This is a genomic window from Roseateles sp. T103, assembly GCF_057219915.1.
This window is the reverse complement of sequence record NZ_JBXVVS010000004.1, coordinates 169,649-224,578: the sequence shown is the minus strand read 5'-3', so window position 1 is coordinate 224,578 and position 54,930 is coordinate 169,649. Positions and strand designations below refer to the sequence as shown.

At 66.9% G+C, this 54,930-nt stretch carries 56 protein-coding genes (2 of these 56 only partly in view); 48 read left to right on the top strand and 8 right to left on the bottom strand.

All coding sequences use genetic code 11. From position 1 onward, the window contains the following. The 8 genes from AC2EBS_RS13530 to AC2EBS_RS13495 all read left to right on the top strand — a co-directional run. Positions 1-1,076, top strand: the 3' portion of a protein-coding gene (locus AC2EBS_RS13530; protein ID WP_484728943.1) for a porin. Its footprint begins 139 nt before the window's first position; only the last 1,076 of its 1,215 coding nucleotides appear in the window; the start codon falls outside the window, past its left edge; it ends in the stop codon at positions 1,074-1,076. A gap of 17 nt (positions 1,077-1,093) precedes the next feature. After that, on the top strand, positions 1,094-1,534 hold the full coding sequence (locus AC2EBS_RS13525; protein WP_484728942.1) for a type 2 periplasmic-binding domain-containing protein: 441 nt from the start codon (positions 1,094-1,096) through the stop codon (positions 1,532-1,534). A gap of 85 nt (positions 1,535-1,619) precedes the next feature. Beyond that, positions 1,620-3,134: a methyl-accepting chemotaxis protein gene (locus tag AC2EBS_RS13520; protein WP_484728941.1), complete on the top strand. Its 1,515-nt coding sequence runs from the start codon at positions 1,620-1,622 to the stop codon at positions 3,132-3,134. A gap of 101 nt (positions 3,135-3,235) precedes the next feature. Continuing rightward, positions 3,236-3,646, top strand: a complete 411-nt coding sequence (locus AC2EBS_RS13515) for a rhodanese-like domain-containing protein (RefSeq protein ID WP_484728940.1) — start codon at positions 3,236-3,238, stop codon at positions 3,644-3,646. A gap of 41 nt (positions 3,647-3,687) precedes the next feature. Then, positions 3,688-3,948 (top strand): glutaredoxin 3, encoded by a 261-nt coding sequence (gene grxC / locus AC2EBS_RS13510; protein ID WP_484728939.1) that lies wholly within the window; start codon positions 3,688-3,690, stop codon positions 3,946-3,948. Between the two features lie 87 nt (positions 3,949-4,035). Beyond that, entirely contained in the window at positions 4,036-4,491 is a 456-nt protein-coding gene (secB, locus tag AC2EBS_RS13505) for a protein-export chaperone SecB (RefSeq protein WP_484728938.1), read from the top strand. Between the two features lie 121 nt (positions 4,492-4,612). Then, a complete protein-coding gene (locus tag AC2EBS_RS13500) occupies positions 4,613-5,629 on the top strand; it encodes an NAD(P)H-dependent glycerol-3-phosphate dehydrogenase (RefSeq protein ID WP_484728937.1) in 1,017 nt (338 codons plus the stop codon). Between the two features lie 37 nt (positions 5,630-5,666). Further along, positions 5,667-6,641, top strand: a complete 975-nt coding sequence (locus tag AC2EBS_RS13495) for a Bug family tripartite tricarboxylate transporter substrate binding protein (protein ID WP_484729143.1) — start codon at positions 5,667-5,669, stop codon at positions 6,639-6,641. Between the two features lie 174 nt (positions 6,642-6,815). Here the strand turns inward: AC2EBS_RS13495 and trmL are convergent, their stop codons facing one another. After that, positions 6,816-7,286: a tRNA (uridine(34)/cytosine(34)/5-carboxymethylaminomethyluridine(34)-2'-O)-methyltransferase TrmL gene (gene trmL / locus AC2EBS_RS13490; RefSeq protein WP_484728936.1), complete on the bottom strand. Its 471-nt coding sequence runs from the start codon at positions 7,284-7,286 to the stop codon at positions 6,816-6,818. Between the two features lie 9 nt (positions 7,287-7,295). Continuing rightward, on the bottom strand, positions 7,296-7,850 hold the full coding sequence (locus tag AC2EBS_RS13485; RefSeq protein ID WP_484728935.1) for a ComF family protein: 555 nt from the start codon (positions 7,848-7,850) through the stop codon (positions 7,296-7,298). A gap of 241 nt (positions 7,851-8,091) precedes the next feature. Between AC2EBS_RS13485 and AC2EBS_RS13480 the strand changes: the two genes are divergently transcribed. The 7 genes from AC2EBS_RS13480 to AC2EBS_RS13450 all read left to right on the top strand — a co-directional run bounded on the left by AC2EBS_RS13480 (position 8,092) and on the right by AC2EBS_RS13450 (position 14,162). Beyond that, positions 8,092-9,012 (top strand): biotin synthase, encoded by a 921-nt coding sequence (locus AC2EBS_RS13480; RefSeq protein ID WP_484728934.1) that lies wholly within the window; start codon positions 8,092-8,094, stop codon positions 9,010-9,012. A 386-nt stretch (positions 9,013-9,398) separates the two neighbouring features. Next, positions 9,399-10,529 carry a cytochrome c oxidase subunit II gene (coxB, locus tag AC2EBS_RS13475; protein ID WP_484729142.1) on the top strand — a complete coding sequence of 377 codons (1,131 nt, stop codon included), beginning with the start codon at positions 9,399-9,401 and terminating at the stop codon, positions 10,527-10,529. Positions 10,530-10,564: 35 nt separating this feature from the next. Then, entirely contained in the window at positions 10,565-12,196 is a 1,632-nt protein-coding gene (ctaD, locus tag AC2EBS_RS13470) for a cytochrome c oxidase subunit I (protein WP_484728933.1), read from the top strand. A gap of 14 nt (positions 12,197-12,210) precedes the next feature. Further along, complete coding sequence (locus tag AC2EBS_RS13465) at positions 12,211-12,324, top strand: cytochrome oxidase small assembly protein (RefSeq protein ID WP_484728932.1); 114 nt, start codon at positions 12,211-12,213, stop codon at positions 12,322-12,324. A gap of 28 nt (positions 12,325-12,352) precedes the next feature. After that, a complete protein-coding gene (locus AC2EBS_RS13460) occupies positions 12,353-12,970 on the top strand; it encodes a cytochrome c oxidase assembly protein (RefSeq protein WP_484728931.1) in 618 nt (205 codons plus the stop codon). A gap of 14 nt (positions 12,971-12,984) precedes the next feature. Then, entirely contained in the window at positions 12,985-13,218 is a 234-nt protein-coding gene (locus AC2EBS_RS13455; protein WP_484728930.1) for a DUF2970 domain-containing protein, read from the top strand. Between the two features lie 59 nt (positions 13,219-13,277). Continuing rightward, on the top strand, positions 13,278-14,162 hold the full coding sequence (locus tag AC2EBS_RS13450; protein ID WP_484728929.1) for a cytochrome c oxidase subunit 3: 885 nt from the start codon (positions 13,278-13,280) through the stop codon (positions 14,160-14,162). Between the two features lie 81 nt (positions 14,163-14,243). Here the strand turns inward: AC2EBS_RS13450 and AC2EBS_RS13445 are convergent, their stop codons facing one another. Beyond that, complete coding sequence (locus AC2EBS_RS13445) at positions 14,244-14,462, bottom strand: DUF2909 domain-containing protein (protein ID WP_484728928.1); 219 nt, start codon at positions 14,460-14,462, stop codon at positions 14,244-14,246. A gap of 30 nt (positions 14,463-14,492) precedes the next feature. On the opposite strand from AC2EBS_RS13445, the gene AC2EBS_RS13440 reads away from it, so the two are divergent. The 5 genes from AC2EBS_RS13440 to AC2EBS_RS13420 are packed head-to-tail and all read left to right on the top strand — an operon-like array spanning position 14,493 to position 18,635. After that, positions 14,493-15,239 (top strand): SURF1 family protein, encoded by a 747-nt coding sequence (locus AC2EBS_RS13440; RefSeq protein WP_484728927.1) that lies wholly within the window; start codon positions 14,493-14,495, stop codon positions 15,237-15,239. A 10-nt stretch (positions 15,240-15,249) separates the two neighbouring features. Then, positions 15,250-15,897, top strand: coding sequence for an SCO family protein (locus tag AC2EBS_RS13435; RefSeq protein WP_484728926.1), 648 nt, complete (start codon positions 15,250-15,252; stop codon positions 15,895-15,897). Between the two features lie 14 nt (positions 15,898-15,911). Beyond that, the gene (locus AC2EBS_RS13430; protein WP_484728925.1) at positions 15,912-17,042 is read left to right on the top strand and encodes a COX15/CtaA family protein; all 1,131 of its coding nucleotides are present in this window, start codon (positions 15,912-15,914) and stop codon (positions 17,040-17,042) included. Between the two features lie 17 nt (positions 17,043-17,059). After that, positions 17,060-18,004, top strand: coding sequence for a heme o synthase (gene cyoE, locus AC2EBS_RS13425; RefSeq protein WP_484728924.1), 945 nt, complete (start codon positions 17,060-17,062; stop codon positions 18,002-18,004). Between the two features lie 4 nt (positions 18,005-18,008). Next, positions 18,009-18,635: an SCO family protein gene (locus tag AC2EBS_RS13420; RefSeq protein ID WP_484728923.1), complete on the top strand. Its 627-nt coding sequence runs from the start codon at positions 18,009-18,011 to the stop codon at positions 18,633-18,635. 158 nt (positions 18,636-18,793) lie between these two features. On the opposite strand, the gene rpoH is transcribed toward AC2EBS_RS13420, so the two are convergent. From rpoH to ychF, 4 genes are all read right to left on the bottom strand, one after another. Then, the gene (gene rpoH, locus AC2EBS_RS13415; protein WP_484728922.1) at positions 18,794-19,711 is read right to left on the bottom strand and encodes an RNA polymerase sigma factor RpoH; all 918 of its coding nucleotides are present in this window, start codon (positions 19,709-19,711) and stop codon (positions 18,794-18,796) included. Positions 19,712-19,887: 176 nt separating this feature from the next. Beyond that, positions 19,888-20,394 carry a chemotaxis protein CheW gene (locus AC2EBS_RS13410; RefSeq protein ID WP_484728921.1) on the bottom strand — a complete coding sequence of 169 codons (507 nt, stop codon included), beginning with the start codon at positions 20,392-20,394 and terminating at the stop codon, positions 19,888-19,890. 102 nt (positions 20,395-20,496) lie between these two features. Then, the gene (locus AC2EBS_RS13405; RefSeq protein ID WP_484728920.1) at positions 20,497-23,655 is read right to left on the bottom strand and encodes a CHASE domain-containing protein; all 3,159 of its coding nucleotides are present in this window, start codon (positions 23,653-23,655) and stop codon (positions 20,497-20,499) included. A gap of 97 nt (positions 23,656-23,752) precedes the next feature. Further along, a complete protein-coding gene (gene ychF / locus AC2EBS_RS13400; protein WP_484728919.1) occupies positions 23,753-24,844 on the bottom strand; it encodes a redox-regulated ATPase YchF in 1,092 nt (363 codons plus the stop codon). Between the two features lie 136 nt (positions 24,845-24,980). Between ychF and AC2EBS_RS13395 the strand changes: the two genes are divergently transcribed. Genes AC2EBS_RS13395 through AC2EBS_RS13370 form a run of 6 tightly spaced genes read left to right on the top strand, consistent with a single transcriptional unit; the run spans position 24,981 to position 31,018 of the window. Then, on the top strand, positions 24,981-26,102 hold the full coding sequence (locus tag AC2EBS_RS13395; protein WP_484728918.1) for an FAD-dependent monooxygenase: 1,122 nt from the start codon (positions 24,981-24,983) through the stop codon (positions 26,100-26,102). A gap of 27 nt (positions 26,103-26,129) precedes the next feature. Then, the gene (locus AC2EBS_RS13390) at positions 26,130-26,852 is read left to right on the top strand and encodes a DsbC family protein (protein WP_484728917.1); all 723 of its coding nucleotides are present in this window, start codon (positions 26,130-26,132) and stop codon (positions 26,850-26,852) included. 47 nt (positions 26,853-26,899) lie between these two features. Next, the gene (locus tag AC2EBS_RS13385) at positions 26,900-27,361 is read left to right on the top strand and encodes a DUF3429 domain-containing protein (RefSeq protein WP_484728916.1); all 462 of its coding nucleotides are present in this window, start codon (positions 26,900-26,902) and stop codon (positions 27,359-27,361) included. Further along, entirely contained in the window at positions 27,361-29,118 is a 1,758-nt protein-coding gene (locus AC2EBS_RS13380; RefSeq protein WP_484729141.1) for a M61 family metallopeptidase, read from the top strand. The genes AC2EBS_RS13385 and AC2EBS_RS13380 overlap by 1 nt, the downstream gene beginning before the upstream one ends. Beyond that, positions 29,103-30,227 (top strand): DUF3108 domain-containing protein, encoded by a 1,125-nt coding sequence (locus AC2EBS_RS13375; RefSeq protein WP_484728915.1) that lies wholly within the window; start codon positions 29,103-29,105, stop codon positions 30,225-30,227. Before AC2EBS_RS13380 ends, AC2EBS_RS13375 begins: the two co-directional genes overlap by 16 nt. Then, positions 30,224-31,018, top strand: a complete 795-nt coding sequence (locus tag AC2EBS_RS13370) for an enoyl-CoA hydratase (protein WP_484728914.1) — start codon at positions 30,224-30,226, stop codon at positions 31,016-31,018. Before AC2EBS_RS13375 ends, AC2EBS_RS13370 begins: the two co-directional genes overlap by 4 nt. Positions 31,019-31,153: 135 nt before the next feature. Here the strand turns inward: AC2EBS_RS13370 and lysS are convergent, their stop codons facing one another. Then, the gene (gene lysS, locus AC2EBS_RS13365) at positions 31,154-32,677 is read right to left on the bottom strand and encodes a lysine--tRNA ligase (RefSeq protein ID WP_484728913.1); all 1,524 of its coding nucleotides are present in this window, start codon (positions 32,675-32,677) and stop codon (positions 31,154-31,156) included. Positions 32,678-32,766: 89 nt separating this feature from the next. Between lysS and AC2EBS_RS13360 the strand changes: the two genes are divergently transcribed. From AC2EBS_RS13360 to AC2EBS_RS13255, 22 genes are all read left to right on the top strand, one after another. Next, positions 32,767-33,825: a Gfo/Idh/MocA family protein gene (locus AC2EBS_RS13360; RefSeq protein WP_484728912.1), complete on the top strand. Its 1,059-nt coding sequence runs from the start codon at positions 32,767-32,769 to the stop codon at positions 33,823-33,825. 10 nt (positions 33,826-33,835) lie between these two features. Next, positions 33,836-34,423: an acyltransferase gene (locus AC2EBS_RS13355; RefSeq protein ID WP_484728911.1), complete on the top strand. Its 588-nt coding sequence runs from the start codon at positions 33,836-33,838 to the stop codon at positions 34,421-34,423. A 35-nt stretch (positions 34,424-34,458) separates the two neighbouring features. Continuing rightward, the gene (locus AC2EBS_RS13350) at positions 34,459-35,562 is read left to right on the top strand and encodes a DegT/DnrJ/EryC1/StrS family aminotransferase (protein WP_484729140.1); all 1,104 of its coding nucleotides are present in this window, start codon (positions 34,459-34,461) and stop codon (positions 35,560-35,562) included. Positions 35,563-35,566: 4 nt separating this feature from the next. After that, a complete protein-coding gene (locus AC2EBS_RS13345) occupies positions 35,567-36,817 on the top strand; it encodes a lipopolysaccharide biosynthesis protein (RefSeq protein ID WP_484728910.1) in 1,251 nt (416 codons plus the stop codon). Next, positions 36,810-37,421, top strand: a complete 612-nt coding sequence (locus AC2EBS_RS13340) for an acyltransferase (protein WP_484728909.1) — start codon at positions 36,810-36,812, stop codon at positions 37,419-37,421. The genes AC2EBS_RS13345 and AC2EBS_RS13340 overlap by 8 nt, the downstream gene beginning before the upstream one ends. Positions 37,422-37,432: 11 nt before the next feature. Then, positions 37,433-38,512, top strand: coding sequence for a glycosyltransferase (locus AC2EBS_RS13335; RefSeq protein ID WP_484728908.1), 1,080 nt, complete (start codon positions 37,433-37,435; stop codon positions 38,510-38,512). After that, positions 38,509-39,729 (top strand): glycosyltransferase family 4 protein, encoded by a 1,221-nt coding sequence (locus tag AC2EBS_RS13330; RefSeq protein WP_484728907.1) that lies wholly within the window; start codon positions 38,509-38,511, stop codon positions 39,727-39,729. The genes AC2EBS_RS13335 and AC2EBS_RS13330 overlap by 4 nt, the downstream gene beginning before the upstream one ends. Before the next feature lie 2 nt (positions 39,730-39,731). Next, complete coding sequence (locus AC2EBS_RS13325) at positions 39,732-40,433, top strand: class I SAM-dependent methyltransferase (RefSeq protein WP_484728906.1); 702 nt, start codon at positions 39,732-39,734, stop codon at positions 40,431-40,433. Further along, positions 40,430-41,599 carry a DegT/DnrJ/EryC1/StrS family aminotransferase gene (locus AC2EBS_RS13320; protein WP_484728905.1) on the top strand — a complete coding sequence of 390 codons (1,170 nt, stop codon included), beginning with the start codon at positions 40,430-40,432 and terminating at the stop codon, positions 41,597-41,599. Before AC2EBS_RS13325 ends, AC2EBS_RS13320 begins: the two co-directional genes overlap by 4 nt. 10 nt (positions 41,600-41,609) lie before the next feature. Further along, a complete protein-coding gene (locus AC2EBS_RS13315; RefSeq protein ID WP_484728904.1) occupies positions 41,610-42,206 on the top strand; it encodes a sugar transferase in 597 nt (198 codons plus the stop codon). 111 nt (positions 42,207-42,317) lie between these two features. Then, complete coding sequence (locus AC2EBS_RS13310; RefSeq protein ID WP_484728903.1) at positions 42,318-44,204, top strand: polysaccharide biosynthesis protein; 1,887 nt, start codon at positions 42,318-42,320, stop codon at positions 44,202-44,204. A gap of 417 nt (positions 44,205-44,621) precedes the next feature. Continuing rightward, the gene (locus AC2EBS_RS13305) at positions 44,622-46,040 is read left to right on the top strand and encodes a hypothetical protein (RefSeq protein WP_484728902.1); all 1,419 of its coding nucleotides are present in this window, start codon (positions 44,622-44,624) and stop codon (positions 46,038-46,040) included. A gap of 178 nt (positions 46,041-46,218) precedes the next feature. Then, a complete protein-coding gene (gspG, locus tag AC2EBS_RS13300) occupies positions 46,219-46,680 on the top strand; it encodes a type II secretion system major pseudopilin GspG (RefSeq protein WP_484729139.1) in 462 nt (153 codons plus the stop codon). Positions 46,681-46,805: 125 nt separating this feature from the next. Next, positions 46,806-47,222 carry a pilus assembly FimT family protein gene (locus AC2EBS_RS13295; RefSeq protein WP_484728901.1) on the top strand — a complete coding sequence of 139 codons (417 nt, stop codon included), beginning with the start codon at positions 46,806-46,808 and terminating at the stop codon, positions 47,220-47,222. After that, positions 47,219-47,698: a type II secretion system protein gene (locus AC2EBS_RS13290; RefSeq protein ID WP_484728900.1), complete on the top strand. Its 480-nt coding sequence runs from the start codon at positions 47,219-47,221 to the stop codon at positions 47,696-47,698. The genes AC2EBS_RS13295 and AC2EBS_RS13290 overlap by 4 nt, the downstream gene beginning before the upstream one ends. Further along, positions 47,695-48,363, top strand: a complete 669-nt coding sequence (locus tag AC2EBS_RS13285) for a type II secretion system protein (RefSeq protein ID WP_484728899.1) — start codon at positions 47,695-47,697, stop codon at positions 48,361-48,363. Before AC2EBS_RS13290 ends, AC2EBS_RS13285 begins: the two co-directional genes overlap by 4 nt. Next, positions 48,360-49,385, top strand: a complete 1,026-nt coding sequence (locus AC2EBS_RS13280; RefSeq protein WP_484728898.1) for a type II secretion system minor pseudopilin — start codon at positions 48,360-48,362, stop codon at positions 49,383-49,385. The genes AC2EBS_RS13285 and AC2EBS_RS13280 overlap by 4 nt, the downstream gene beginning before the upstream one ends. Next, complete coding sequence (locus tag AC2EBS_RS13275) at positions 49,348-50,487, top strand: hypothetical protein (protein ID WP_484728897.1); 1,140 nt, start codon at positions 49,348-49,350, stop codon at positions 50,485-50,487. Before AC2EBS_RS13280 ends, AC2EBS_RS13275 begins: the two co-directional genes overlap by 38 nt. Then, a complete protein-coding gene (locus tag AC2EBS_RS13270) occupies positions 50,484-51,104 on the top strand; it encodes a GspMb/PilO family protein (RefSeq protein ID WP_484728896.1) in 621 nt (206 codons plus the stop codon). The genes AC2EBS_RS13275 and AC2EBS_RS13270 overlap by 4 nt, the downstream gene beginning before the upstream one ends. Further along, positions 51,101-51,553 (top strand): hypothetical protein, encoded by a 453-nt coding sequence (locus tag AC2EBS_RS13265; protein ID WP_484728895.1) that lies wholly within the window; start codon positions 51,101-51,103, stop codon positions 51,551-51,553. The genes AC2EBS_RS13270 and AC2EBS_RS13265 overlap by 4 nt, the downstream gene beginning before the upstream one ends. 127 nt (positions 51,554-51,680) lie before the next feature. Next, positions 51,681-53,693 (top strand): secretin N-terminal domain-containing protein, encoded by a 2,013-nt coding sequence (locus AC2EBS_RS13260; RefSeq protein ID WP_484728894.1) that lies wholly within the window; start codon positions 51,681-51,683, stop codon positions 53,691-53,693. Positions 53,694-53,697: 4 nt separating this feature from the next. Beyond that, on the top strand, positions 53,698-54,930 hold the 5' portion of the coding sequence (locus AC2EBS_RS13255; protein ID WP_484728893.1) for a GspE/PulE family protein. It continues 453 nt past the right edge of the window; only the first 1,233 of its 1,686 coding nucleotides appear in the window; the start codon lies at positions 53,698-53,700; the stop codon falls past the right edge of the window.

Sequence of the window (54,930 nt, the reverse complement as noted above, 5' to 3'; positions counted from 1 at the left end):
ATGCCGCGCACTATGTGATGCCCGGCCAGGTTCGTGGCGCGACCAAGGACCTCAGCGGCGAGGTGGACAGCAAGCTGGGTCTGCAGGTCAACGGACGCTTCTCGCCGATGTTCTCTGGCACCGTGCAGCTGCTCAGCAAGCAGAACGGCGAAGGCAGCTTCAAGCCGGGCCTGGAGTGGGCCTTCCTGAAGGCCCAGCTGGCGCAGGGCACCTCGGTGCGCCTGGGTCGTATGGGTGCGCCGTTCTTCGCCGTTTCCGATTTCCGCAACGTGGGCTACGCCAATACCTGGCTGCGCCCGCCGCTCGAGGTGTATGGCCAGGTGCCGTTCAGCCAGTTCGATGGCGCTGACGTCTCCTTCCAGACCGCGCTGGGTGGCGCGACGGTGAACCTGCAGCTCTATGGTGGCCAAGCCAAGGACAGCTACGAGCGCACGGACATCAAGTTCAAGAAGATGGCTGGCTTCAACTCCACCGCCGAGTTCGACGGCATCACGCTGCGCCTGGGCCATGTGGAAGGCAAGGTCACGGTGGAGAGCGCCACGCTGAACCAGCTGGTGACCGGCCTGCGCAGCGTGCCCATGGCCGCTGTGTCCTCGGTGGGCGATCAGCTCTCGGCCGCTGACAAGAAGGCTGCGTTCACCGGCTTTGGCGTCTCGTTCGACCAGGGCAACTTTGTCGGCAGCGTCGAGTACACCATGCGCCGCTGCGAGTGCTACATCGCCGACACCACCGGCTGGTACGCGACGCTGGGTTACCGCGTCGGCAAGTTCACGCCTTACGGCACGGTCTCGCAGCTGAAGGTGGACAGCAGCAACGTGAACAACACTATCCCGGTCGGCGTGAACACCCAGCTGACGACCTTGAAGCTGACTGTCGATGGCCTCGTCGCGACGCAGCATGTCGCGCAAAAGGCAGTGGGCGTGGGCCTGCGTTGGGACCTGATGCGCAACGTCGCCCTGAAGGCTCAGTACGACCGCGTCAAGCCCGACACCATCGGCCTGTTCACCGCGGACCAAGCCGGCTTCGGTGGCAAGAACGTCAACGTGTACAGCCTCGCTGTGGACACCGTGTTCTGAGCATCGGCAGCAGCAATATGAAGAGCAAGCACAACATGAACAAGGTCCGTTTCGCCCTGGCTGCCACCACGCTGGCAGTCTGCAGCTTCGCCCAGGCCCAGGTGGCCGTGATCGTCAACCCGAAGAACGCCAGCGCCAGCCTGACGGCGGCGCAGGTGTCGGACATCTTCCTCGGCAAGAGCAATGCACTGCCTGGCGGTGGCACGGCGCAGCCGAGCGATCTGCCTGAGTCGTCGCCGGTGCGCGAGCAGTTCTACGCCAAGGTCACCGGCAAGAACGCTGCCCAGGTCAAGGCTGGCTGGTCGCGTCTGGTGTTCTCCGGCAAGGCCACGCCGCCCAAGGAACTGGCCAGCGCGGCCGACGTGAAGAAGTTCGTCGCCGCGAACCCTGACGCGATCGGCTACATCGAGAAGTCGGCAGTCGACGGCTCGGTGAAGGTGGTGCTCAGCGTCGACTGAACCAGCGGCGCGGGCGCAGGTCCCGCGCCATGAGCAGGCAGCACGTCGCCCCATGAGGGCGTCGTGCCGTTTCAGGGAGTGATCTATGAATCTCAAGACCCGGATCTGGCTGCTTCCGGTGTTCGCCGCGCTGATCTTCGCGATCGGCATTGCGGTGGTCGGGGCCTTCTCGGCGCGCACCTCCTCGGCCATCGAGGCCGTCGGTGCGAAGGACTACCCGTATCTGGATGCCACCACGCAGTTCGCCAACCAACTGGAAGCCCTGGGTTCGACCATCCAGAGCGCGGTGGCTGAGGGCGAGAACAAGCGACTGGACGAGGCCAAGGAACGCGCGGCCGCCATGCGCAAGCTGCTGGACAGCATTGCCGCCCTCGATGGCCAGGCGGAGCGTGCCGCCAAGCTGAAGAAGGCCTTCGAGGCCTATTTCTCCGCCTCGGTGGAGACTGCCGAGCTGTTCCTCGGCATCAAGCAGGGTGATCAGGCAGGCGCGATTCCGAAGATGCAGGCTGCGCAGAAGGCGCTGGAAGCCGAGGTCAAGACCGCGCGCGAGGAAGCCAGCAGTGGCTTTGCCGCCGGGCTGGACGCCGCGAAGACCGGCGTTTCGCGCAGCCTGGTGGTTATTTTGCTGAGCGGTCTGCTGGTGGTGCTGGCGCTTGGCGTGGGCTCCTGGCTGGTGATCGGCAGCATCTGGCGTCAGCTGGGCGGCGAGCCGGAGTACGCGCGCGACGTGATGCATCGCATGGCCGCGGGCGACCTGTCGCAGAGCATCAGCGTGGCGCCGGGCGCCGAGCAGAGCCTGCTGGCCGCGGTGCGCGACATGTCGCGCGGCCTGGCATCGATTGTCAGCAATGTGCGCAGCGGCACCGATTCGATCGGCGTGGCCTCGCGCGAGATCGCCGCCGGCAACCACGATCTGTCGGTGCGGACCGAGAAGCAGGCCTCGTCACTGGAGCAGACGTCGAGCAATATGCAGACGCTGACCGATACCGTACGCCAGAGCGCCGAGGCGGCCGCTCAGGCCAACCAGCTGGCCGGCTCGGCCGCTGCAGTGGCTCAGAAGGGTGGCGAGGTGGTCGGGCAGGTCGTTGCGACGATGGACGAGATCAATGCCAGCTCGAAGAAGATCAGCGACATCATCGGCGTGATCGATGGCATCGCCTTCCAGACCAATATCCTGGCCTTGAACGCCGCTGTCGAAGCGGCACGTGCCGGCGAGCAGGGGCGCGGCTTCGCGGTGGTGGCCGGCGAGGTGCGCTCGCTGGCCCAGCGCAGCGCCGAGGCGGCGCGCGAGATCAAGGGCCTGATCGGCACTAGCGTGGACAAGGTCGAGGCGGGCAGCCGTCTGGTGCTGGACGCCGGCAGCACGATGAGCGAGATCGTCGCCAGCGTGCAGCGGGTGACCGACATCATCGGTGAGATCACCGCCGCGGCGACCGAGCAAAGCCAGGGCATCGGACAGGTCAACCAGTCGGTGGTGCAACTCGACCAGATGACGCAGCAGAATGCCGCACTGGTCGAGCAGGCCGCGGCGGCGGCGTCCAGCCTGGAGCAGCAGGCGGAGGCCTTGCAGGCAGCGGTCTCGACCTTCAAGCTGGGCTGAGCGCTGCGGCCGGTGCAGGTGCAAGCCGGCACTGGTCGGCAGGGACAAGGGCGCGTTTCTATAATCGCGCCCTTATTCATTTTTGCCGATCGGATCGAAGCGTGGACTTCCTGCTGAACAACTGGGTCTTGGTGCTGGCAGCGCTGACCTCTGGCATCCTGCTGCTCTGGCCGACGATCTCTGGCGGTGCCGGAGCCGCGGTATCGCCGACCCAAGCGGTGCAACTGATCAACCGCGAGAAGGCGGTGGTGATCGATGTGTGCGAGAGCGCTGAATTCGCCGCCGGCCACGTGACCGGCGCGCGCAACGTGCCGCTCTCCACGCTGTCCGCGGACAGCAAGCAACTGCCGAGCAACAAGGCCTTGCCGGTGCTGGTGCTTTGCCAGTCGGGCATGCGCGCCACGCGCGCCGCTGGCATGCTGCGCAAGATGGGCTATGAGAAGGCATTGCCGGTGTCCGGCGGCCTGAAGGCCTGGCGCGAAGCCGGCCTGCCTGTCGACAAGGGTGCCTGATCGGCTCCGAGTCGTTTGTCCTGCTGCCCGGAGTGCTGGCGATGAATCCCGTGAAGATGTACACCACCCAGGTCTGCCCTTACTGCGTGCGCGCCAAGGCGTTGCTGAAGCAGCGGGGCGTGGAACAGATCGATGAGATCCGCATCGATCTGGACCCGGCCGCGCGCGAGACCATGATGGCGCAGACCGGCCGTCGTACCGTGCCGCAGATCTTCATCGGCGACACGCATGTGGGCGGTTGCGACGACCTCTATGCGCTGGACCAGCGCGGCGGCCTGCTGCCCTTGCTTCAAGGGGCCTGAGGCCTGCGGCCCTGCGGCGGCGCTGGGTGATAATCCCGCCGCTTCCCGCCGCGCCTGACGGTGGGTGAACCGTCAACGAAAGCCACCATGTCCGAAGAGAACAACACCCCCGTGTTCCAGATCCAGCGCATCTATCTGAAGGATCTGTCGCTGGAGCAGCCGAACTCGCCGCAGATCCTGCTGGAGCAGGCGCAGCCGCAGGTCGACATCAATCTGGCCCTGTCCGCCGAGCCGGTGGCCGAAGGCGTCTACGAGGTCTGCGTCACCGCGACCGTGACCACCAAGGTGGCCGACAAGACGATGTTCCTCATCGAGGCCAAGCAGGCCGGCATCTTCGAGATCCGCAACATCCCGGCTGATCAGACCGAAGGCATCATCGGCGTGGTCTGCCCGCAGATGATCTATCCCTATCTGCGCGCGATCGTTTCCGATGTCTGCACGCGTGCCGGCTTCCCGCCGGTGCTGCTGACCGAGGTGAATTTCCAGGCCATGTTCGAGGCCCAGCAGGCCCAGCGCCTGCAGCAGCAGGGCGCAGCCAACTAAGGCGACGGCGCGCCGCAAGCGCAACGATGGCGACGCGCCCCAGGCTGCACGGCACGCAGCGGGGCGCGTTTGCTTTTGGGGCCGCCGTCTGGACTGCGGCGGCACCGAGGAAGACGAGGCAATGAAGATCAGCGTTCTGGGAGCCGGTGCCTGGGGCACGGCACTGGCCGTGCAGGCGGCGCCGCGGCATGAGGTGCTGCTGTGGGCGCGCGATGCCGCCGCCTGCGCGGAGATGGCTGCCAGCCGGCGCAATGCGCGCTACCTGCCCGAGGCGGTGCTGCCTGCGGAGCTGCAGTTCAGCCACGATCTGGCTGCGGCGATCGCGCACGGCCGCGATGGGCTGATCATCATCGCCACGCCTATGGCAGGCCTGCGCCAGATGCTGGCGCAGCTCCCGGACGGTGCGCGGGTGCTGTGGCTGTGCAAGGGCTTCGAGGCCGGCAGCGGGCTGCTCGGCCACGAGATCGCGCGTGCGGTGCAGCCGCGGCTGCGCGTGGGCATCCTCTCCGGCCCCAGCTTCGCGCAGGAGGTCGCTGCAGGCCAGCCGACCGCGCTGGTCGCGGCCAGCGAAGATGCGGACCTCGCGCAGCAGGCGGTGAGCGCCTTCCATGCCGAGCGGCTGCGCGTCTACACCTCCAACGATCCCGTCGGCGTCGAGGTCGGCGGTGCGGTGAAGAACGTGCTTGCCATCGCGGTGGGCATTGCCGACGGGCTGCGCCTGGCGGCTGAGAAGCGCGGCGATGTCAGCCAGGCGCCGGGCCTGAACGCGCGGGCCGCGCTGATCACGCGCGGGCTGGCCGAGATGCTGCGCCTGGGTCTGGCGCTGGGCGCGAAGACCGAAACCTTTATCGGGCTGTCCGGCGTCGGCGACTTGGTGCTGACCGCCACCGGCGACCTGTCGCGCAACCGCCGCGTCGGCCTGCTGCTGGCCGAGGGGCGCGCGCTGCCGCAGATCCTGCACGACCTGGGCCATGTGGCCGAGGGCGTGTACAGCGCCCCGACGGTGCTGGCGCGAGCGCGCGAGCGCGGCGTGGAGATGCCCATCACCGAAGCCGTCGTGGCCGTGCTCGAGGGGCGCCTGAGCCCCTTCGCTGCGGTCGAGCTGCTGATGGGACGGCAGGCTCGCCCCGAGCACTGAACGTCATCCAATCGTTAGCAAGGAGCACGCCGTGACGCTGCTGCATCGTCGTCAGATCCTGCAGGCCGGCGTCGCCGGCCTGGCAAGCGCGAGCCTGCCTGCGCTGGCGCTGAGCTGGCCGGCGCGGACCATCAAGCTTGTCGTGCCATTCCCCAGCGGCTCCTCGCCCGACATCATCGCGCGTGCGATCGCCGAGCCGCTGGCGCAAGCGCTGGGCCAGGCCATCGTGGTGGACAACCGTCCGGGCGCCGGCGGCAACATCGGCACGGCTGCCGTCGCCAAGGCCGAACCCGATGGCTACACGCTGCTCTTCACCATCCAGGGGCCGCTGGTCACCGCGCCGCTGCTCTCGCGCAAGCTGCCCTATGACCCCTTCAAGGATCTGCAGCCGATCAGCCTGGTGGCAACCTCGCCCAATGTGCTGGTCGTCGATCCGAAGCTCGGCGCCAACACGCTGGCCGACTTCGTGCGCATCGCCAAGGAGAAGAAGGGCGAGCTGAACTACGGCAGTGTCGGCAACGGCAGTGCGGCGCGTCTGGCGATGGAGTCGTTCAAGTCGCGCGCCGGCATCGCGCTGACGCATGTGCCGTATCAAGGCTTCCCGCAGGTGGTCAATGCCATCCTCGCCGGCCAGGTGCAGGCCGGCTTCATGGTGCCGGCGATCGCGATGGGCCAGGTGCGCGCCGGCAAGCTCAAGGCGCTGGGCGTGACCAGCCTGGGGCGCATCGCCGCGCTGCCCGAGCTGGCGCCGCTGGCCGAGCAGGGCTATGCGGGCTTCGAGGCCATCTCCTGGCAGGCCGTGCTCGCACCGGCAGGCACGCCGCCGGCCATCGTGCAGCGCCTGTCGACCGAGTTGGTGCGCATCATCAAGAGCGACGAGGTGCGCGGCAAGCTGCTCAGCCAGTACTTCAGCGCCGCGGCGACCACGCCCGAGGGGCTGGCCTCGTTGATGAGGAGCGAGCGCGAGCGCTGGGGGCGCATGATCAAGGCCGCCGGCGTGCAGCCGGAGTAGTTAAGTCCACCCCCTACGCGCTTCGCGCGCCAAGGCGCGGAGGCCTTGGCCGTCGCCAGGCATGAACAGTCCTCAGGACTGTTCATGTCCGGGCAAGGCCCCCTCGAGGGGGCGATGCCGGCCGCCCGGCGGAGCCTGATCGGCGGCATCCGCTGGATCTGGATGCGGCGCTGCCTAGACTGATCCCTCGTAGCCGTTCTGGCGCCAGGCCTCGAACACGGCCACCGCGACGGCATTGCTGAGATTGAGGCTGCGCTGCTCGGGGCGCATCGGCAGTCGCACGCGCTGCGATGCCGGGAAGCCGTCGCGCAGCGCCGGTGGCAGGCCGGCGCTCTCGCTACCGAAGATCAGCCAGTCGCCGCTGCGCCATTCGACCTGCTGGAACGGCTGGCTGCCGCGGGTCGTGAAGGCGAACAGTCGCGCGGGGTCAGGTCTTGCCGTGTCGAGGAACTGCTGCCAATTGGCATGGCGCTGCACCCGCGCGTATTCGTGATAGTCCAGGCCGGCGCGCTGCAGCAGGCGGTCTTCCATCGAGAAGCCCAGCGGTTCGATCAGGTGCAGCGCGCAGCCGGTGTTGGCTGCCAGGCGGATGACGTTGCCGGTGTTCGGCGGGATTTCTGGGTGGACGAGGACGATGTTGAACATGGGGGCGAATCAATTCAGGCTGTCGGGCGTGCGTGCCAGCACCCAGGCGTCGACCCGGGCGGCGCCGGCGTGCAGCACGGTGCGCGCCAGTTCATGCAGGGTGGCGCCGGTGGTCATCACGTCGTCGAGCAGCACGACATGCCGGCCGCGCAGTGCGGCGATATGACGTGGATCGACCGCAAAGGCTGCACGCACATTGGCCGCGCGGGCATCAGGCGCAAGCTGCAACTGATGATCGGTATTGCGCACGCGCGCAAGCATAGCGGGCGCGCTGGGGATGCCTCGCATGCGCGCCAGCCCTCGTGCGAGCTCCCAGCTCTGGTTGTAGCCGCGCTCTCGCAGGCGTTCGGCCGAGAGCGGCACTGGCAACAGCCAATCCGGTGCGTCAGCTGCCGCGGCGTCGAGCGCCTCGTCCATCCGCCTCACCAATAGCGGACCGAGTTCGACCGCCTGGGTGAACTTGAAGCGCTGCAGCAGGGTGTCCCACGGGAAGGCATAGTCCAGCGCTGCGATGCAGCGCGACAGCGGCGGCGGGGTCCGCAGGCAGCCGCCGCAGCGCGGCATCGTCTCGAGCCGCGTACCCGGCGGCAGACGCAGGGCGCAGGTCCAGCAGCGAGGCACCGGCTGCGCCCAGCGTTGCACGCAGGCGTCGCAGAGTCTTCCTGTTGTCCAGTCGTGGCAGACGGCACATTGCCCCGGCAAGCCTTGGGTCAGGTGCGCAGCGCGCCGCAGGCCGGTGCGCAACCCGTCGGGTATTCGGGCGGGCAGGCGCAGGCGCTTCATCGGCTCAATATACTGCCGGCCCATGTCCGAGACCGATTCCGTCGCCGCACGCCGACCCGAACGGCTGCAGGTCGACGCGGTGGCGCTGCAGCGCCAGTTGCGCCGCTTGGCGGCCGCCGCCGAAGCGCCTTGGCTGCATGTCGAGATTGCTCGGCGCATGGCCGAGCGTCTACCCATCATCAAGCTTCAGCCAGAGCGCGTACTGCAATGGTCTGCGTTCCTGGGTGCCAGCGATGCGGAACTGCGTCGCAACTATCCGCTGGCGCATATGAGCCTGGTCGAGCCGGTCGAGGCGCTACGGGCGCGCAGCGTCGCGACGGGTCGTCGTGCGCCGGGCTTGATGAATCTGCTGCGGCGCCGCGAGGCTGGCGTGCCGGTCTGGCTGCCTACCGAGGTGCCGGAGCAGGGCGCGCAACTGCTGTGGTCCAACATGTACCTGCATCTGAGTCCGGACCCGCAGGCGCTGATTCGACGCTGGCATCGCGCCTTGCAGGTGGACGGCTTTGTGATGTTCTCCTGCCTGGGGCCGGACAGCCTGCGCGAGCTGCGCGAGTTGCATGCGGCGATGGGCTTCGGTGCAGCGGGTCCGGAATGGATAGACATGCACGACATCGGCGATATGTTGGTGGAGACGGGCTTTGCCGACCCGGTGATGGATCAGGAGCGCCTGAGCCTGACCTGGCGCGAACCCGAGCGGCTGCTTGCCGATCTGCAGGCGCTGGGAGGCAATCTTGCGGTGGCGCGCTTCGCGGGTCTGCGCACACCACGCTGGCGTGTGCGCTATCTGCAGGCGCTGGAGCGCCTTAGGGGGGCGGATGGCCTGCTGCGGCTGACGCTGGAGGTGGCCTACGGCCATGCCTTCAAGCCTCTGCCGCGCGCCAAGATCGAGGCGGAAACTCGCATCAGCGTGGAGCAGATGAAGGCCCTGGTGCGCAAGCGCTAAATAATCCGCCAAGCGCAACCGCGCAAGGGCGGTGCGCAGGGATGCACAAAGGCGACAACAGCCTTATAAGCCTAGGCTAAACTACGCGACCGATTGGCCTCGGTACTTGGAAACCTAGGCAGTGCAAGCTTAAGGCATCTACGGGTTAACCAGCTTGCGCAATATCAATGAAGGCTGGTTGGAAGTGGGTTGGCTACAGGCCCGTGCCCCCAAGCTTGCGACGCGGTCTGTCGCGGCCGTTGGGGCCATGCATGCGCGAGGTTGATGCCGAAGACGCTGGAGCTTCGGCATGAGCCTCATGGAAAGAATCTGAAACTGAAGTGACGACCATGATGACGATGAACGCACGAGTGCATCAGCTGGCTCGCGGGGTCGGCCGCAGCGCGATGGCGCTGGGTGCTGCGCTGGCGACCCAGGCGGCCTTGGCGGTGAACGATCTGCCGGGCGGTCCGGCGGTCAATCAGCTCAATCTGCATCCCCCGGTGACCAAGATTGCCGCGGACCAGATGTGGCTGCACTACATGATGCTGGCCATCTGCGTGGCCATCTTCGTCGTGGTGTTCGGCGTGATGTTCTATTCGATCATCAAGCATCGCAAGTCCAAGGGCGCGGTGCCGGCGACCTTCCACGAGAGCATGAAGGTCGAGGTTGCCTGGACGGTCGTGCCTTTCATCATCGTCATCCTGATGGCCTTGCCCGCGACCAAGGTGGTGGTGGCGATGAAGGACACCACCAATGCCGATCTGACCATCAAGGCCACCGGCTACCAGTGGAAGTGGGGTTACGACTACCTGAAGGGCGAGGGCGAGGGGATCGGCTTCCTGTCCACGCTCGATCCGGCCCATCGCGTGGCGTCCGACTCCGGCAAGCCTGGCTCCATCGATGACTACCTGCTCAAGGTGGACAACCCGCTGGTGGTGCCGGTGAACAAGAAGGTGCGCATCATCACCACCGCCAATGACGTGATCCATGCCTGGATGGTGCCGGCCTTCGGCGTTAAGCAGGATGCGATCCCCGGCTTCGTGCGCGACACCTGGTTCAAGGCCGAGAAGGAGGGCGACTACTACGGTCAGTGCGCCGAGCTTTGCGGCAAGGAGCACGCCTACATGCCCATCCACGTCAAGGTGGTGAGTGCCGAGGCCTACAGCGCCTGGGTGGCCGGCGAGCAGAAGAAGCTCGCCGCCAAGGCCGACGACCCCAGCAAGGAGTGGAAGCTCGAGGAGTTGGTCGCCCGCGGCGAGAAGGTCTACAACGCCAACTGCGCTGCTTGCCACCGTGCCGATGGCAAGGGTGCCGGCCCGATCAAGGCGGTCGACGGCTCGGCCATGGTGCTCGATGCCGACAAGTCCAAGCAGATTGCCATCCTGCTCAACGGCGCGGCCAATGGCGCGATGCCGGCCTGGAAGCAGCTGAGCGACACCGAGATCGCTGCGGTCATCACCTACACCAAGAACAGCTGGTCGAACAAGACCGGCCAGGTGGTGCAGCCCGCCGAGATCGTGGCTGCGCGCAAGTGACAGGCCATTCGAACGTCTAAAGAGGAATCATCAAGATGAGTGCAGTGCTCGACCACCACGGTCATGACGTTCATGGCCATGCGCACGACGATCACCACCATGCGCCGACCGGCTGGCGGCGCTGGGTGTTCGCCACCAATCACAAGGACATCGGTACGCTGTACCTGCTGTTCGCCTTCACGATGCTGATGATCGGCGGCGTGCTCGCGCTGCTGATCCGCGCCGAGCTGTTCCAGCCCGGCCTGCAGTACGTGAATCCGGAGCTGTTCAACCAGCTCACCACCATGCACGGCCTGATCATGGTGTTCGGCGCGATCATGCCGGCCTTCGTGGGCTTCGCGAACTGGATGATCCCGCTGCAGATCGGTGCGTCGGACATGGCCTTCGCGCGCATGAACAACTTCAGCTTCTGGCTGATGATCCCTGCGGCCATCATGCTGGTGGCCTCGTTCTTCATGCCCGGCGGCGCGCCTGCTGCCGGCTGGACGCTGTATGCGCCGCTGACGCTGCAGATGGGTCCGTCGATGGATGCCGGCATCTTCGCGATGCACATCCTGGGCGCCTCGTCCATCATGGGTTCGATCAACATCATCGTCACCATCCTGAACATGCGCGCTCCGGGCATGACGCTGATGAAGATGCCGATGTTCGCCTGGACCTGGCTGATCACCGCCTACCTGCTGATCGCGGTGATGCCGGTGCTGGCCGGTGCGATCACGATGACGCTGACCGATCGCCACTTCGGCACCAGCTTCTTCAACCCCGCCGGCGGCGGTGACCCGATCATGTACCAGCACATCTTCTGGTTCTTCGGTCACCCCGAGGTCTACATCATGATCCTGCCGGCCTTCGGCATCATCAGCCAGATCGTGCCGGCCTTTGCGCGCAAGAAGCTGTTCGGCTACGAGTCGATGGTCTACGCGACTGCATCGATCGCCATTCTGTCCTTCATCGTCTGGGCGCACCACATGTTTGCGACCGGCATGCCGGTGACGGGCCAGCTGTTCTTCATGTACGCCACCATGCTGATCGCGGTGCCGACCGGCGTGAAGATCTTCAACTGGCTGGCCACGATGTGGCGTGGTTCGATGACCTTCGAGACCCCGATGCTGTGGGCCGTGGGCTTCATCTTCGTGTTCACGATGGGCGGCTTCACCGGCCTGATCCTGGCTGTGGCACCGATCGACATTCAGGTCCAGGACACCTACTACGTGGTGGCGCACTTCCACTACGTGCTGGTGGCGGGCTCGCTGTACGCGCTGTATGCCGGCGTGTACTACTGGGGCCCGAAGTGGGCCGGCGTGATGATCTCGGAGACGCGCGGCAAGATCCACTTCTGGGGCTCGCTGATCTTCTTCAACATCACCTTCTTCCCGATGCACTTCCTGGGCTTGGCGGGCATGCCGCGCCGCTATGCCGACTACCCGATGCAGTTCGCCGACTTCAACGCGATCGCCTCGGTGGGTGCCTTCGGCTTTGGTCTGATGCAGGTGTATTTCTTCTTCTTCATCGCGCTCCCGCTGATGCGCGGCAAGGGTGAGAAGGCTCCGCAGAAGCCTTGGGAAGCGGCCGAGGGCCTGGAATGGGAAGTGCCGTCGCCGGCCCCCTTCCACACCTTCGAGACGCCGCCCAAGCTGGATGCCACCGCCACCAAGGTGATCGGCTGAGAAGCGAGCAGCAGATGACGACGCCCGAGCAACGCAAGAGCAATGTGCGCCTGGCGCTGATCCTGGCCTCGATAGCAGCGATCTTCGCGATCGGCTTCGTTGCCAAGATCGCCTTGCTCGGCGCCTGAGCCTCACCGCCGATCTGGAGCGAGCAGTATGAGCAGTGGAACGCCATGGAGCTTGGCAGCCGCGCTGCGCCGGGACAACCTGGCGCTGCTTGGCAAGCTCGTTGTCGTGGTTTCGTTGATGTTCGGTTTCGCCTATTCGCTGGTGCCGCTCTACAACGCAATCTGCAACGCCTTGGGCATCAACGTGCTGTCGCTTTCCGAGCGCCAGCATGTGGTGCGCGCCGAGGACGTAAAGAACCGGCAGATCGACTACAGCCGCAAGATCACCGTCGAGTTCGACGCCAACGCCCGCGGGCCCTGGCGTTTCAAGCCAGCGCAGAACCATGTCGAGGTTCATCCCGGCGAACTCGCGACGGTGATGTACGAGTTCGAGAACGTGCAACCTCGGGTGATGGCTGCGCAGGCCATTCCCAGCTACGCACCGAAGCAGGCGACGGCGCACTTCAACAAGCTCGAGTGCTTCTGCTTCAACGAGTACACGCTGCAGCCCGGCGAGAAGAAGAGCTGGCCGGTGGTCTTCATCGTCGATCCCAAGCTGCCCAAGGACGTCAAGACCATCACGCTCTCGTACACCTTCTTCGAGGTGGCCGGCAAGGGTCAGCAGCAAGCGGCAGCGCCGCAGGTGCAGAGCGAGGCCAGGCTGTGAGCGGCGATCAGCGCATGGGCGATGACCTCCGCGCGGCAGTGTCGCGGCCGGTGTCCTTCGTCCAGACCGCCAAGGCCATCGCATGGGCCTTTTTCGGCGTGAGGCGCGGTGCCGACTACGAGAAAGATGTGGCCAAGCTGAACCCGGTGCATGTGATCATCGCCGGGCTGATCGGAGCCGCGCTATTCGTGCTGTGCCTTGTCGCGCTGGTCAACTGGGTGACCAGCGGCAGCGTCGGCGCGCAATGATTGATTGATGCAACATAGATTCAGCAGGACTGAAGCCTTTTAGTTCGAGGAGAAAAAAGATGTCGGCAGCGACTCCACACGGTACGGCCCCGTACTACTTTGTTCCCGGACCCTCGCGGCATCCGGTGATGGCCTCGTTCGGCCTGTTCTTCGTCATCCTCGGCGCCGGTCAGTGGGTGAATGGCCACGATTGGGGCAAGTACTCGCTGCTCTTCGGCCTGCTGTGGTGGGCGGTGGTGCTGAAGCAATGGTTCGCCGACGCCATCCGTGAGAGTGAGGGCGGCCTCTACAGCGACCGCATCGACGTCTCCTTCCGCTGGAGCATGAGCTGGTTCATCTTCTCGGAGGTGATGTTCTTTGCGGCCTTCTTCGGTGCGTTGTACTGGGCGCGGGTGTTCTCGGTGCCTATGCTGGGCAACCCCGAGCATGCGCTGCTGTGGCCCGAGTTCAAGGCCTTGTGGCCCAGCGTGGCTGCCGGTGCGACGGCTTCGCCAGCCGGCACGGTGGAACCGTTCAAGACCATGGGTCCCTGGCCGCTGCCGACGATCAATACCGCGCTGCTGCTGACCTCGGGCGTCACGCTGACCATCGCTCACCACGCGCTGATCGCTGGAAACCGCAGCAAGACCATCGCCTTCATGTGGATGACAGTGCTGCTGGGTTTGGTCTTCCTGTTCGTGCAAGGCTATGAATACGCCCACGCCTACAAGGACCTGAACCTGAAGCTCACCTCGGGCATCTTTGGCTCGACCTTCTTCATGCTCACCGGCTTCCACGGCTTCCACGTGTTTGTCGGCATGCTGATGCTGCTGTTCATCACGCTGCGCCTGCAGAAGGGTCACTTCACCAAGGATCGCCACTTCGGCTTCGAAGGCGCAGCTTGGTACTGGCACTTCGTCGACGTCGTCTGGCTGGGCCTGTACATCGTCGTCTACTGGATGTAAGCGCGCCGCCTGAGGGCTCGCCTGAAAAGCAAAGCGCCGCGGGATCGCGGCGCTTTTTTTCGTTTCGTTCGCTGTCTGCGGTCAGCGACCCATGGGAACGCCGGTGGGCTGTATCCAGCCCAGCTTGTAGGCCAGCAGGATGAACAGGAAAAGTGCGATCGATACGCCGACACGCACAGCCAGCGCGCGCGCCATGTTTGGCCCACGCTGGGTGCTATTGCCGTTCTTCAGCATGAAGCGGCCGGCGACGGCCAGGGCGGCGACGATGCAGACCAGCGCGATGACGATGACATATTTCATGGCTGTCGATTATTCCACTCGGGGGAGTGCATGAGCCCACGGTGGCGTGCGCGCCTGCTGCTTGTCGCTGCGCTGGTCGGGCTCGTGGCGACTGCCCGGCTGGGCTGGTGGCAGTTGGACAGGGCTGCGCAGAAAACAGCAATGCGAGAGGCCAGCGAGGCGCGCGACCGGCTGCCGTCACTGGGCGCCGATGCGCTGGCCGTTGCCGAAGGTGCGCTGACGACGCAATTGGAGCGTGCGGTGACCTTGCGCGGCCGCTGGCTCAGCGAGCGCACGATCTATCTGGACAACCGGCCCTTGCAGGGCCGCTTCGGCTTCATCGTCGTGACGCCACTGCAGCTCGAGGGCAGGGACGCTGCCGTGCTGGTGCAGCGCGGCTGGGTGCCGCGCGACATGGCGGAGCGCACCCGGCTGCCGCGGCTCGACGACGTGCGTGACATCGTGCAGATCAAGGGCCGCATTGCCGCCTCTCCCAGTCGGGTCTACGAGATCGGCGAGGCGGGCACCGGGCCGATCCGGCAGAATCTCGACCGCGACGCTTACGCGCGCGAGACCGGGCTGAAGCTGCTGGCGCCAACCATCGTCCAGCTGGCACCGGCCGAGCTCGACGGTCAGGTGCTGGCCGACGGTCTTTCCCGCGACTGGCCGGCCCCTGACCTGGGCCTGCAGAAACACTACGGCTACGCTTTCCAATGGTTCGCGCTCAGCGCGCTGATCGTCATCCTCTATGTCTGGTTCCAAATCGTCCGACCCCGCCGCCGGCGCCCCAGTGCGTGATCCGATGGAGATGACCGTGCACAGCATGCCCGACCCGGAGGCGGCTGCGGCGCAGCAGCGCACCCGCGCCGGCCGCTTGCGCATGCTGCTGGTCATCGCGGCATGCGCTGCGCCCGTCATCGCGTCCTACTTCAGCTTCTACGTGCTCAAGCTGCGCGGCGATGCGTATAGCGACCTGATCACGCCCACCGTGGAGATCCCCGCGGCCCTTTCATTGCAGGACCTCGATGGCAAGCCCGTCGCTCCCGAAGCGCTGAAAGGCCAGTGGCTGCTGACGCTGGTGCAGGACACCGCCTGCACGGCCGAATGCGAGGGGCGCCTGTACATGCAGCGGCAGCTGCGTGCGATGCTCGGCAAGGAGCGTGACAAGGTCGACAAGCTGCTGCTGTTGCCCGACGGCGAGGCGATGCGGCCGGAGCTGCGTCAGGTGTTGACGCAGCAGGGTGTGCCGGTCACCGTGCTGCGTGCGCCGCGCGAGCAGATCGAGGCGTGGCTCAAGCCGGCCAGCGGCCATAGCCTGGACGAACACCTGTATGTCATCGATCCGATGGGCCGCTGGATGATGCGCACACCCGTGCAGCCCGATCCGGCCAAGCTCAAGCGCGATCTCGATCGCCTGCTGCGCGCCAGCTCGAGCTGGGACCGGGCCGGGCGTTGAGTGGAGCGATGCCGATGAGCGGATTCGACTTCAGCCCCTTGCTCCAGCTCCTGCTGGCAGCCGCGCTACTCGGCGTGCTGCCGCTGGCCTGGGCCTGGCGCCGCGGCCGTGGCGCAAGTCCGCGGGAGCGCCTGCGTCTGATCGTGGTGCTGACGCTGACCTTGACCTTCGAGCTGATCCTCGTTGGTGCCTTCACGCGTCTGACCGACTCGGGCCTGGGTTGCCCGGACTGGCCAGGTTGCTACGGCAGCGCTTCGCCGATCGGCGCGCGCAGCGAGATCCACGCCGCGCAGACCGCGATGCCTACCGGTCCCGTAACCCATACCAAGGCCTGGATCGAGATGCTGCACCGCTACTTCGCCAGTGCAGTGGGTTTCCTCATCCTGGTGACCGCGGTACTGCACACGCGCTGGCGGCGCGAGCCGGGCATGCCCTCGCCGCTGTGGTCCTGGCTGGCGCTGGTCTGGGTTGTGGTGCAGGGGCTGTTCGGCGCGCTGACGGTGACGATGAAGCTCTTCCCGGCCATCGTCACCCTGCATCTGGTGCTGGCACTCGGCCTGCTGATGCTGTTGGGCTGGCAGTCGCAACGCCTGGGTGAGCTGCGGCTGCCGCTGAGCCGCGGGCTGTACCTGGGAGGCTGGGCGGTGGTCGGTCTCGCGCTGCTGCAGGTGGCCCTGGGCGGCTGGGTCAGCACCAACTATGCGGTGCTGGCCTGCAGCGATTTCCCCACCTGCCAGGGACAGTGGTGGCCGCCTATGGATTTCGAGCATGGCTTTGCACTCTGGCGCGAGCTGGGCGAGGGCCGCGACGGCGGCTGGCTGCCCTTTGCTGCGCTGACGGCCATTCACATGACGCATCGCATTGGCGCGCTGGTCGTCTTTGCCGCGCTGGGGCTGTTCGCCTGGCGGCTTTGGGCCAGCGGCGACGTGCAGGCGCGTCGCTGGGCGGGCCGCCTGGTCGCGGTCGCGCTGTGGCAGCTGCTGAGCGGTCTGAGCAACGTGGTGCTGGACTGGCCGCTACTGGCCGCCTTGGCGCATACCGGCGGCGCCGCCATGCTGCTGGCGCTGCTCAGCGTGATGCTGGCCCGCGTCCGCCAGCCGCAAGCGCAGGTGCTGCCAGCGCAGGCGCTGGCCCGGGCAGCCTGAGCACTAGGATTCGCGAGATGGCTTCTTCTACCTCTTCCTCCTCTTCAGGCGCGGCCGTTGGCGCGGTGACGCCGGCGCCGGGATCACGCTGGCAGCAGTTCTACGCACTGACCAAGCCGCGCGTGGTGCAGCTGATCGTCTTCTGCGCGGTGATCGGCATGGCCCTTGCCGTGCCAGGGCTGCCGTCTGGGCGCGAGCTGGGTGTCGCGTTCGCGGCGACGGTCGGTATCTGGCTGGTTGCCGGTGCCGCGGCCGCCTTCAACTGCCTGATCGAGCAGCAGATCGACGCGAAAATGAGGCGCACCGCCTGGCGGCCGACGGCCAAGGGCGAACTCAGTCGCGCGCAGACGCTGAGCTTCTCTGCAGCCCTCTGCGGCCTGGGCATGCTCATCCTCTATGTCTGGGTCAATCCGCTGACCATGTGGCTGACTTTCGCCACCTTCGTCGGCTACGCAGTGATCTACACCGTGGTGCTCAAGCCGCTGACGCCGCAGAACATCGTCATCGGAGGCGCTTCGGGTGCAATGCCTCCGGTGCTGGGTTGGGCCGCGTTGCGCGGTGAGGTCGGGCCCGAATCGCTGTTGCTGTGCCTGATCATCTTCCTGTGGACGCCGCCCCACTTCTGGGCGCTGGCGCTCTACCGCACCGAGGACTATCGCAAGGCTGGCCTGCCGATGCTGCCCGTGACGCATGGCTCCGAGTTCACGCGGCTGCAGATCGTGCTCTACACCTGGGTGCTGTTCGCGGCGACGCTGCTGCCCTTCCTGATCGAGATGAGCGGCTGGATCTATCTGTTCAGCGCGGTGGTGCTTGGCCTGGGCTTCTGCGCCTATGCTTGGCGGCTGTGGCGCGAGTACTCTGACGATCTGGCGCGCAAGACTTTCCGGTTCTCCATCCTGCATCTGTCGCTGCTTTTCGCGGCGCTGCTGTTGGACCATTACCTGATGCCCTGGCTGGGCTGAGCTCATGATGACGACACCCCTGAACCGCCGCCTGCTTCTGATCTCGGCACTGTCCGCCGCCACCGCCGGACTTGCTGCTTGCGACAAGCTGGGACTGGGTGGCGCGGCGAAGCCGGGCTTCAAGGGCATAGATCTCACCGGTGCAGACTACGCGCGTGAGTTCCAGCTGACCGACCAGCATGGCCAGACCCGCACGCTGGGCGACTTCCGCGGCAAGGTGTTGGTGATTTTCTTCGGCTTCACGCAGTGCCCCGATGTCTGCCCGACCACGCTGGCGGAGCTGGCCGCAGTCAAGAAGGCGCTCGGCCCGGATGGGGAGCAGGTGCAGGGCATCTTCATCACCGTCGATCCCGAGCGCGACACGCCCGATCTGCTCAAGGCCTATCTGGCCAATTTCGATCCCAGCTTCGTGGCGTTGCGCGGCACGGCCGATCAGACCAAGGCCGTGGCCAAGGAGTTCAAGGTCTTCTACAGCAAGGTGCCGGGCAAGACCGAAGGCAGCTACACCATAGACCACACGGCAGCGAGCTATCTGTTCGACCGCCAGGGGCGCGTGCGCGTGTTTTCGCGCTACGGCTCGGGTGCGCAGGTGCTGGCCGATGATCTGAAGCTGCTGCTGGCCGAGAAGTAGCATCACCGCCTGCCGGCTTCGCCGGCGCCCTCAAGGGGGCGCGCCCACAGAGCGGGCGGAGCTGGATCCTCGGACGCCGCTCGATCAGCAGGTGCCATCGGCGTGGACAACAAAAAGCCCCGGCGTGCCGGGGCTTTGTTCTTGCGGCTTGGGCGGTATCAGGCCGCTTCGGCCAGTGCCTTGCGCATCTTCTTCATCGCCGCTGCCTCGATCTGGCGGATCCGTTCGGCGCTGACGCCGTATTCGGCTGCCAGTTCGTGCAAGGTCATGCCGCCCGAGCTGTCGTCGTTCACCTTGAGCCAGCGCTCCTCGACGATGCGGCGGCTGCGTTCGTCCAGCACGGCCAGTGCCGTCTGGATGCCGTCACCGGCCAGATGGTCGCGCTTGCGCGCTTCCAGCACACGCGTCGGCTCATGGCTGTCGTCGGCCAGATAGGCGATGGGCGCGAAGCTCTCGCCCTCGTCATCACCTGGCGCCTCCAGCGCCACGTCGCCGCCGGACAGGCGCGTCTCCATCTCCAGCACTTCCTCGCGCTTCACGTTTAGCGTGCGGGCGACCTGCTCGACCTCTGCCTCGGACAGCGTGCTGCGATAGGCCTGATCGTCCAGAACGTCTTCCTTCATGCTGTGCTTCATCGAGCGCAGATTGAAGAAGAGCTTGCGCTGCGCCTTCGTGGTGGCGACCTTGACCATGCGCCAGTTGCGCAGGATGTACTCGTGGATCTCGGCCTTGATCCAATGCATCGCATAGCTGACCAGACGCACGCCCTGCTCGGGGTCGAAACGCTTTACCGCTTTCATCAGGCCGACATTGCCTTCCTGAATCAGGTCGCCCTGAGGCAGTCCATAGCCCAGGTACTGGCGCGAGATCGACACCACCAGACGCAGATGCGACAGCACCAGTCTGCCGGCCGCCTCGAGGTCGCCACTCGTGCGCAGTCGGCGCGCGAAGCTCAGCTCCTCCTCCGGCGTGAGCATGGGCATGCGATTCACGGCGGAGATGTAGGCGTCCAGATTCCCCAGCGAGGGCAGCAAGGCCCAGGGATCGCGGACGGCCAGTGCGGTTTGTGCGGTCATTGGTCAACCTCCTGTTGCCAGCGCATGGATTGCGCCAACATTTGAATATTAGCACTCTATGCTCTGGAGTGCTAAGTCTCAACAAGTGCGCGGAGGCTTAGGATTTTCGAGGCATGGAAGGTGAGTGGTCGCCAACATAGAAAGTCGGCGGCCTAGCGGGCGACCTCTGAGCCCGCTCAATCCATGATGCCGAAATCAGGGCTCGAGACCATGCCCTCGATGTCCAGCAGGATCAGCATTCGTTCACCGACCTTGCCCAGCCCGGTGACAAAGCGGGTGTCGATCGCCGCGCCGATCTCTGGCGGCGGCTTGATGTCGCCTGCCGCCATCTCCAGCACGTCGGAGACCGAGTCCACGACGATGCCGACCACCCGGTTGCAGACGTTCAGCACGATGACCACGGTGAAGCTGTTGTAGCCGCTCTCGCAGCCCAGGCGCAGACGCAGGTCGACGATGGGCACGATCACACCGCGCAGATTCACCACGCCCTTGACGAAGGCGGGGGCGTTGGCAATGCGCGTAGGCTGTTCGTAGGAACGGATCTCCTGAACCTTCAGGATGTCGATGCCGTACTCTTCGGCGCCGACGCGGAAGGTCAGGAACTGACGGGCGGCCGGCGGGGCGTCCACAGGCGCCAGGGCATTGGCGGCAGGGGCGATGGGGGCAAGTTCGGTAGAGCTCATGGTCAACGTCGGGACAACTGCAGGGACCTCGGCCACGGCGCTTCGGGGCACAGCGGGCCGGCACGCATATTTTGCCCGCCAGTGGCCGGGCTTGCTGCAGCTTCAGTCCTGCGCGAGCACGCGATCCAGCGTGGCGAGCAATTCCTGCACATCGATGGGCTTGGTCAGATAGTGCAGCGCGCCAGCCTCGAGCACGGCAGCTACCTGGTCAGGCAGGGCATTGGCCGATACGGCGATCACCGGCAGCTCGCTGCAGGCCGGTGTGCTGCGCAGCCGGCGCAGCAGATCCAGGCCGTCGCCGTCGGGCAACTGCATGTCCAGCAGCAATAGGTCCGGCGGATCGTTCAGCACGGCCTGCAGTCCGCTGGCCAAGTCGCCACAGACCTGCAGCTGCAGCTGGGGACGCTGTGCCAGCACGCCGCGCATCAGCGCCACATTCGTGTCGTTGTCCTCGATATAGAGCACGCGACGCTGTGGCAGCGCTGGCGCGGGCGCCGGTCCGGCCGTCGCTGCGCCGACGGCCTGTGGCGGAGCCTCGGCTCGCGGCAGGCGCAGCACGAAGCTCGAGCCCTGACCCACCGTGCTGGTGGCCTCCAGCGAGCCTCCCATCAGCTCGGCAAGACGCCGTGCGATCACCAGGCCGATGCCGGTGCCCTCGATGCCGCTGCTCTCGCGGCCGAGCCGGTTGAAGGGTTCGAACAGCTGGGCCAGCTGCTGTGCACTCAAGCCCATGCCGGTGTCGGTCACGACGACTTCCACCGTGTGCGCATCGCTCAGCCGGCTGCTTACCAGCACGCTGCCGCCCTCGACGTTGTACTTGACCGCATTGCTGAGCAGATTGGTCAGTACCTGGCGGATGCGCGTGGCATCGCCCCGCACATGGCTGGCTTCGGGCGCCAGCTGCTGCGCCAGCGTGATACGGCGCTGCTCGGCCGGTTTGAGCAGCATCGACACCGCGCTGGTCACCAGGGTCTGCAGGTCCAGACGCGTGAGCTCGAGCTTGAGCGATCCGGACTCGATGCGCGAGAGGTCGAGGATCTCGTTGATCATCTCCAGCAGATGCCAGCCGGCATGCTGCACCTGTGCGGCCCAGCCTTTCTGCCGCGGGCTCAGTGCAGGCTGCGTGTCCATGTCCAGCAGCTGGGTGAAGCCCAGCATCGCGTTGAGCGGCGTGCGCAGCTCGTGGCTCATGCGCGAGAGGAACTCGTTCTTTGCCCGGCTGGCTGCCTCGGCCGCCTCGCGGGCCAGCTCCAGCTCGCGCATCTTCAACTGGTCGGTGATGTCCTCGACGACGCTGAGCAGGCGGTCGGGCCGCCCCTCGGTGTCGCGCAGCAGCGCGACCAGCACGCGGGCCTGGATGGCATGGCCATCGTGGGCGAGGAAGCGTTTGCGGCGCCGGTACATGCCCGTCTGGCCGTCGAGCAGCTCCTGGCGCAGGCGCTGATCCTCGGCCCGGTCGTCGACGTGGGTGAGCTCGATCTCACGCATGCCCAACAGCTCTTGCGGCGCGTACCCGAGCATGCGGCAGAAGTGCGGGTTGACCTCGCGAGGTCTGCCGTCCAGGTCGGAGAAGACCAGCCCGATGGGCACGTTGTCGAAGATGTTGCGAAAGCGCTGCTCGCTCTGAGCCAGTGCCAGCGAGGCCTGCTCGCGCTGCTGCACCTCGCGCTGCAGTTCGGCCGTGCGCTCCCGCACCAGAGCCTCGATGCGCCGCGCCCGCCCGGTGATGGTGAGCAGCAGTGCGCCCAGCAGCGCCGTGCTGAGCAGGCCGATCAGCGCGAAGGCCCAGCCGCTGCGGTCGCCCAGCGGCAAAGGTGCGGTTCGTGCAAAGACGCGCAGTTCCCAGGTCCTGCCGGCGAAGAGGATAGGGCGTGTCCGCGACAGCACGCCCACCGGCAAGGCCTCGCAGTCGCTGGGTCCGGCCAGGTGGCGATGCTGGGCCTGGGGATCGGTGTCCAGCATGCACAGCTCCAGCCGCTGCGGCAGCGAGGCGGCGACGGCACCCAGCAGCAGATCCGGCCGTACCGTCGCAAAGGCCACGCCGCGCAGCGCCTGCGCCCGCTCCACCTCGTCGGCCGGCTGGCCCTCGTAGAGCGCCTGATAGATCACCACGCCGACCGCACCGGCATCGCTGTCCTGGCTGAGCTGGAAGCCTGCTGTTGCCGCCGCCTGCGCACTGCGCGCGGTGCGCTGCGTCGCCTCGCGCGAGGCGCGGATGGAGCGGATGTTGACGCCGAGCGCCGCTTCGTTGCGGCGCATCGGCTCGATCAGCCGTATCGCAAGTGCCGGCTCTGACGGATCCGTGCTCAGGTCAGCCGCCCGGCCGCGGTCACGCACCGCGTAACGGACAAAGCCCTCGGCGCGAGCAGCCTGCTCGAACGTCTCTTTCTGGTCCGGCGGCACCCGTGCGGCCCAGCCCAGCGCGAGCAGCCTGCCTTCCGTCGGAAGGCGGGTGGCCGTGGCGCGTGCGAAGTCCTGACGCGACAACGCGGGCGATACGATGAACAGGGCGCGCACCGCTTCCAGTGCATCCAGCGGCTCCTGCAGTGCCACTTCCATCGCGCTCAGCGCGTTGTCCGCCTCGCGCTCGAAGCTCTGGCGCTCACGCTGCTCTTCCCACTCGGCGATGCGTTGGGTGACCACCGCCAGCAGCAGCGAAGCCAGCACCATCGGCAAGGCCACGCTCACGCGCCGCGGCGCCCAGACTTCGCGCGGCTTGGCCAGCAGCGTCAAGGCGACTGGTGCGCCGATCAGCACGCCCAGCGAGTCGCCCATCCACCAGGTGAACCAGTGGTAGCCGAGCAGCGCCGGGTCCAGCGCGCCGACCAGCAGCAGCGCGCCGGCACTGACGCTGGCGCTGACCAGGCAGGCCAGCGGCGCGGCCAGCAAGAAGAAGCGCAGCAGATCGGCTGGCTCCGACAGCAGCAGTGGCTGGCTGACCCAGCGGCGCACCGCTGCTGCGCCGAGCAGCGCCTGCAGCGCCGCGCCTGCCGCGACCAGCAGCGGCACGATCAGCGACAGCTCGCCACGTGCGCTGCTGAGCTGGTAGTTGATGATGAAGGCGCCGAGTGCCACGCCCCAGGCGAGGCGGGGGCCGCCGCAGAGCACGGCCGCCAGTGCCAGGCCGGCGGCCGGATACAGCGGCGTGGCCGCCATCGGCGGCAGAGCCAGCAGCAGGCCCAGTCGACCCAGCAGCACATAGCCCAACGCCAGCGCGGCGATGGGCAGCAGGGAGCGCAGCAGGAGGGCGAGGCGTTCCATGACGGGCTGTGGGGCGGGGCCGGTGAGCATGCGCCGAATCAGCGCGCACACCCTTGCCAGCCCGACCTATGCTAGCCCATGCCTGGCCCGCCCTGGCTCAGACGTTGAACAGGAAGTTCAGCACGTCGCCATCCTTGACGACGTACTCCTTGCCCTCGGCGCGCATCTTGCCGGCATCCTTGGCGCCCTGCTCGCCCTTGAAGGCGATGAAGTCGTCGAAGGCGATGGTCTGGGCGCGGATGAAGCCGCGCTCGAAATCCGTGTGGATCACGCCGGCTGCCTGCGGCGCGGTGTCGCCGACATGGATGGTCCAGGCACGCACCTCCTTCACGCCGGCGGTGAAGTAGGTCTGCAGGCCCAGCAGCTTGAACGCGGCACGGATCAGGCGGTTCAGCCCCGGCTCCTCCAGGCCCATCTCGGCCAGGAACATCGCGCGGTCCTCGTCGCTCATCTCCGACAGCTCGGCCTCGGTCTTGGCGCAGATCGCCACCACCGGCGCGTTCTGCTGGGCAGCGAAGTCCTTGAGACGGTCCAGCAGCGGGTTGTTCTCGAAGCCGTCCTCGGCCACGTTGCCGACGAACATCGCCGGCTTGGCGGTGATCAGGCACAGCGGCTTGAGCACGACCAGCTCTTCCTTGCTGAAATCGATGGTGCGCACCGGCTTGCCTTCGTTGAGCGCGGCCTCGCACTTCTTCAGCACGTCCACCAGGCGCTGGGCGTCCTTGTCGCCGGCCTTGGCCACCTTGGTGTAGCGGGTCAGGCTCTTCTCTACCGTGGAGAGGTCGGCCAGGCAGAGCTCGGTCTGGATCACCTCGATGTCGGCTATCGGGTCCACCTTGCCGGCCACGTGGATCACATTCGGGTCCTCGAAGCAGCGCACCACGTTGACGATGGCGTCGGTTTCGCGGATGTGCGAGAGGAACTGGTTGCCCAGGCCTTCGCCCTTGGAGGCACCGGCCACCAGGCCGGCGATGTCCACGAACTCGGTGATCGCCGGCACCACGCGCTCGGGTTTGACGATCTCCGCCAGCTGGGCCAGGCGCGGGTCCGGCACCTCGACCACGCCCACATTGGGCTCGATGGTGCAGAAGGGATAGTTCTCGGCGGCGATGCCGGCCTTGGTCAGGGCGTTGAACAGGGTGGACTTGCCGACGTTGGGCAGGCCCACGATGCCGCATTTGAGGCTCATGGGGGACTTTCTCTGTGGATGCGCCTGGTCGCGGCAAGCTGCCGCGGGCGAAGCGCGAATTTTAGACGGCGCCGCCGTCGGGGCATCGCCGGGCCGGTCCGCGAGGCCGGCGGCCGCTGCCTACAATGCGCGCCAAATGCAGCACGGTCACGAGACGTTCGACATCCTGGTGCGCGGCGATGGCTGCGTCGGGCGCAGCCTTGCGCTGGCGCTGGGTGCCCAGGGCTTGCGCGTGGCCTTGTTGGGTGCCGCCGAGCCAGCCCAGCCGCGCGAGGATCTGCGCACCTATGCGCTCAACGCTGCAGCGGTGCGTTTGCTGCGCCAGCTGCGCGTGTGGGAAGCGCTGCCTGCCGACGCCGTGACGCCGGTCCATGAAATGCGTGTGGCCGGCGACGAGGCTGGCGGCCTGATCGAGTTCAGCGCCTGGCAGCAGGGCGTGGCTGAGCTGGCGCACATCGTCGATGCCGGCGCACTGGAGAACGAACTGGGCAATGCGCTGCGCTTTGCGCCGCATGTGCGCCGCGTCAGCACGCCGGTGCCGGCCAGCCTGACGGCGTATTGCGAGGGGCGCGACTCCGCGGGCCGCGAGGCCCTGGGCGTGCGTTTCGAGCGCCACGACAGCGGACAGACGGCGATTGCCGCGCGTCTGATTGCCGAGCGGCCGCACCAGGGCACGGCCCTGCAGTGGTTCCGCTCGCCCGATGTGCTGGCGCTGTTGCCCTTCGACCGGCCGCAGCCCGGCTACAGCTACGGCCTGGTGTGGTCGCTGCCGCGCGAACGCACGCCCGAGCTGCTCGCCGCCAGCGATGCCGAGTTCGAACAGGCGCTGCTCGAAGCCACCGGCGGCGCCGCCGGCGCGCTGCGCCTGTCGGGCGGTCGCGCCGCCTGGCCGCTGGCGCTGGCACGCGCCAGCGCGGTGTCCGGGCCTGGCTGGGCCTTGCTGGGCGATGCGGCCCATCTGGTCCACCCGCTGGCCGGCCAGGGTTTGAACCTGGGCCTGGCCGACGTGGCCTGTCTGGCCGAGGTGTTGGCGCAGCGCGAGCCCTGGCGGCCGCTGGGCGACGAGAAGCTGCTGCGCCGCTATGCCCGCGCCCGCGTGGCTCCTACCGTTGCCATGGGCGAACTCACCGACGGCCTGCTTCGCCTGTTCGCGAGCGACGCACCGGCACTGCGCACGCTGCGCAACCAGGGCATGAGCCTGGTCAATCGACTTGCACCGGTCAAGCGCTGGCTTGCCGGGCAGGCACTTGGCGTCTGAGGCGCCGCTCCAACCGTCATGAATGCGATGAACAAGCCTGCTGCCCTGATGCTCGCTGCCGTACTGGCGACGGCCCTGACCCCGGCCCTGGCCAACGAGGCGGCCATCCGCAAGAACCTGGCCGAGCGCCTGCCCGGGCTGCCCAAGATCGACGAGGTGCGCCAGACCGGCATGACGGGGCTGTGGGAGATCCGCATCGGCAACGAACTGCGCTACACCGATGCCGCCGGCAACTACCTGATCGAGGGCGAGCTGATCGACCTGCGTTCGCGCCGCAACCTGACCGAGGAGCGCGTCAACCAGATCAACGCGATCGATTTCGCCTCGCTGCCCTTGAAGGATGCGCTGGTCTGGAAGCGCGGCAACGGCAAGCGCCGCATCGCCGTCTTCGCCGACCCGAACTGCGGCTACTGCAAGCGCTTCGAGCGCACGCTGCAGGATGCCAAGGACATCACCGTCTACACGTTCCTGGTGCCCATCCTCGGCGGCGACTCGCAGGAGAAGTCGCGCGCGATCTGGTGCGCCAGGGACAGCACCGCGGCCTGGCAGGGCTGGATGCTGGACGGCAAGCAGCCGCCCAAACCCGGCGGCGACTGCGATGACGCCGCGCTGGAGCGCAACCTCGCCCTGGTGCGCAAGCACCGTGTCAACGGCACGCCGGCGATCGTCTTCGAAGACGGCACGCGCGTGCCCGGCGCGATCAATCTGGAGCAGCTCGAGCGCCGCCTTGGCGCCGTGGGCAAGTCCTGAGCCTGTCGCCCGATCTGCCTGAACGATTGATGGCGACGCCAAGCCGCATGAACCCCTCCACAGCGATCGAATCCACCGCCTTCCCGCCACCGCTGGCGCTGCGCCTGGGCTATCTGGGCCTGCTGCCCTTCATCTTCGGCGCGCTGCTGGTCTGGCTGCTTGCCGGCTACGAGGCCGATGCTCATGCCTTCGCCGCGCTGGGGCTGTCCTGCTATGCGGCGGTGATCATTTCCTTCCTCGGTGGCATCCACTGGGGTCTGGCACTGCGCAGCGATGCGCTGGGCGCCAAGCCCTATGTCTGGGGCCTGGCCGCCGCATCGCTGGCCTGGGTGGCGGTGGTGATGCCGGCCTACGCGGGTCTGGTGGTGCATGGCGTACTGCTGGTCGTCTGCTATCTGGTCGATCGCCGGCTCTACCCGGCGCTGGGCGCGGCAGGCTGGCTGACGCTGCGCTTCCGGCTCTCGGCCGTGGCCTCGCTGTGCTGCTTCCTCGGCGCGGCCGGCAGCTGATGGCGACGCTGGCCTACCGGGTCGAGATCGAGGATGCGCATGCGCATCTGTTCCGCGTCACGCTGACGCTGCCGACGCCGGCCGAGCGCCAGCAACTCAGCCTGCCGGTGTGGATCGCTGGCAGCTATCTGGTGCGCGAGTTCTCGCGCCACCTGAGCGGGATGCAGGCGCACCAGGGCGGCCGCGCGGTGCTGCTGCGCCAGACCAGCAAATGCAGCTGGGAAGCCCATTGCCAGGGCCGCGCGCCGCTGCAGCTGAGCTGGCGCGTCTATGCCTTCGACACCTCGGTGCGCGCCGCCTTTCTCGATGCCGAGCGCGGTTTCTTCAATGGCCCCTGCCTGTTCCTGCGCGTTCATGGCCGCGAGCATGAGCCGCATGCGCTGACGCTGGCCGGCCTGCCACGCGGCTGGCATGCGGCCACGGCGATGCGCAGCACCGGCCGCCATCGCTACCTGGCCGACAGCTACGAGGAGCTGGTCGACCACCCGGTCGAGATGGGCCGCTTCTGGCGCGGCGAGTTCGTCGCCGGCGGTGTGCCGCACGAGCTGGTCGTCACCGGCGCGCTGCCGGTGTTCGACGGTGAGCGCCTGCTGGCCGAGACGCAGCGCATCTGCGCCGCGCAGATCGAGTTCTGGCACGGCAAGGGCAGCGCTCGCGCCGACGAGGCGCCGCCTTTCGATCGCTATGTCTTCCTGCTCAACACCGTCGGCGATGGCTATGGCGGGCTCGAACACCGTGCCAGCACCGCCTTGCTGGCCTCGCGCGGCGACCTGCCGGTGCTGGGCCAGACCGAGGCCGGCGAGGGCCATGTGCGCCTGCTCGGCCTGATCAGTCACGAGTACTTCCACGCCTGGAACGTCAAGCGCCTGAAGCCGGCCGACTTCGCCGCGCTGGACCATGGCCGCGAGAACTACACCGAGCTGCTCTGGTTCTTCGAAGGCTTCACGTCCTACTACGACGACCTGTTCGTGCTGCGCAGCGGGCTGATCGATGCGCCGCGCTATCTGAAGCTGCTCGGCGTCACCGTCAGCGGCGTGCTCGCCGCGCCGGGGCGCAAGGTGCAGAGCCTGGCCCAGGCCAGCTTCGAGGCCTGGATCAAGTACTACCGCCCCGACGAGAACACGCCCAACGCCACGGTGAGCTACTACGCCAAGGGCGCACTGCTCGCGCTGGCGCTGGACCTGAGCCTGCGCAAGGCGCGCAAGCCCGGCGCCAGCCTAGACGCGCTGATGCGCCGTCTGTGGCAGGCGAGCAGCGGTGGCCCGATCAGCGAGGCCGATATCCTCGCGGCCGTGGCGGCGCTGGGCGGCAAGGCGCTGGCCGAAGAGTTGCGCCGCTGGGTGCATGGCACCGAGGACCTGCCGCTGCAAGAGCTGCTCGCTGCTGCCGGCGTCAGCTGGCAGGCCGACAAGGCCAGCCTGGCGCAGCGCCTGGGTCTGCGCGTGGACGAGGCTGGCGGCCAGCTGCGCATCAAGCAGGTGCTGCAGGGTGGCGCTGCGCATCGCGCCGGCCTGGCCGCGGGTGACGAACTGCTGGCCTGCAACGACTGGCGGCTGCGCAAGCTCGACGACGCGCTGCTGACGCTGGACCTGCGCCGGCCGCGCCAACTGCGTCTGTTGGTCGCGCGTGACCAGCGCATCGTCACGCTGGAGCTGCAACTGCCGCAGCAGTCGCCGGGCCTGCCCGTCCGCCTGCAGCCATCCGAGCGGCCTGCGGCACGCGCGCTGAGCCTGCGTCAGGCATGGCTGGGCGGCTGAGCGCGCGCCAGCGCCGCTCGATCGCGGTGCTGGCGGCCATCGTGCTGCTGGTGCTGGCGGGTCATCTGCTCATGGGGCGCAGCCTCGTCGAACTGCGCAGTGGCTGGAGTGCCGCCGCTGCGCTGCCGCCGCGGCTGCAGGCCGCCTTCGTGCGCGAGATGAAACAGAGCGCGCCGCCGCCGCGTCCTACGACGCCGCGGCCGGTGCCGGCACCGGCGGTGCCTGCGCCGGTGCAGACCGCGGCGGCGCCGCCACCTGAGCCGCCAGCCAGCGCACCGCAAGCGGCGGAAGCACCGCCCGCTGAGACGCCAGCCCAGCCGGTGGCCAGCGCGGCCTCGGCGGTCGAGGATCAGGCTCCGGGGCCGGAGTGGCCCGACTCGGTGCAGCTCGACTACAGGCTCAGCGGCTACTTCCGCGGTGAAGTCAGCGGCGAGGGACGTGTGCAGTGGCTGCGCGAAGGCCGGCGCTATCAGGTGCACCTGGAAATGCGCATCGGCCCGGAGTTCGCGCCCCTGGTCGAGCGCCGCATGAGCAGCGACGGCCTGCTCAGCGCGCGAGGCATCGCACCGCAGCGCTATGACGAGCTCACGCGCACGCTGATGCGCGCGCCGCGGCAGGCCACGTTGAGGTTCAGCGCCCAGCCTGACGGTAGCACCGAGGTGCAGCTGGCCGATGGCAGCAAGCATCTGGCGGCGCAGGGGGTACAGGACGCATCGAGCCAGTTCGTGCAGCTGACCTGGCTCTTCCTTACCGGCCGCGAAGCGCTGGCGCCCGGCCGCATCGTCGAGCTGCCGCTGGCGCTGCCGCGCAAGCTCTACGCCTGGCGCTACCAGGTGATAGGCGAGGAGCGTCTGGAGACGCCGATGGGCCTGCTCGACACCTGGCACCTGCAGCCGCTGCTGCAGAGTGACGAAAAGCTGCGCGATCTGAAGGCCGAGGTCTGGCTGGCGCCGACGCTGCAATACCTGCCGGTGCGGCTGCGCGTAGCGCAGGACGAGCAGACCTTCGTCGAGCTCTCGCTGCGTGCTGCGCCGCTGCTGCAGGCTGCGCCGTCAGCCAGCTCCTCTATAGTTCCGGCCGCCACCGAACACGGAGAGAAGAAGCCATGAACCCCACCTATGAATGCATCATCGCCGAGGTCCGCGGCGAGGGCGCGCGCAAGACCGGCCTGATCACGCTGAACCGTCCCAAGCAGCTCAATGCGCTGAACGACCAGCTGATGGACGAACTGGGCCAGGCGCTGCTGGCCTTCGATGCCGACGAGAGCATCGGCTGCATCGTGCTGACCGGCTCCGAGCGCGCCTTCGCCGCCGGCGCCGACATCCCGACGATGGCGCCGCACACCTTCATGAGCGCCTACAAGAGCGGGCTGATCTCCAAGAACTGGGAGACCATCCTGCAGGTGCGCAAGCCGGTGATCGCTGCGGTGGCCGGCTTCGCTTTAGGCGGCGGCTGCGAGCTGGCGATGATGTGCGACTTCATCATCGCGGCCGACACTGCCAAGTTCGGCCAGCCGGAAATCAAGCTGGGCATCATTCCCGGCGCCGGCGGCACGCAGCGCCTGCCGCGCGCGGTGGGCAAGAGCAAGGCCATGGACATGCTGCTGACCGCGCGCATGATGGACGCCGCCGAAGCCGAGCGCTGCGGCCATGTCTCGCGCGTGGTGCCGGCCGACAAGCTGCTCGACGAGGCCCTGGCCGCCGCCGAGACCATCAACAGCTTCAGCGGCCCGGCCACGATGCTGATCAAGGAACTGGTCAACCTGGCCTTCCAGGCGCCGCTGAGCGATGCGGTGGCGGTGGAACGCCGCTACTTCCATGCGCTGTTCGGCACCGAGGACCAGCGCGAGGGCATGGATGCCTTCTTGAACAAGCGCAAGGCGGAGTTCAAGCAGCGCTGATGCAGCGGGGCTGAAACAAAGACAAAGGGAGGCCGCGGCCTCCCTTGTTCTTTGCTGGCTTCGTTGCGGGGGCGGTCAGCCCTCGCGCCGGAGTGCCGGGGCGCGTCAGCTTTCCCGGCGCAAGGCCGGTGAAACTCAAGCTTCCCGGCGCAGCGCCGGGAACAGGATCACATCGCGGATGCTCGGCGAATCGGTGATCAGCATCATCAGGCGGTCGATGCCGATGCCGCAGCCGCCGGTGGGCGGCATGCCGTATTCGAGCGCGCGGATGAAGTCGGCGTCATAGAACATCGCCTCGTCGTCGCCGGCTTCCTTGTTGGCCACCTGGGCCTGAAAGCGTGCGGCCTGGTCTTCGGCATCGTTGAGCTCGGAGAAGCCGTTGGCGTATTCGCGGCCGGTGATGAAGAGCTCGAAGCGCTCGGTGATCTTGGGGTTGGTGTCCGAGGCACGCGCCAGCGGCGAGACCTCGACCGGGTAGTCGATGATGAAGGTCGGCTGCCAGAGCTTTTCTTCCACCGCGGCTTCGAACATGCCGAACTGCAGCTCGGGCAGGGTCCAGTGCTTGGGGGCTTCCTCGCCCAGCTCCTTCAGGCGCTCGCGCAGCAGATGGGCGTCGTCGGCCTGTGCTTCGGTCAGGCCCGCGTGTGCCACCAGCGAGTCGCGCACCGACAGGCGGGCGAAGGGCTGGTCCAGCGCGACCGGCTTGCCGGCGTAGCTGATGGCCGCACTGCCGGTGGCAGCGATGGCGGCATGGCGCAGCACGTTCTCGGTGAAGTCCATCAGATCATGGTGCGTCCAGTAGGCCGCATAGAACTCCATCATCGTGAACTCGGGGTTGTGGCGGACCGAGATGCCTTCGTTGCGGAAGTTGCGGTTGATCTCGAACACGCGCTCGAAGCCGCCGACCACCAGGCGCTTCAGGTACAGCTCGGGCGCGATGCGCAGGAACATCTCCTGGTCCAGCGCGTTGTGATGGGTGATGAAGGGCTTGGCGTTCGCACCGCCGGGGATTGGGTGCAGCATCGGCGTCTCGACTTCGAGGAAGCCGTTGTCCACCATGAAGCTGCGGATCGAGGACACCGCCTTGGAGCGGGCCACGAAGCGCTGGCGCGCGTCCTCGTCGGTGATCAGGTCCACATAGCGCTGGCGGTATTTCTGCTCCTGGTCCGTCATGCCGTGGAACTTGTCCGGCAGCGGGCGCAGGCTCTTGGTCAGCAGGCGCAGCGTGGTGACGCGCACCGACAGCTCGCCGGTCTTGGTCTTGAACAGCGTGCCTTCGGCGCCGACGATGTCGCCCAGGTCCAGGTGCTTGAAGCCGTCATAGGCCTCCTCGCCCAGCGCGTCCTTGGTGACGAAGAGCTGGATGCGGCCGGTGGCGTCCTGCAGCGTGCCGAAGCTGGCCTTGCCCATGATGCGCTTGAGCATCAGACGGCCGGCCACGCTGACCTGCACGCCCTGCGGCTCCAGCGCCTCGTTGTCCAGCGCGCCGTACTGCTCCTGCAGGGGCAGGGCGCGGTGCTGGGGCTTGAAGTCGTTGGGGAAGGGCACGGCCGTCTTGGCGCGCAGCTGGGCGAGCTTCTCGCGGCGCTCGGTGATCAGCTGGTTCTCGTCGACGGCGACGGGCGTGTGGTGCGGGGCGGCGGGGGTGTGCTGGGTCATGCTCAACTCGTTGAATCTGCTGCGATTTTAGGCGCTGCGCGACAGGCCCCCTCGTAGAATCGCGGCTTCGCCCGAATCCGGCTCCAGCCATGCGACCCAGCCTGCCCATCCTCGATCGCCCCATCCGCTTCGCGCTGGTCGGCTGCGGGCGCATCGCCAAGAACCATGTCGAGGCCATCGCCAAGCATGCGGACCGCGCCGAACTGGTGGCCGTCTGCGACAACCAGGCCGCCGCGCTGGCTGCCGCGGTGCAGGCCACCGGCGCGGCCGGATTCGCGTCGCTGGACGAGCTGCTGGCGGCCAGCAATGCCGACATCGTCGTGCTGGCCACGCCCAGTGGGCTGCATTCGCAGCAAGCCATCCAGGTGGCGCGCGCCGGCCGCCATGTGCTGTCCGAAAAGCCCATGGCCACCAAGTTCGACGAAGGCATGGCGATGGTGCGCGCCTGCCGCGATGCCGGCGTCAAGCTCTTCGTCGTCAAGCAGAACCGCCTCAATGCGACGGTGCAGCGCGTCAAGCGCGCGATCGATGAAGGCCGCTTCGGCCGCATCTACATGAGCACGGTCAACGTGTTCTGGACCCGGCCGCAGAGCTACTACGACGCCGCGCCCTGGCGCGGCCGCTGGGATCTGGACGGCGGCGCCTTCATGAACCAGGCCAGCCATTACGTGGACCTGCTGGACTGGCTGGTCGGCCCGGTGGACAGCGTGCATGCCTACACCGCCACGCTGGCGCGCGACATCGAGGCCGAGGACACCGGCGTGATGAGCGTGCGCCTGCGCCACGGCGGCCTGGCTTCGATCAATGTGACGATGCTGACCTGGCCGCAGAACCTGGAAGGCTCGATCACCATCCTGGGCGAGAAGGGCACAGTCAAGATCGGTGGCACCGCGGTCAACAAGATCGAGCACTGGGCCTTCGCCGAGCCGCAGCCCGAGGATGCGGACGTGCTCGCGGCCAGTTATGAGACGGGCAGCGTCTACGGCTTCGGCCACCCGCTCTACTACGACAACGTGATCCGCACGCTGCGCGGCGAAGCCCATGCCGAGGTCGACGGCTACGAGGGCCTGCGCTCGCTGGAGATCCTGATCGCTGCCTACCGCAGCGCACGCGACGGCCAGCGCGTTGGTCTCCCGCTTGTCTTTTGAACCCCACCGCATGAGCTACTGGAAACACGAGTCCGCCATCGTCGACGAGGGCGCGCAGCTGGGCGACGGGACCAAGGTTTGGCACTTCGCCCATATCAGCCCGGGCGCGAAGATCGGCGCGCGTTGCTCGCTGGGGCAGGGCGTCTATGTTGGCAACGATGTGCGCATCGGCGACAACGTGCGGGTGCAGAACAATGTCTCGGTCTATGACGCGGTGACGCTGGAGGACGATGTGTTCTGCGGCCCGAGCATGGTGTTCACCAATGTCTACAACCCGCGCGCCGCGGTGCCGCGCAAGGACGAGTACCGCCGCACGCTGGTGAAGCGCGGCGCCACGCTGGGTGCCAACTGCACCATCGTCTGCGGCGTGACCATCGGCGAGTACGCCTTCATCGGCGCCGGCGCGGTGGTGCAGAAGGACGTGGCGCCGTTTGCGCTGGTGGTGGGCGTGCCGGCGCGGCGCATCGGCTGGATGAGCCGCCATGGCGAGCGCCTGGCTTTCGATGCTGACGGCTGCGCGCGCTGCCCGGCGACGGGCGATGAATACCGTCTGGATGGCGATGCCTGCCATCTCGTGAAAGAAGGATCCCTCCTGTGAGTGGCGTGAGTAGCGTGAGCAGCAGTAGCAGCAGCCTGCCCTTCATCGACCTGAAGTCGCAGTACGCGGCGCTGAAGTCCAGCATCGACGCGCGCATCCAGCGCGTGCTCGACCACGGCCAGTACATCATGGGCCCCGAGGTCAGGGAGCTGGAGACGGCGCTGGCCGCCTACGCCGGCGTCAAGCACTGCATCACCGTCGCCAGCGGCACCGAGGCGCTGCTGATCGCGCTGATGACGCTGAACCTGCAGCCGGGCGACGAGGTGATCACCACGCCCTTCACCTTTGCCGCCACGGCCGAAACCATCGTGTTGCTCGGCGGCGTGCCGGTGTTCGTGGACATCGAGCCGGACAGCTGCAATATCGATGCGCGCCTGATCGAGGCGGCGATCACGCCGCGCACCCGCGCCATCATGCCGGTGAGCCTGTACGGCCAGGTGGCCGATATGGACGAGATCAACGCGATCGCTGCCAAGCACGGCCTGGCGGTGATCGAGGATGCGGCGCAGAGCTTCGGCGCCACGTATCAGGGTAGACGCAGCTGCGCGCTGTCCACCTGGGGCGCGACCAGCTTCTTCCCCAGCAAGCCGCTGGGCTGCTATGGCGATGGCGGCGCGCTGTTCACCGACGACGACACGCTGGCGCAGGCGGCGCGCGAGATCCGCGTGCATGGCCAGAGCCAGCGCTACACGCACACCCGCGTGGGTGTGGGCGGGCGCATGGACACGCTGCAATGCGCCATCGTGCTGGCCAAGCTGGAACGTTTCGACTGGGAGATCGCCGCGCGGCTGCGCATCGGCGCGCGCTACCAGCAGCTGCTCGCGGCGCTGCCGCTGCAGCGCCTGGCGGTGCGGGAGGACCGCGACTGCGTCTGGGCGCAGTTCACCGTGCTGCTGGAGGACGGCGCGCAGCGCAGCCGCGTGCAGCAATCGCTGCAGCAGCAGGGCATTCCGACGGCGATCCACTACCCGCGGCCGCTGCACCGCCAGCCCGCCTACGAGCGCTTCGCGCCGGCCTGGGCTTTGCCGCATGCCGAGGCCGCGGCTGAGCGGGTGATGAGCCTGCCGATGAGCGCCGATCTGGACGAGGCGCAGCAGGACCGTGTGATCGCGGCGCTGGCCCAGGCGCTGGCCGGCTGAACCCATGAGGGGTGGGCTGCTCCGCGCCACCTTGACGCTGCTGGCCGGCGGTGCGCTGGCGCAGGCGCTGCCGCTGCTGCTCGGGCCCTGGCTGACGCGCATCTACTCGCCCACCGAATACGGCCACTACAGCCTGGTCTGGACCCTGGCCACCAATATCGCCGTGCTGGGCTGCGCGCGCTACGAGTTCGCCTTGCCGCTGGAGACCGACGATGGCGAAGCCGCCACGCTGATGGCGCTGTGTCTGCGCGTGCTCGGTGCGGTGCTGCTGGCCTCGCTGCTGGTCACCGTCGTGCTGTGGCATTGGCAAGACCTGACCCTGGCCTGGCTGCTGCCGCTGGCGGTGCTGGTCGGTTCGGTGGCGCAGTGGCTCACCATCTGGGCCAGCCGCGCGCAGCGCTTTGCGCAGATTTCCGCGGCACGCGTGCTGCAGTACGGCGGCGGCGCGGTGGCACAGGTGGCGCTGGGCCTGGCGCAGCTGGGTGCCTGGGGCCTGATGCTCGGCCCCTTGATTGCGGGTGCGGCGGCCAGTGCGCTGCTGGCGCGTCAGGCGCCGCAGGGCGGCTGGGCGGCGCTGCTGCGCGTGCCGCGCGAGTCGCTTGTCGCGATGGCCAGGCGCCACCGCGACTTCCCGCTGCTGAACTCGCCGCATGCCTTTGCCGGCGCGCTGCAGGACAGTGTGGCGCTGCTGATCATTGCCGCCTGGGCGGGCGACGCGGCGGCAGGCTATTGGGCGCTGGCGCTGCGCTATCTGAAGGCGCCCGCCGGGCTGGTGGGCGGTGCGCTGTCGCAGGCCTTGTATCCGCGCCTGGTCGCCGCTGAGACGCCGGCCGAGGCGCTGGCCACGGTGCGGCGCTCGATGGCGGTGCTTGCCGGCATCGCGCTGGTGCTGGCTCTCGTGCTGCTGGGCTGGGGACCGGATCTGTTCAGCTGGCTGTTCGGCGAGCGCTGGCACGATGCCGGCGCGCTGGCGCGGGCGCTGGCGGCGTATATCGCGCTGCACTTCGTCGCGTCCCCGCTGTCGGTGGCCACGATGGCCTGGGGCGCGCAGGGCTGGGCTCTGCGCCTGGCGCTGTTCGGCCAGCTGATGTTCATCGCCGGGCTGGCCCTGGGTCTGAAGCTGGGCGGCCTGATCGGCGCGGCCTGGGGCGTGTCCGCCGCGATGCTGCTCTACTTCAGCTATTTCTTCTGGTCGTTGGCCACCTGGTCCGAGTTTCCGCATGCCCGTGCAGAGGAGGAGAAAGCCGATGCTTAGGCCCTGGCTGAACCGTCTGCGCCGGCGGCTGTGGCGCGCGCTGTTCTTCCGCACGGTTTTCGGCGAACGCGCGGCAGACGGCACGCCGCTGCCGCACACGCGCATCGCGCCGAGCAGCTGCATCGAGGGCGAGGCGAATCTGCAGCTGGCCGATCATGTCTTCATCGGCCAGTTCAACTTCATCGAGGCCAGCGGCGGCGTGACGATAGGCGAGGGAGTGCAGATCACCAACTTCGTCAGCATCGTCAGCCACAGCTCGCACCGCGCGATCCGGCTGATGGGCCGGCTGTACGCCAGCCATGATGGCGCGAACCCGCCGCCTGGCTATGTGAAGGCACCCATCGTCATCGGCCCCTACTGCTTCATCGGCCCGCACAGCCTGATCGAGGCTGGCGCGCGTATCGGCCGCGGCGCGGTGGTCTGCGCCTATGCGCAGGTGCGCGGCGAGGTGCCGGACTTCGCCATCGTCGCCGGACAGCCGGCGCGGGTGCTTGGCGACGTGCGCGCCAAGGACGCGCAGTTGCTGGCCCAGCATCCCTGGCTGGCGGCGCACTATGCGGCCTGGGCGGGTGATGTGCCTCAGCCGCGAGGCCCTGCGGCGTGAGCGATCCGACCATGAGATTGGTGCTGCTGGGCGACGGCGAAAGCCCGCATCTGCTCAAGTGGGCCCGGGCGCTGGCACCCCGGGTCGAGCTGTGGGCGGCGTCGTCGCGCGGCTTCAGCGAAGAATTCGCAGCGCTGCTGCCCGCCGAGCGGCGCCTGGCGCTGAACACCGACCCTGTCCATGGCGGCGGCAATATCGGCCTGCTGCTGAAGCTGCCGCAGCTGGGGCCCTGGCTGGCGCGTGTGGATGCCGATTGGATCCACGCGCATTACCTGACCTCGCACGGCACGCTGGCCTGGGCCGCGAAGCGGGGCTGGCGGCTGCGTGCGCAGATCGCCGGCTCGGCCTGGGGCAGCGACATCCTCGTCACGCCCGAGCGCGGCTGGGCCTGGCGCTGGCTGACGCAGCGCGTGCTGGCCGCCTGCGAGGTGCTGACCTCGGACTCGCAGCATATGAGCGCGCGCATGCAGGCGCTGGGCGCGCGCGAGGTGATGACCTTTCCCTTCGGGCTGGAGGCGCTGCCCAAGCAGGGCGCGAAGAAGACACCCTGGCTGTTCTTCGCCAACCGCGGGCTGGAGCCTATCTATCGGCCCGAGCGCGTGCTGCGCGCCTTCGCCGCGGTGGCGGCGGTGCAGCCCCAGGCGCGGCTGGTCGTCGCCAACGACGGCTCGCTGCGCGCGGCGCTGGAGCAGCAGGCGCGCGAGCTGGGCCTGGACGGACGCGTCGAATTCGTCGGCCGCTTGGATGCCAGGACGCAGGCCGGCTGCTATGCGAAGGCGCGCTGGTACCTGAGCCTGCCGCAGAGCGATTCGGTGTCGGTCTCGGTGCTGGAGGCGATGGCACACGAGTGTCTGACCGTGCTGTCCGATCTGCCCGCCAACCGCGAGCTGCTGCAAGCCGGCGGCGGGCTGATCCTTGCCGAGGGAGACGAAGCGCGCCTGCCGGAGCTGCTGGAGTCGCTGTTGCCCAGCTCTGAAGCCGCAGGTGGCGCCAATCGCGCCTGGGTCGCCGCGCATGGGCTCTTCGCGCCTGCGGTGGAGAAATTTTTGAACCGTTTGCAGTCCCTGAGCAGGGACAACAGATCTCGATGAGGATTCTGCTGATCAATCACTACGCCGGCTCGCCCAAGCACGGCATGGAGTTCCGCCCCTACTACCTGGCGCGCGAATGGGTGCGCGCCGGCCACCAGGTGCTGATCCTCGCCGCCTCGCACTCGCATGTGCGCAGCACGCAGCCGCAGGCCGGCGGCGAGACCATCGATGGCATCAGCTACTGCTGGTACGAGACGCCGGCCTACCAGGGCAACGGCTTCGGCCGCGTGCGCAATATCTGGGCCTTCTGCCGCCATGTGTGGAAGGATGCCGATGCCCTGGCCCGTGCCTTCCGACCGGATGTGGTGATCGCGTCCAGCACCTATCCGATGGATGTGTGGGTGGCGCGCCGCGTGGCAAGACTAGCCAAGGCCAAGCTGGTCTACGAGGTGCACGATCTGTGGCCGCTGTCGCCCATCGAGCTGTCGGGCATGTCGCCGCGCCATCCCTTTGCGATGCTGTGCCAGAAGGCCGAGGACGATGCCTACCGCGACGCCGATGTCGTGGTTTCGATGCTGCCCAAGGTGCAGGGCCATATGCGCGCGCATGGCCTGGATTTGAACAAGCTGCACATCGTGCCCAACGGCATCACGCTGGACGAGTGGGAAGAGGGCAAGCTCGAGCCGCTGGACAGCCCGGAGCTGGTCACGCATCTGGCGCTGCAGCGTGCCGCCGGCCGCCTGGTGCTGGGCTATGCGGGATCGATGGGCCTGCCCAATGCGCTGGACGTGCTGCTCGATGCCGCCAGGCTGCTGCAGAGCGAGCCGATCTCCATCGTGATGGTCGGCAGTGGCCACGAGCGCGCGCGGCTGGAGCAGCGGGTGATCGACGAAGGCCTCGCCAATGTGGCGGTCTTCCCGCCTATCCCGAAGCGCCAGATCCCGGCGCTGCTGGCGCAGTTCGACATCGCCTACATCGGCTGGCAGCGCACGCCGATCTACCGCTTCGGCATCGCGCCCAACAAGCTGATGGACTACATGATGGCGAGAAAGCCGGTGCTGCATTCGGTGGAGGCCGGCAACGACCCGGTGGCCGAGGCGCAAGCCGGCCTGACCGTGCCGCCCGAGGATCCGCAGGCCGTGGCCGACGGCGTGCGGCGCCTCGCGGCACTGACGCCTGAAGAACGCGCTGCGATGGGCGAACGCGGTCGCGCCTTCGTGCTGGCCGAGCACACCTATCCGGTGCTGGCGCAGCGCTTTTTGCAGGCCGTCAGCTGATCATGGGCGAGCGCAAGCAAGAACTGCAGGCCATCGCTGAGCGCTATGCGCGCCGCGAGGCGGCCGACCGCTACAGCCTGCTGCGCCCCGAGGTCTGGCAGATGCTGCACGAGCGCCAGCGCGCGCTGTGGCGGCTGCTGGCGCAGCACGACGGCAGCCCGGCTGGCTGGACGCTGACCGAGGTGGGCTGCGGCGCCGGCGGCAATCTGCTGGAGATGCTGCGCCTGGGCTTCGCGCCCGAGCATCTGCGTGGCATTGAGCTGCTGCCGGAGCGCTTTGATGCCGCGCGGCGTTCGCTGCCCTCGGCGGTGCAGCTGATGCTGGGCGATGCGACGCAGGCGCACATCGCCGACGCGAGCCAGGACCTGGTGCTGCAGTCCACCGTGTTCTCGTCCATCCTCAGCGACACCGTGCAGCAGCAGCTGGCCGATGCGATGTGGCGTTGGCTCAGGCCCGGCGGCGCGGTGCTCTGGTACGACTTCATCGTCGACAATCCGCGCAACCGCGATGTGCGCGGTGTGCCGCTCTCAAGGGTGGGCGAGCTCTTCCCGCAGGGCCGGCTGCGTGCGCAGCGGCTGACGCTGGCGCCACCGATCGCGAGGGCCGTCTGCCGGCTGCACCCCGGCGCCTACACCGTGTTCAATACCATCCCCTGGCTGCGCACCCATGTGCTGGCCGTGATCGAAAAGCCTCTTCAGCCATGAGCGAATCCCAGCTGCCTTTTCTGCCCTTTGCCCTGCCCGAGATCGGCGAGGAGGAGATCGCCGAGGTGGTGGACACGCTGCGCTCGGGCTGGGTGACCACCGGCCCCAAGGCCAGGCGCTTCGAGCAGGCCTTTGCCGAGTTCCTGGGGGAGCCCCAGATCGAATGCATCGCGGTGAACTCGGCCACCGCCGGCCTGCATCTGGCGCTGGAGGCGCTGGGCATTGGTCCCGGCGACGAGGTCATCACGACGACGCACACCTTCACCGCCACCGCCGAGGTGGTGCGCTATCTGGGCGCCGATGTGGTGCTGGTGGATATCGACCCGGCGACGCTGAACATCGACATTGCGCAGATCGAGGCGGCGATCGCGCCGCGTACCAAGGCCATCGTGCCGGTGCACTACGCTGGCCTGGCGGTGGACATGCTGGCCGTGCTGGACATCGCGCGCAAGCACGGCCTGCGTGTGGTGGAAGACGCCGCGCATGCGCTGCCCACCACGCTGGAGAAGGAGCTGATCGGCACGCTGGGCAGCGATGCCACGGTGTTCAGCTTCTACGCCAACAAGACCATGACCACCGGCGAGGGCGGCATGCTGGTGACGCGCAACGCCGAGCTGGCCAAGCGTGCCAAGGTCATGCGACTGCACGGCATGAACCGCGATGCCTTCGACCGTTTCACCGCCAAGGTGCCCAGCTGGTATTACGAGATCGTCGCGCCGGGCTTCAAGTACAACCTCACCGACATCGCCGCGGCGCTGGGCCTGCAGCAGCTGAAAAGGCTGAGTGCCTTCCAGGCGCGGCGCGAGCAAATTGCGCAGGCCTACAACGAAGCTTTCGCCGACCTGCCGTTGATCCTGCCGCCGCAGCCGGTGGAGGGCGACACACATTCCTGGCACCTCTACGTGCTGCGCCTAGCCGACGAATGCGTGGTCGACCGCGACGTGTTCATCGAGCGCATGTTCGCCAAGGGCATAGGCTGCAGCGTGCACTACATCCCGCTGCACCTGCACCCCTACTGGCGCGACCGCTACGGGCTGGAGCCGGCGCAGTTCCCGCATTCGCAGCGCGCTTACGAGCGCATGCTGAGCATCCCGCTGTACACGCGCATGACGGACGCCGACGTGCAGCGCGTCATTGATGCGGTGCGCGACATCTCTCTGAGTTGACAGCTGCCGGATGGCCAAGCGGCTCTTCGACATCCTGCTCACGGCGCTGGGCCTGCTGCTGCTCTCGCCGCTGCTGCTGCTCGTCGCGCTGTGGGTGAAGCTCGATTCGCCGGGGCCGGTGTTCTTCCGGCAGCAGCGAGTGGGCCGCCACGGCAAGCCCTTCCTGATCCATAAGTTCCGCACCATGCGGGCGGACAACGCTGGGCCGCAAATCACCATCGGCGCCGATCCGCGCATCACGCGCAGCGGCCGCCTGCTGCGTGCCACCAAGCTCGACGAACTGCCGCAGCTCTGGGACGTCTTGCGCGGCGCGATGAGCCTGGTCGGGCCGCGGCCCGAGGTGCCGCGCTATGTGGCGCTGTATCCGGCCGAGTTGCGCGAGATCGTGCTGTCGGTGCGGCCCGGCATCACCGACCTGGCCTCGCTGGAATTCCGCCACGAGAGCGAGCTGCTGGCGCGCGCCGCCGACCCGGAGCGGGAGTATGTCGAGGTGGTGATGCCGCAGAAGCTCGCCCTGGCCCGGCGCTATGTGGAGACGGCTTCGCTGCTGCAGGACCTGTGCATCATCGGGCGCACGCTGGCCGTTCTGACCGGCCGCCGGGGCTGACGAGGCCTGTCGATATCTGGCGCTGGCATGGCAGGCGAGCCGGGCACAATTGCGCGTTTCGCCGCGGGCATCTGCACCGGGCTTGATTTCTGACGCCGAGAGACGCTGCCCGTGTTGTTCTGGCAAACACTCGATACCTTCCTCACCCGGCTGCGCCGCTACCGCGAGCCGGTGTCTCTGCTGCTCGACGCCTGTGTCGTGCTGCTGGCCTGGCAGGCGACCTATCTGTTCCGCCTCGGCTTCGAGCGCTGGGTCTCGGCCCGCCCCAGCTACGACGGCTGGGTGATCGCCGGCCTGGTGCTGCTGTACGTGATCGTGCTCTGGGTGCTGAAGGTGCCCAAGGGCATGTGGCGCTTTTCCGGCTTCGGCGAGGTCAAGCGCCTGGCCTTGGCTTGCCTGATCGCCGGCACACTGGGCGCCGCCGTCGTGCAGATGGCCGAGCTGCGCGCCGTACCGCGCGCGGTGCTGGCGCTGCATCCGGTGTTCGCGCTGATCGGGCTGGCGATGATGCGACTGGGCTATCGCATGCTCTACGAGCATATGCGCGGGCGCATCAGTGGCACGGCGCAGGAGACGCAGCGCGTGCTGGTGATGGGCGCGGGCCAGGCGGCGCGGCTGCTGCTGGCGGGCATCCAGCATCAGGGCTGGGTTGTCGTGGGCCTGCTTGATGACGACGCCGCCAAGCGCGGCTTGCGCATTGGCGGCGTGCCGGTGCTCGGCGGGCTCGATGAAGTGAAGGCTCTTGCCCAGCTGCATGGCATCACGCAGATCATCGTGGCCATGCCCTCGGTGCAGGGGGCGCAGCGCCGTCGTGCCTTTGATCTGGCCGCCGGCACGGGCCTGCATGTACTCACCGTGCCGAGCAGCGCCGAGCTGCTCTCCGGCTGGCGTCCCGAGCAGTTGCGCGACATCGAGCCCGAGGACCTGCTGGGCCGCGAGCCTGTGCAGTTGGACGAAGGCGGCATCGCCGACTGCATCTCCGGCAAGGTGGTGCTGATCACCGGCGCCGGCGGCAGCATCGGCAGCGAGCTGTGTCGCCAGGTGGCGCGCTACGGTCCGCAGACCCTGGTGCTCTACGAGCTCAGCGAGTTCGCGCTCTACACGATCGAGCAGGAGCTGTCCGAGCGCTTCCCGCACATTCCGCTGCTGCGCCTGATCGGCGACGTGAAGGACCTCGATCATCTGCGCCAGACCTTCACGCGCTGCAAACCGCAAATCGTCTTTCATGCGGCGGCGTACAAGCATGTGCCGCTGATGGAGCAGGACAACGCCTGGGCTGCGCTGCGCAACAACACGCTGGGCACCTACCACGCTGCGCTGGCCGCGGCTGAGGCGGGCGTGGAGCGCTTCGTGCTGATCAGCACCGACAAGGCGGTGAACCCGACCAATGTGATGGGTGCGACCAAGCGGGCCGCCGAGCTGGTGATCAGCCGCATGGCGACCCTCTATTCAGGGACACGCTTCATGGCGGTTCGCTTCGGCAATGTGCTGGGCTCCAGCGGCAGCGTGATCCCGAAGTTCAAGGAACAGATCGCCAGGGGTGGGCCGGTGACGGTGACCCATCCAGAGATCACACGCTATTTCATGACCATCCCTGAGGCAGCGCGCCTGGTTGTTCAGGCCGCAGCCATCGGCGAGAGCGGGCGCGTCTATGTGCTCGACATGGGTGAGCCCGTGAAGATTCTCGATTTGGCCCGGGACATGATCCGGCTGTCGGGGCATAGCCTCGATGAGATCCGCATCGAGTTCAGCGGGCTGCGGCCGGGCGAGAAGCTCTATGAAGAGCTGCTTGCCGACAGCGACACTGTCCAGTCCACGCCCATTGCCAGGCTGAACATTGCCCGGCTCGACGACTCCAAGAAAAGCACTGCTGTGCTGGAGTGGCTGCATCAGCATGTTCCGCAGCAAGACTGCCGCCAGGTTCAGAGCGATGCGCGGGTCAAAGCCAGCCTGCAAGCATTGCTGGACGAGGAATTCGTGCCGCGAGCTAGTTGCTGATTGATCGATGCGCCGCTGCTAGCCTCGACAACGGCGCACGGGCCGAACGTTGGCCTCGCTGCGGCTGCCTAGCAGGTCGGGGCTCTGTCGCCTGCGTCTCCGCACTTCACTGTTGTTCTTGCCCCGCTGTTTGGGCACTAGTTCATGACTCAGCTCAGCTTCCCTCTTCTGGCTGTAGTTGGCGCACAACAAACGGCGTTGATCCAGCGATCCGGGGCTTGTGCTGCCGCTAGCATTGCGCTCGCTAGTGTTGTGGGTCCAATGCAGAGGCAAAGGTGTTTTCCCGCAATATGGGTTGATTCGTTGACATCGCGATGTTTGGCTGTTCTAGAATGCTCTGGCGTGCCATAACAACGTACGTGTGATTCGCGAATCATTGATTGAGTTCTTATCCATAACCTTTGTGGAGTTCACCGAATGAAAAAATTTGTGTTTAAGGCGACCGCTCTGGCGATCGGTGCGCTGGTTGGAGGTGTGGCGATCGCCGACACGAACCTGAATACCGGCGCTCTGACCGGTACCACTGCGTTCGCAAGCGAAATTGACTACAGCTCTGCGACCGGTACTCCCATCAACACGGTTAATCCGGTGGTGACGACTGATCTGGGCTTCGGCGTGAGCGGTGGTCAGAATCGCTACATCCGCATCAACCTGAGTGGTGCCAAGCTGGGTGCGGCTCTGGCCTCGGCCCCCGCTACGGCCGTCGCTCCCGCTTTTGCTAACGTTACTCTGGTGCAGGGTGGCGCTGCTGGTGACGCGTACGCCATCTATCAAATCACCGCCAATGCTGCAGGCCATGCAGCGGGTCAGGATGTGACTTTCACCTTTGCTGATCTGGATGTCACGAACGGCAATGCCTCTCCGGTGACTGTTTCTTACAAGCTGTACGAAACCGCCGTTGATGCCGCAAACGACAGCGCTAACACGCTGTACTCGAAGTCGGGCAATCTGGTGACTTTCGGCGCTGGCCTGTCTTACTCGCTGACCGCTAACACCACAACCGCGTCGGTCGAAAAGTCCTTCAAGGAATTCACCACGACTGGCACGAATCCTGGTCTGAGCGCGTCGCTCGCTCGTCTTGGTGCTATCACCTACACGGTGAATGCTGTTGCGAAGGCAGACGGTACGGCTGTCGGCCTGGGTGACCTGTTGACTGCGGCTTCGAAGATCGTCGTCGCCGGTGATTTCACCGCTCTGACTTCGAGCGGCGCTGCTCCGAACGGCGTCTATCTGTCGAACGCAAGCACTTGCGCTGCTGCTGCTTTCGCTGGCACCGTCAACACGGCGAAGACATCTGCAGAGTTTGTGGTTGGCACGACTGCCGGTGGTGACGCCGGCAAGTATCACCTGTGTTACGAAGTGACTGCTGCTAAAGAGCTGCCTGCTCAAACGGTAACTGCGGCGCTCGATCTGACTGCTGCGGCAGGCTCGTCTGCGGCAGATGTGGCTGCGGCTTCTGTTGGTTCGATCATCCGCGACGGCACCGAGTTGCAGGCCCCGTTTGCGACGATCCACCCCGACTATCTGTCGCGCGTGGTGCTGACGAGCCAGCATACTGCGGATGCATCCGTTGTTGCCAGCGTGATTGCTGAAGACGGCGTTTCTTGCCCGACCGTGAATGGTTCTTACACCATCAAGGCCGGCAAGCAGTTGGTCATCAACACCAAGGACATTTGCCCCGCTCTGAGCGCCGGTAGCCGTCTGGCTGTGAAGCTGATCATCGCTGCGCCGAACACGACCATCTCTGGCGTGTACAACGTGATGAACTACAACCAGACCACTGGCGCTACGGATTCGCTGATTTCGTACCCGCTGCTGCGTCCGGGCTCCAACTAATCACCTCTGAGTGATTAACCCCAGGGGCGCCGTAAGGCGCCCCTTTTTCTTTGGTGGCGACAAGCGAATCTTGGCGTCGGGTGCAGGCGTCAACTGGTCATGTCTACAATTCTCCGTCGCCCGCAGGTCTACTGGAGTGGGCGTCAATTTGTCGTCGTTGGTCTTTCTTGGCTTATCCATGAATTTAAACAATTGGCATCGTCCCAGGCGGACTCTGGGCTTCACGTTGCTTGAGATGCTTGTCGTCCTGGTCATCATCGGCATGCTGGCCGGTTTGGTCGGACCACGCCTGTTTTCCAAGGTTGAGCAGTCCAAGGTCACCACTGCCAGCACACAGGCCAAGACACTGCGCGGTGCGGTGGAGAGTCTGCATCTCGATATCGGGCGCTATCCGACGCCTGAGGAAGGCCTGTCGCTGCTGACCAAGGCACCTGCCGAGCCGGCACAGGCGACACGCTGGCGCGGCCCGTACTTGGACGGTGCATTGCCGGACGACCCCTGGGGCCGTCCGTACCAATACGCGGTGCCCGGTGCCGAAGGGCAGCCCTTCGCGCTGTACTCGCTGGGCGCCGATGGCAAGCGCGGTGGTTCGGGCGATGCGGCCGATATCGGCGTGCTGCCTGCTGCTGGCGGGCAGTGATGCGCAAGCAGCGGTGCCTCCACGCTGGCCTGGCCTGTTGATGACGCATCCAGCTGGTTGGCAAGCAACGAGCAGTCGTACGCGCCCCGTCGTTTGTTAGCGCCACCTATCGTGTCTTGCTGCGGATGGGCTCCGTTCTGATGGGTGCTGCCGAGCTACCGCGTGCCATGCGCGGCTTCACGCTGCTGGAATTGCTGGTGGTGCTGAGCATCGTCGCGATGACGGCTGGGCTGATCGTGCCCTCAGCCTCGCGTTGGGTGTCGTCTGCGCAAGAGCGCGGCTGGCAGCAGGAACTGCGTGCCGAGTTGGCCGCTCTGCCCATGCGTGCATTTCGACAGGGTGAAGCGCTGGAACTGGATGCGCCGGCGCTGCGCGCCTTGCTGCGCGAGCCTCTACCGGAATCGGTAGTCATCGAGTTGTCGGCGCCACTGCGCTACAGCGCCGCCGGCGTGGCCGCTGGCGGCACACTGCGTCTGACCACAGCAGATGGCCGTGTGCAGCAATGGACGATTGCGGCTCTGACCGGGCAGGTGACGCCTTGAGCGCAGCCGCACAGCCTTGCGGCGCGGCGTTGCAACGCGCCAAGCGGGCCCAGGGCTTTGGCTTGCTGGAGGCCATCGTGGCGCTGGCGATTCTGGCGGGCACAGGTGCTGCCCTCTTTGCCTGGATTGCGCAGAACCTTCAAGCTGCGGCGCGTGTCGAAGCGGAGCAGGCGAGAGTGGCGCTGCAGCAGGCGGCGCAAGGGCTGGTCGCCAGCGTGAATCCCTTTGTGGAGCCGGAAGGCTCGCGCAGCCTGGGGGGCTTGCGGGTGACCTGGCGCGCCAAGCTCGTGGCGCCGATGCGTGCCAGCGTGCCGACGCAGGCACGGGAGCCGGTGCGCTGGCGCGTGGGCTTGTACGAGATGGAAGTATCTGCTGCCGATGAACTGAGCGCGATCAACACCCGTTTCACAGTACTGCAAACCGGGCTGGAGCTGCTGGGTGGGGTGCAGCCTGGTCGCGGAGCGCCAGCGCCGTGAAACGAGTCCGCCTCATCAACGTGGCAGGCTGCTCTAGCGCAGCGCGGCGCCAGCTGGGGATGACGCTGCTGGAGACACTGGTCACCTTGGTGATCGTGGCCATGGTGGCCGGCTTGCTGTCTGAGGGGCTGTTTCAAGTGGCACGCATTGAGCAGCGCCTGGGCGGCGCGCAGCTGCAAGCGCAACTGCAGCGCCTGCATGCGCTGTGGGTGCAGCAGGCGCTGGAGGGCTTGATGCCCGGCGTGGCGGAGAAGCCCGAACGCTTTAGTGGTGGGCCGCGTGAGCTGGCTGGATTGAGCACGCAATTGCCGGCGCCACAGCGGCTGGGGCCGCAGCCGCTGCGCCTGAACCTGCGCTTCGTGCCCGAAGTGGGGGTCACCGAATTGCAGCTGAGTTTTGGTTTGGCGGGTGGAGCCCCAGAACAGAATGCGGTGCTGGCACGCTGGCCCGGCGATGGCGGAGCGCTGCGCTATCAGGATTCGGCCGGTGCCTGGCGCGAGCAGTGGCCGCCCGCGCAAGACGGCGAGTTGCGCACGCCGACAGCTCTGCCGCAAGCCATTGCCATCGACCGCGGCGATTCGGGGGGCGGCCTGCTGCTGGTGGCGCGGCCGGCAGCCCGCGCTGAGCCCTTGGGTCAGCGCATCGATCTGGACAAGCTGCCATGAGGCGCCAAACCAATCGGTCAATCCAAGGGCAGCAGGGCGGCTACGTGCTGCTCTTCGTCACGGTGGCGCTCATCGTGGTGGCTATCGTGGCCGGGCGCCTGGCGTTTCGCATCGACAGCCTGCGGCAGCAGGCGCTGACGATGCAGGGCTACGCGCAGGCCAGCCTGCAGGCCGACAGCGCCAAGGCTCTGGCCTTGTACTGGCTCAGCACGCGGCCGGCTGGCTTGTCGTCAGCGGGTTTTGTGGACGAGCAGCCGCTGGCATTGGATGGGCGGCTCTACCGCACCGAGCAAGGCGCTGTGCTGCGGGTCCAGGACGAGCGCGGTCTGCTCTCGATCAACGTGCCCGATCGGGAGGCGTTCGTCAGCGTGCTTCTGGGGGCGGGCGCCTCGCTGCAGGATGCATCCGCCATGGTGGACGTGCTGGAAGACTACGCGGACAGCGATAGCCTCAAACGCCTGAGCGGCGGCGAGGCTGCTGACTATCGGGCCGCTGGCTTGCCCGAGCCGCGCAATGACTGGATTCTCTCGACTGACGAGCTGGCGCGCATGCTGGTGTGGCAGCGCTCAGAACCGGTGCGCGTCAAGGTACAACCCTGGCTGGGTGTGCGGCGTAACAAGCTCTTCAACCCGAACACCGCGCCGCTGGATCTGCTCAAGAGCATCTGGCCCAAGGTGTCGGCTGAGCAGTGGGCGCTGTTCGATACGCTGCGCCGGCGTGCGCCCTTTGCCGATGCTGCTGCAGCAACAGCCAGTACTGGCATTCCGTTCCAGGGCGAGCACCTGCTGTTCCACGCCAGCAACGCGCTGCGTCTGCAGCTGTGGGCGCCCGGTCTGCCGCAGTCGCTTGAGTACAATCTTTTGATCCTGCCGACGGGGGCGACCGCGCCCTGGCTGATCCATGAGGTCCGTCAGTCCAACCGTCTTCTCGCCCCCACCGATGACATCACGTCTGTTGCGAAATTTCCTGTCCCGAGTCAGGCCGTTGCCCAGCCCCGAGCGCTGGCCCAGCCTGCGCCGTGAGGGACTGATACGCCCCGATGGGGCGCGTGGCAGCGGGGCGGTGCTGGTGGCGCGCTCCTTGATGCGTTACCGCTGTGTCGATCTGGCTGGTGTGCCAGCGGCAGATCGCGTCGGCGCCTTGCAGGCGCAACTGCTGGCTTGGCAGCCGTTTGCCGACGGCGAGATGCTGGTGGATCTGCATGGCGAGCATGCCCAGGTCTTTGCGCTGCCGCGCGAGGCAGTGCAGGCTGCTGGGCTTGCGTCTGAGCGCTTGTGGCCGGAGTCGCTTTGCCACGGTGCGCTTCACGACGGCTTGCATCTGCTGCAGTGCCTCGAAGGCGTCGAGGGCCAGGCCTGGCGCGACGGTGTGCTGCGGGCCAGCCGCTGGTGGTCTGCAATGCCTGACCTTGCTGAGTGGCAGACCTTTGCGCGCCTTGGCCATGTGCCGGGCATGCAGACCGGTGTGCCACCAGCCCTGCAGCAGTTGCCGTGGCAGCGTCCGGTCCGCCAGCCTCGGCCGGCTGATCGACTTGAACACAACGCGCAGAGTCAGGAGCGGCTCATCGTGGGTGGGGTGGCCTTGGTGATGGTGGTTTTTGCCGGCATGACAGCACGCAGTGCCTGGGACGCCTACCATGACCGTGACGCGGCTCAGGCCGCGCTGGCACAGCGTCAGCAAGACACCAAGCCGATGCTGCAGGCACGGCAATCGGCCATCGAGCAGGCTGACCGCAGCGCCGCGCTGATTGCCCAGCTGCAGGCGCCGCGGCCGCTTGAGGTGATGGATGAGCTGGCGCGTCGCTTGCCCAAGGGCATCGTGGTGCGAGAGTTCGACCTGAATCAGCTGACGCTGCGGCTGGTGCTGGAGTTGCCGGCCGAGGTGTCCAGGGCCAAGCTGGTGGCTGAATTGGAGTCGGGTGCCTGGTTCACCCAGATCAGCGAGATCAAGGACGGCATGCCGCGTTCGGGCCTGGCGCTGGAGATGAAGCTTGCTGGCGTGCAGCCGTCGATGCGTGTGGCCAATGCAGATGCTGGGCTCAAGCGCGGGTCTGCTGAGGTCCCTTCGCCACCGCCTGGGTTGGAGCTGCCGCCGCCCGGTGGCCAGGGGAGCAGAAGGCCATGAGCTTGGTGATGGAGCCGCGCGACGGCGCTGGGTCGGCCTGGGTGCAACAACTGATGCAGGCGCGTACAGAATGGCGCACGAATGCCCGGCTGCGCTGGGGTGTCTGGCTCATCGCGGGCATGTTCCTGCTCTGGCTGTTGCTGCTTGTGCAGGATCAGACGAGCGCATGGCGGGCCGAGGCGGACGAGGCCAGAGCAGAGTTGGACCGTCTGCGTCCCATGCAGAGCGGCGGCGCTGTGTGGACAAAGCGCGCGGAAGACGCTCGCCTGCATCTTGAGGCTGCTCGCAGCATGCTGTGGACTGGCTCCAGCCAGGGCCTGGTGGAGGCTGCGCTGCAGGACACGCTGCGCAGCTGGGCCGAAAAGTCCGGCCTGGCGGTGCGGGAGTTGAGCATCGTCGGTGCTGCCGATCGCAAGAGCGCCGCAACCCAGGCCGTGCGTGCGCGGCTGGTAGTGGAGTACAACCAGCGCCTGGCGCTGATGGGGCTGCTGGCCGAGATGGGGCGTTCGCCTCAGCTGATGATGGTGGACAGCCTGCGCCTGCGTCCGCAGTCACAGCCTGCGCGGGCTGAACTGGAGGTGCGGGTGCTCTACCTGGCCGAGGAGCGCAAGCCATGATCGGCCAGTTGGGTGTGCGGCAAGCGCTGCTGATCTATGGCGCGGCGGCTCTGCTTGGCTGGTATGCCGTGTCCTCAGAGCCGGCACCGGCCTCGCTGGTGCAGGCGCGCCGCGATGCCTGGCAGTTGGCCAGTCTGCCGGTACCCAGCGACGGCATGAGTCAGGCAGTCCAGGTCGCTGCGTCGCCGATCTGGGGTGTGGATGCCAAGCCGGCCGATGCGAAAGCCGCTCCCATCGAGAATACGCGCTGGCGTCTGGCGGGCGTCTTCGGTGCTGGCAAGGTGGGCGGGGCGCTGGTGCTGTTTGATGACGCCGCCAAGCCGCCGCAGCGGTTGAAGGTGGGTGAGAAGCTGCCCAGTGGCCACGTGATCGAGTCCGTGGACGGCAATCAGGTGTGTGTGCGCATTGGCAAGAAGTTGTACCGCTTTGGAGTCGAACAACGTGAGTGAGCAGAACCGCTTTTCGATGCGGGCGGTGTCGGTGGCAGCGATGGCTGCAGTGTTGGCCGCTTGTGCACCATTGCAGCCCGTCATCCCGCCTTCTTTGCCGCTGCCAGGTAATCAAGCTGCGAGCGTGATGCCGGACGCCAACGCGGCGCGCAGCAATGAGCTGAAGGTCTCGTCCTTGCCGCAGCCGCCACAGCAGCAGTTGTCCAAGGCGCAGCGCGATCGGCTGGCGCAGGATGCCGCACAGCAGCAGGCGCTGGCCGTCACGGGCGATGAGGTTGCCGCCATCAATCTGCAGCAAGTGCCGCTGCCCACCTTCATCCAGGTGGTCTATGCGGAGATCCTGAAGCGCAACGTCAACATCGATCCGGCGGTGCTCAGCCGCAAGGAGCTGGTGACTTTCCGCACCGGCGCGGCGCAGTCGGCGGCGCAGCTGGACAACGCGCTGAAGCTCTTGCTCAAGAGCTATGGCATCGCGGCCATCGATGTTGGCGGTCTGCTGCGCGTGGTGCCCGACAACGCACAGCTGGGCAATCTGCCCGAGTTGCGGCGCGGGGAAGCATCTCCCGATACCCCGCTGCCTTTGCGTCCGATCTACCAGTTGGTGGAACTCCAGGTGGTCCGGCAGACCGATGTGGTGGGATGGCTGAGAACTTTATTCGGCACGCGCATCACGGTGCAGGAGGACATCGGCCGCAATGCCTTGCTGCTCAGCGGCACGCCAGACAATATGCAGGCGGCGCTGGAGACCATCCGCGTGCTAGACCAGCCGTTGATGAACGGGCGCAAGAGCATTGCCCTTACGCCGGCCTATTGGTCTGTCGACGATCTGGCTCGGCGTTTGAACGAGGTGCTGACTGCGCAGGGCTACGCCGTTGCGCCCCTGGGCCAGTTGGGTCAGCAAGGCGGGGTACGTTATCCCGTGGTGTTGTTGCCGGTTGCCGGCACGAACCAGATCTATGTGTTTGCCGCCAGTGACGAGGTGCTCAAACATGTCGAGAACTGGGCTCGTACGCTCGACCGACCCAACGAGCGCGGTATCGGCAAGAATTACTTCACCTACCAGGTTAAGCACAAGGACGCGACGGCACTGGCGAAGACGCTGGAGCAGCTGCTGAGCGGTCGTGCGCGGCTCAGCACGACCGCAGCGGCCCCGGCAGCAGGCGGCACCGCTGGCGCGACGGCAGCGACGCCGACCACGTCCGTGGTGGTTGATCAGTCCAGCAATATGCTGATCTTCCAGGCAGCTGCGGACGAGTACTCGCAGATCAGCGCGCTGCTGCAGACGCTGGACCGCCCAGCCAAGGCTGCGTTGATCGAAGTGACGGTGGCTGAGCTGGCGCTGACCGACAGCACGCAGCTGGGTGTCGAGTGGCTAGCCACGCATGCGATGAGCAACGGGGCCAAGGTGATCGGCGGCACCAGCGGCGGCCTGTCCATCGGGTCGGCTGGCGCAACCTTCAAGGTGCTGGATACCGTGGGCGGCGTGCGCGCCACGCTGAACGCGCTGGCTTCGAACAACCAGGCGACCATCCTATCCAGTCCGCGCGTCCAGGCCCGCAACGGTGAGACAGCGACCATACAGGTGGGCCAGGAAGTGCCCATCATCACCAGCCAGCAGACCACAGGCTCCACGGTGCTGACTGGGACGACGACCGCCTCCTCGGTGCTGCAGACCATCCAGTACCGAAACACCGGCGTGATCCTCAAGGTCAAGCCAGTGATCCATTCGGGCGACCAGATTGATCTGGAGGTTCAGCAGGAGGTCAGTGCAGCCGCATCCACGAACACTGGCGTGAATAACTCGCCGACATTCAGCACGCGCAAGCTCGACACCAAGCTGACCCTGCGCAATGGCTCGACGGTGTTGATGGGCGGCCTGATCTCCAACGACGACAGCAAGGGCAGCGCTGGCATTCCGCTGCTGAAGGAAATTCCGCTGGTGGGCAACTTGTTCAGCACGCAGACCAAGACCGGCAACCGACGTGAGCTGGTGGTGCTGATCACGCCCTATATCCTGAACGACAGCCACGAGGCAGAGACGATGACGGATGCCTTCCGCCGTATGCTGGGCACCTGGGCTGCGCCGGCGCGGCCCGCGACCCCCTCGTCGCCCGCTGACGCTGGCAAGCCGGCGAAGTAGAGCGATGACGACAGCGCTGCTGGGTGAGCTGCTCCAGGCCAAGGGCTTGGTGAAGGCTGCGGATGTTGACAGCGCCTTGGCGCTGCAGTCCAGGCAGGGCGGCAGGCTCGGCGAGATCCTGGTCAGGTTGGGGGCCATCTCGACCGGCACCCTTTACGGCGCGCTGGCCGAGCAATTGCAGTATCCGCTGCTGGATGCAGCGCATCTGGACGAGGCCGTGATCCGCGCCACCTTGGTCCGGATGCAACTACCTGCCTCCTGGTGGCTCGATCGGCAGGTGCTGTTGTGGTCAAGCGCCGAGGGCCTTTGCGTGGCCAGCGCCGATCCCTTAGATATCGACGTACGCGAAGCCTTGGCCGCAGACCCAATGGGTGCGCAGCCGCGTTGGCATCTCTTGCAGCCCAACGATGTTGAGGCCTGGGCGCAGCGTTTGCGCTATGAGGCTAATGGCGCGGGTGCCAGTGCGCTGGATGCGCGCACGCTGCGCGAGCTGGCTGAAGATGCGCCGGTGGTGGCCTTCGTCAACAACACCTTGGCCCAGGCGCTGGAGGCGCGTGCGAGCGATATCCATGTGGAGCCGGGCGAGCGCGAATGCACGCTGCGCTTTCGCATCGATGGTGTCTTGCATACGCGCAGCACCCTGCCCATGGATCGCTATCCGGCAATCGCGTCACGCATCAAGCTGATCGGTGGTCTGGACATTGCTGAGCGTCGCCTGCCCCAGGATGGCCGTATCGGTACACGCGTGGCCGGACGCGAGGTGGATATCCGCATTTCCTCCATTCCAGCTGTCCACGGCGAATCGCTGGTGCTGCGCCTGCTTCCCAAGGAGCGTGGCGATGTGGGCATGCACCGCATTGGCATGGAGCCAGACCATCTGGCCCAGTTTCGGGACTGGCTCCAGTGGCCCAACGGCCTGGTGCTCGTGACCGGTCCGACCGGTTCTGGCAAGAGCACCACGCTGTACAGCGCGCTCTCGCACATCAACGATGGCGTGCGCAAGCTGATCACGGTTGAAGACCCGGTGGAACTGCGTTTGCCCGGTGTGGTGCAGATCCAGACCCAGGCCGACATCGGCTACACCTTCGCGCGTGCCTTGCGCTCCATCCTCCGCCATGATCCCGACGTGATCATGGTGGGCGAGATCCGCGACCGCGAGACGGCCGAGATCGCCATCCAAGCTGCGTTGACCGGACACCTGGTGCTGGCAACGTTGCATACCAATGACGCGCTTTCG

Bases quoted from the DNA above. Each gene is read 5' to 3' on its own strand.
- AC2EBS_RS13525 (WP_484728942.1), top strand. From the start codon at position 1,094: ATGAAGAGCAAGCACAACATGAACAAGGTCCGTTTCGCCCTGGCTGCC.
- AC2EBS_RS13520 (WP_484728941.1), top strand. From the start codon at position 1,620: ATGAATCTCAAGACCCGGATCTGGCTGCTTCCGGTGTTCGCCGCGCTG.
- grxC (WP_484728939.1), top strand. From the start codon at position 3,688: ATGAATCCCGTGAAGATGTACACCACCCAGGTCTGCCCTTACTGCGTG.
- secB (WP_484728938.1), top strand. From the start codon at position 4,036: ATGTCCGAAGAGAACAACACCCCCGTGTTCCAGATCCAGCGCATCTAT.
- AC2EBS_RS13500 (WP_484728937.1), top strand. From the start codon at position 4,613: ATGAAGATCAGCGTTCTGGGAGCCGGTGCCTGGGGCACGGCACTGGCC.
- trmL (WP_484728936.1), bottom strand. From the start codon at position 7,286: ATGTTCAACATCGTCCTCGTCCACCCAGAAATCCCGCCGAACACCGGC.
- AC2EBS_RS13485 (WP_484728935.1), bottom strand. From the start codon at position 7,850: ATGCCGCGCTGCGGCGGCTGCCTGCGGACCCCGCCGCCGCTGTCGCGC.
- AC2EBS_RS13480 (WP_484728934.1), top strand. From the start codon at position 8,092: ATGTCCGAGACCGATTCCGTCGCCGCACGCCGACCCGAACGGCTGCAG.
- coxB (WP_484729142.1), top strand. From the start codon at position 9,399: ATGGCGCTGGGTGCTGCGCTGGCGACCCAGGCGGCCTTGGCGGTGAAC.
- ctaD (WP_484728933.1), top strand. From the start codon at position 10,565: ATGAGTGCAGTGCTCGACCACCACGGTCATGACGTTCATGGCCATGCG.
- AC2EBS_RS13465 (WP_484728932.1), top strand. From the start codon at position 12,211: ATGACGACGCCCGAGCAACGCAAGAGCAATGTGCGCCTGGCGCTGATC.
- AC2EBS_RS13460 (WP_484728931.1), top strand. From the start codon at position 12,353: ATGAGCAGTGGAACGCCATGGAGCTTGGCAGCCGCGCTGCGCCGGGAC.
- AC2EBS_RS13455 (WP_484728930.1), top strand. From the start codon at position 12,985: ATGGGCGATGACCTCCGCGCGGCAGTGTCGCGGCCGGTGTCCTTCGTC.
- AC2EBS_RS13450 (WP_484728929.1), top strand. From the start codon at position 13,278: ATGTCGGCAGCGACTCCACACGGTACGGCCCCGTACTACTTTGTTCCC.
- AC2EBS_RS13445 (WP_484728928.1), bottom strand. From the start codon at position 14,462: ATGAAATATGTCATCGTCATCGCGCTGGTCTGCATCGTCGCCGCCCTG.
- AC2EBS_RS13440 (WP_484728927.1), top strand. From the start codon at position 14,493: ATGAGCCCACGGTGGCGTGCGCGCCTGCTGCTTGTCGCTGCGCTGGTC.
- AC2EBS_RS13435 (WP_484728926.1), top strand. From the start codon at position 15,250: ATGACCGTGCACAGCATGCCCGACCCGGAGGCGGCTGCGGCGCAGCAG.
- AC2EBS_RS13430 (WP_484728925.1), top strand. From the start codon at position 15,912: ATGAGCGGATTCGACTTCAGCCCCTTGCTCCAGCTCCTGCTGGCAGCC.
- cyoE (WP_484728924.1), top strand. From the start codon at position 17,060: ATGGCTTCTTCTACCTCTTCCTCCTCTTCAGGCGCGGCCGTTGGCGCG.
- AC2EBS_RS13420 (WP_484728923.1), top strand. From the start codon at position 18,009: ATGATGACGACACCCCTGAACCGCCGCCTGCTTCTGATCTCGGCACTG.
- rpoH (WP_484728922.1), bottom strand. From the start codon at position 19,711: ATGACCGCACAAACCGCACTGGCCGTCCGCGATCCCTGGGCCTTGCTG.
- AC2EBS_RS13410 (WP_484728921.1), bottom strand. From the start codon at position 20,394: ATGAGCTCTACCGAACTTGCCCCCATCGCCCCTGCCGCCAATGCCCTG.
- AC2EBS_RS13405 (WP_484728920.1), bottom strand. From the start codon at position 23,655: ATGGAACGCCTCGCCCTCCTGCTGCGCTCCCTGCTGCCCATCGCCGCG.
- ychF (WP_484728919.1), bottom strand. From the start codon at position 24,844: ATGAGCCTCAAATGCGGCATCGTGGGCCTGCCCAACGTCGGCAAGTCC.
- AC2EBS_RS13395 (WP_484728918.1), top strand. From the start codon at position 24,981: ATGCAGCACGGTCACGAGACGTTCGACATCCTGGTGCGCGGCGATGGC.
- AC2EBS_RS13390 (WP_484728917.1), top strand. From the start codon at position 26,130: ATGAACAAGCCTGCTGCCCTGATGCTCGCTGCCGTACTGGCGACGGCC.
- AC2EBS_RS13385 (WP_484728916.1), top strand. From the start codon at position 26,900: ATGAACCCCTCCACAGCGATCGAATCCACCGCCTTCCCGCCACCGCTG.
- AC2EBS_RS13380 (WP_484729141.1), top strand. From the start codon at position 27,361: ATGGCGACGCTGGCCTACCGGGTCGAGATCGAGGATGCGCATGCGCAT.
- AC2EBS_RS13375 (WP_484728915.1), top strand. From the start codon at position 29,103: ATGGCTGGGCGGCTGAGCGCGCGCCAGCGCCGCTCGATCGCGGTGCTG.
- AC2EBS_RS13370 (WP_484728914.1), top strand. From the start codon at position 30,224: ATGAACCCCACCTATGAATGCATCATCGCCGAGGTCCGCGGCGAGGGC.
- lysS (WP_484728913.1), bottom strand. From the start codon at position 32,677: ATGACCCAGCACACCCCCGCCGCCCCGCACCACACGCCCGTCGCCGTC.
- AC2EBS_RS13360 (WP_484728912.1), top strand. From the start codon at position 32,767: ATGCGACCCAGCCTGCCCATCCTCGATCGCCCCATCCGCTTCGCGCTG.
- AC2EBS_RS13355 (WP_484728911.1), top strand. From the start codon at position 33,836: ATGAGCTACTGGAAACACGAGTCCGCCATCGTCGACGAGGGCGCGCAG.
- AC2EBS_RS13345 (WP_484728910.1), top strand. From the start codon at position 35,567: ATGAGGGGTGGGCTGCTCCGCGCCACCTTGACGCTGCTGGCCGGCGGT.
- AC2EBS_RS13340 (WP_484728909.1), top strand. From the start codon at position 36,810: ATGCTTAGGCCCTGGCTGAACCGTCTGCGCCGGCGGCTGTGGCGCGCG.
- AC2EBS_RS13335 (WP_484728908.1), top strand. From the start codon at position 37,433: ATGAGATTGGTGCTGCTGGGCGACGGCGAAAGCCCGCATCTGCTCAAG.
- AC2EBS_RS13330 (WP_484728907.1), top strand. From the start codon at position 38,509: ATGAGGATTCTGCTGATCAATCACTACGCCGGCTCGCCCAAGCACGGC.
- AC2EBS_RS13325 (WP_484728906.1), top strand. From the start codon at position 39,732: ATGGGCGAGCGCAAGCAAGAACTGCAGGCCATCGCTGAGCGCTATGCG.
- AC2EBS_RS13320 (WP_484728905.1), top strand. From the start codon at position 40,430: ATGAGCGAATCCCAGCTGCCTTTTCTGCCCTTTGCCCTGCCCGAGATC.
- AC2EBS_RS13315 (WP_484728904.1), top strand. From the start codon at position 41,610: ATGGCCAAGCGGCTCTTCGACATCCTGCTCACGGCGCTGGGCCTGCTG.
- AC2EBS_RS13305 (WP_484728902.1), top strand. From the start codon at position 44,622: ATGAAAAAATTTGTGTTTAAGGCGACCGCTCTGGCGATCGGTGCGCTG.
- gspG (WP_484729139.1), top strand. From the start codon at position 46,219: ATGAATTTAAACAATTGGCATCGTCCCAGGCGGACTCTGGGCTTCACG.
- AC2EBS_RS13295 (WP_484728901.1), top strand. From the start codon at position 46,806: ATGGGCTCCGTTCTGATGGGTGCTGCCGAGCTACCGCGTGCCATGCGC.
- AC2EBS_RS13280 (WP_484728898.1), top strand. From the start codon at position 48,360: ATGAGGCGCCAAACCAATCGGTCAATCCAAGGGCAGCAGGGCGGCTAC.
- AC2EBS_RS13270 (WP_484728896.1), top strand. From the start codon at position 50,484: ATGAGCTTGGTGATGGAGCCGCGCGACGGCGCTGGGTCGGCCTGGGTG.
- AC2EBS_RS13265 (WP_484728895.1), top strand. From the start codon at position 51,101: ATGATCGGCCAGTTGGGTGTGCGGCAAGCGCTGCTGATCTATGGCGCG.
- AC2EBS_RS13260 (WP_484728894.1), top strand. From the start codon at position 51,681: ATGCCGGACGCCAACGCGGCGCGCAGCAATGAGCTGAAGGTCTCGTCC.